Below are 43147 nucleotides of genomic sequence, written 5' to 3'. Positions count from 1 at the left end.
CCCGTGGACTTTTGGAGAATTCTTGTTCTCCTCCACCCTCTCCGGTTGTTTCGTAAAAATTCGCCCGCTTTATGCCGGAATGTCGGCGCATGATTTATCTCCCAATAAAAAACAACGGGAGGAAACCATGACAAATCCAATACATGCGGATGACAAGGCAGGAACGACATCTGCCGTCGTCGGCCGCCGCGATATGTTACGCGGCGCTGCAGCAATCGCGGCCACCGCGCTGGTTACCACCGACGCATCGGCGCGCGACTACGGCCGGGGCGCCGAACCGCAGCGCTATCCCGATCCAGACATTGTTGTGATTGATCCCAAGCGCTTCAAGGCCAAGGTCGGCAATACGGTCATCAAGCGTCTCTATACGGGCTGTCTGTGGGCGGAAGGCCCAGCCTGGAACGCGCAGGGCCAGTACCTCGTGTGGAGCGATATTCCCGCCAACCGCCAACTGCGTTATCTCGACGACGACGGTCATATCTCCGAGCAGTTTCACAAGCCCTCCGACGAAGGCAACGGTAACACCTTCGATTTCGAAGGACGCCAGATCACCGCCCAACGCACCCGCCTGATCCGTTACGAACATGACGGCTCCATCACCACGCTGGCCGAACAGGCCAATGGCAAACAGCTCAACGGACCGAACGACGTCGTGGTTCACCCCAACGACAAATCGATCTGGTTCACCGATCCGGGCTACGGCGCGATCAGCATCTATGAAGGACAAAAGGCCAATACGGGCTCTGTGCAACCCTACCAGAAGGAAGCGGTCTATCGGCTCGATGCGCAGACCGGTCAGGTCACCAAGGTGGCCGACGACCCGTTCAAGCCGAACGGCATCGCCTTCAGCCACGATTACAAGAAGGTCTATGTCTGTGATACCGGTATCACGCACTACCCCAACGCCAAGAACATTGTCTGGCAATACGATCTCAACGGCGACAAGCTCGCGAATCCGCGCACGCTGATCGACATGACGCTTGACGGCAAGTCAGGCTTCCCGGACGGCCTGCGGGTCGACACCGAAGGCAACATCTGGGTCGGCGCAGGCTGGGTTGGCGATGGCTATGACGGCGTCCAGATCTTTGCGCCGGATGGCCAACGTATCGGGCAGATTCGCCTGCCCGAGACCTGCGCCAATCTCTGCTTCGGCGGCAAGAAGCGAAACCGCTTGTTCATGACGGCCAGCCAGTCGCTGTATGCGGTTTATGTGGAAACCCAGGGCGCGCATAATTGTTGAGTGCGGTTCAGTTGAACTCGTCATTGCGAGGAGCGAAGCGACGAAGCAATTCATTCTTTCTTACTGCCGCATGGGTTGCTTCGCTGCGCTCGCAATGACGAAAGCTACATTCTTGTCGACGCCCTACCTATCCGCTATTCCTCAATCCCGCTGAAATACCATTGATCGTAAGCTGAATCCCGCGCAGCACCTGTTCATCCGGGTTCTGCGCGCGATGCTCCTTGAGCAATTCCACCTGCACGTGGTTCAACGGATCGAGATAGGGAAAGCGATTGCGAATCGAGCGTTCCAGCAGCGGATTGCCCTGCAGCAACCGTTCCTGGCCCATGATGTCGAGCAGCGTCTCGATCGAGGTGTGCCATTCGCGCCGGATCCGTCCGAAGATGTTGTCGCGCAATGTCGTGTCTGGCACGAGTTCGGCATAACGTGAGGCAATCGCGATCGAGCTCTTGGCCAGCACCATGTCCATGTTCGAAAGCAAAGTGCGGAAGAACGGCCACTCCTTGTAAAGCTCCCGCAGGAACGGCATGCCTTTGTCCGGATGTTCCGCCACCCAGGTCTCGACCGCGCTGCCAAACCCATACCATCCCGGCAGCATCAACCGGCATTGCGCCCAACTGAACACCCAGGGAATGGCGCGAAGGTCTTCGATCTCGCGGGTCTTCTTGCGCGAGGCCGGGCGGCTGCCGATGTTGAGCGTGGAGATTTCGGTGATGACGGTCGAGGCCCAGAAATAATCGGCAAAGCCTTCGGTCTCATAGACCAGCCCGCGATAGGCCTTGAAGGCGAGCGCGGACAATTGCTCCATCGCCTTTAAATAATCCCCTGACGGCGCGCTTTGTCGCGGCTGCAAAAGACTTGCCTCGAGGGTGGCGGCGGCTAGGATTTCCAGATTGTTGCGGCCGACTTCGGCGTTGGAATATTTGCTGGAGATGATCTCGCCCTGTTCGGTGATCCTGATCTGGCCGTTCACCGCGCCGCCTGGCTGCGCGATGATGGCGTCATAGCTCGGCCCGCCACCGCGGCCAACCGAACCGCCGCGGCCGTGGAACAGCCGCAGCCGCACGCCGTGGTGCTCGAACACCTCGACCAGCCCGATCTCGGCCTTGTAGAGTTCCCAGCCCGAGGTGACGAACCCGCCATCCTTGTTGCTGTCGGAATAACCGAGCATCACCTCCTGCACCGAGCGGCGGCTGTCGACTAGCTTGCGGTAATCATGCATCGACAACAGCCGGTCCATGATCGCGGAACTGGCCTGTAAATCCTCGATGGTCTCGAACAGCGGCACGATGTTGAGCGCGCTGCGGCCGGAGGGATCGACCAGCCCGGCTTCCTTGAGGAGCAGCGCGACCTCCAGCATGTCGGAGATTCCCTTGCACATCGAGATGATGCATTGGGGGATCGCATCGGTGCCGAAAAGCGCATGCGCCTTCGCCGCCTCGTGGAAAACGGCAAGCTCTCCCATCGTCTCGTCGCTGTACTTCACGAAGGCCGAGGTCAAAGGCCTGGAATTGCGCAGCTCGCTGGTAAGCAGCGCGATCCGCGCTTCTTCGTTCAAAGCGAGATAGGACATGCCGGGCATCGCCGCATCGATCAGTTCGGCGACGGTGCGCTCATGCACCGCGGAATTTTGCCGCATGTCCAATCTGGCGAGATGAAAGCCGAAACAGTCCACCGCCCGGCGCAGCAGCCGCAGCCGGCCCCGCGCGATGACGCCCGAGTTATTGGCGATCAGCGAGCGATCGAGGATATCGAGGTCGGCCTTGAACTCCTGCACGCTCGTATAAGGCGTCGCTTCACCGACCGGCGGGCGCGTGGTTTCGACCTCGAGTTTTGACGCCGTCGCAGTCAGCCGCGCATAGATGCCGGACACCGCCAGACGATAGGGCTCACCACTTCGATGCGGCGAGGTATCGGGCGAGCGTGCGGCGAGCGCGCGCAATTCTTCGGAGATGTCTGCCAGATGCGCCGCCAGCGACAATTCGGCGCCGAGCGCGTGCAATTCCTCCAGATAAAACCGCAGTACGCGGCTGCTTTGCAGGCGCAGCGTGCCCCGCATCACCTCGGCGGTGACGAAGGGATTGCCGTCGCGGTCGCCGCCGATCCAGCTCCCCATCCGCAGGAACGACGCCAGTTCGCCGCGCGCGCTGCCGTCGCCCTCGTTCAGGCGATCCTCCAGCGCGCAATGCAGCCGCGGCACCTCGTGCAGGAAAGTGTAATCGTAGAATGAAAGTCCGTTGGCGACCTCGTCCAGCACCGTGAGCTTGGTACGGCGCAATAGATTGGTCTGCCACAGCGTCACCACCGCACGCCGCAATTGCTCGTCGCTCGCCGCCAGTTCGTCCGGCGTCAACTGAACCCGCTCACGCCGGTCCAGCAAGGCGGCGATCTCCATTTCGCGGTCGATCGTGCTCTTGCGGCGGACTTCGGTCGGATGCGCGGTCAGAACCGGACTGACCAGCGCACTCTCGAAGAATTTGCGCAAATCGGCCGCGCTGAAACCGGCGCTACGCGCATGCGACAGCGTTGATGGCAGCGATCCCGGCGATTCGCCTCCGGTCGCGCGCATCCGCATTTGCCGGATGTTGTTCTGATCTTCGGCGATATTGGCGAGGTGCGAAAAATAGCTGAAGGCGCGCACGATGCGGACGGTTTCGCTGGTCGACATGCCATCGAGGATGATCTCAAGCTCGCGCCGCGCCGGCTTGTCGTCATCGCGGTGAAACCGGATCGAGGTCTGCCGGATACGTTCGACCAGGTCGAACACATCGGCGCCTTCCTGATCGCGCACGGTATCACCGAGAATGCGCCCCAGCAGCCGGATATCATTCCGCAGCCGGGCATCTTCCTCGAGCGCCAGAGCGTCGTCGGCGCGATTGGACCGCAGGTCGGTATCGGAAGGCATGATCTGGGATGACATGACGTGGATGCTCCAGAAACTGCCCGGCTCCCTTGAGTCGCAATTTTTGCGGCTTTGCGCAAGACCAAGATGAGGGCGGCGGCTAGACTGGAGGTGTCCTCCTGGTGAAGAGCGCTCACGCAGGGATGAGGTTAGAATGTCAAACGTCGGCGAAGCGCGGGGCGCGCTTTTCGATATTGGCGCGCACGGCTTCAAGCTGATTGCGCGCACCCATCAGCTTCATCTGTTCGACGGATTCAGCCTGCAGCGCAGCAGCGGGATCGACGCTTAAATTGTTCAGCAGACGCTTGGCGGCGCGGATCGCGTCGGGGCTCTTGCCCGCGATCTCGCGCGCGACTTTCAGGGCGGCAGCGCGCGGGTCGTCGCAGATCCGCGTCGCGAGGCCGTAACTCATGGCTTCCTGCGCCGAGAAAATCCGGCCGGTGTAAGTCAGTTCGCGCAGGATATCGTCACGCACGAGGCTCGCCAGGATCGGCGTCCCCGCCATATCCGGTATCAGCCCCCATTTGATCTCCATGATCGACATCCGGGCGTCCGGCGCCAGGAACCGCATGTCGGCGCCGAGCGCGAGCTGAAAGCCGCCGCCGAATGCCACGCCCTGGATCGCGGCGATCACCGGCACCGGAAGCTGCCGCCATCCCCACACCGCCTGTTGCGGGAAATTGGCAAGGCCATGGGTGCGTGGGGTCAGGTCACGCGTTTCGCCGCCCGCGATCCCGCTGCCGCCGCCTTCCTTCATGGCGGCGAACCTGTTCATATCGAGGCCGGCGCAGAACGAGCGGCCTTCCCCGGACAATACTACCGCCCGCAAGCCCTTTTCACGGCCCAGGCGGTCGCAGGTCGCGACCAGCGCCTCGAACATCGCGGCATCGAGCGCATTCATCTTGTCCGCCCGCGCCAGACGGACGTCGGCGACGCCTTCCGAGATCGATACCGAGACACGATCGTCCATGGAAACTTCCTCCACTCTTTTCGTTGCAGCCACTTTACAGAAAGGCGCAGTCCGGTTTTAGTCAATCAACTAATTAACAAGCAAGCCTCCAGGGGTGGAACCTCCATGTTCAACGAACAGCTCCTTGCGGGCCGGCGCATTCTTGTCACCGGCGGCGGTACCGGCCTCGGCAAGTCGATGGCGGCGCGCTTCCTGCAGCTCGGCGCCGAGGTTCACATCTGCGGCCGCCGCAAAAGCGTCTGCGACGAAACCGCCACCGAGTTGATGGACCTCTATGGCGGCCGGGTGATGAGCCACGGCATCGATATCCGAAACGCGCTCGCGGTCGATGAGATGATCGAGGCGATTTTCACCGACGGCCCGCTCACCGACCTCGTCAACAACGCCGCCGGCAATTTCATCTCGCGCACGCAGGACCTGACGCCGCGCGGCTTCGATGCGGTCGCCAATATCGTCATGCACGGCACATTCTATGTGACGCACGCGGTCGGCCGGCGCTGGATCGCCGGCGGCCATCGCGGCAATGTCGTGTCTATCACCGTCACCTGGGTGCGCAATGGCAGCCCCTATGTGGTGCCTTCCGCGATGAGCAAGTCCGCGATCCACGCCATGACGATGTCGCTGGCGACGGAATGGGGACGCTACGGCATCCGGCTCAACACGATTGCGCCCGGCGAAATTCCGACCGAAGGCATGAGCAAGCGCATCAAGCCCGGCGACGAAGCCGGCGCGCGCACGATTGCGCAAAACCCGATGGGCCGTGTCGGCAAGATGGAAGAACTGCAGAATTTGGCGGTGTTCCTGATTTCCGGCGGCTGCGACTGGATCAACGGCGAGACCATCGCGATGGATGGCGGCCAGGCGCTCGCGATGGGCGGCAACTTCTATCAATTGCGCGACTGGTCCGATGCCGACTGGACCGCCGCACGCGACGCGATCAAGGCGCAGAACGAAAAGGACCGCGCTGCAAGAGGAACCTCATCCTGACGAGCGGCCGCTTGGCCGCGTCTCGAAGGATGTAAAGCACCGGGGCTCTCATGGTTCGAGACGCGCGCCAAAGCGCGCTCCTCACCATGAGGAATTTGCCCGGCGTTTGCTGTGACCACGCTGTTGAAGCACCAGGATTCTGTTTGCCGTATTGTTTTTAGCGCGAGATGACGTCACACTCCGCCCAACAACATAAAAACTGCCGGGGGCAACATGTCCGTATCTGAGGAAACGGCAAACCTTGCCGACATGGTGCGCGAGCGGGTGAAGTCCCGCGGCGATTTCATCGCGTTCGAATTCGAGGGACGCCAGACCAGCTTTTCCGATCTCGATCGCAACACCAATCGCGTCGCCAACGCGCTTAAGGCGACCGGCGTCAAGACCGGCGAGCGCATCGCCTATCTCGGCAAGAACAGCGACATCTATTTCGAACTGTGGCTCGGCGCGATCAAGGCCAATGTGGTGATGACGCCTGTGAACTGGCGGCTGGCCGGACCCGAGATCGCCTTCATCGTCGGGGATTGCAAGGCGCCCGTGCTGTTCGTCGGGCCGGAGTTCACCGAGCAAGTCCAGCGCATCACGGATCAATTGCCCGATGTGCGCACCTTCATCGCGACCGAAGGCGGCGCGGCCGGCTGGCAGGCCTACACAGCCTGGCGGGACGGACAAAGCGAAGAGGATCCCGACATCGCGATTGGCCCACGCGACATCGCGATCCAGCTTTACACCTCCGGTACGACGGGAAAACCAAAAGGCGCGATGCTGTCGCATGCCAATCTTCTCAATCTGGTGGAGACCGGCCAGGGCGAAAAGCCCGACTGGAACAAATGGACCGAGGATGACGTCTCGCTGGTCGCAATGCCGATCTTCCACATCGGCGGTTCCGGCTGGGGTGTGCTCGGTGTCTATCACGGGGCTAAAGGCGTGATCGCCCGCGAATTCGATCCCAACAAGGTGCTGGATTTTATCGAGCACTCCCGCATTACGAAGCTTTTCATGGTCCCTGCCGCGATGCAGTTCGTGGTGCGCCAGCCTCGCGCGCGCGAGGTGGATTTTTCGCGGCTTAAATACATGCTGTACGGCGCGTCGCCGATCCCCGCCGCGCTGCTCAAGGAATGCATCCAGGTGTTCGGCTGCGGCTTCGTGCAGGTCTACGGCATGACCGAGACCACCGGCGGCATCGTGGCGCTGCCGCCGGAAGACCACGTCGAGGGACTGGACCGGATGCGCTCGGCCGGCAAGGCGCTGCCGGGCGTCGAACTCGCGATCCTCGATGCCGACGGCAAGCGATTGCCGCTTGGCGAAGTCGGCGAGATCGCCACGCGATCAGGCTCGAACATGGCGGGTTACTGGAATTTGCCGGAGGCCACCGCTCGCACACTCGACAGCGAAGGCTGGCTGCGCACCGGTGACGCCGGCTACATGGACAGCGACGGCTATCTCTACATCCACGACCGCATCAAGGACATGATCATTTCCGGCGGCGAGAATATCTATCCGGCCGAAGTCGAAAGCGCGATCTGCGATCATCCTGATGTGGCCGAAGTAGCGGTGGTCGGCGTGCCCGACGACCAATGGGGCGAAGCGGTCAAGGCGATCGTGGTGATGAAGCCCGGCAAACAGGCTAGCGCCGCTGACATCATCGGCTTCACCCGCCAGCGCATCGCGATCTTCAAGACACCGAAGACCGTCGATTTCATCGACGCGCTGCCCCGCAATGCCTCGGGCAAGATCCTGCGCCGTCATTTGCGCGATCCCTACTGGGTGGGTAAAGACCGGCAGGTGAATTAAAAAGAAACGACGGAGCGAATATGGATTTGAAATTTTCCAAAGTGACGCGCAAAGGCCCGATCACGATCGTAACGCTATCGCGCCCCGAAGTTTACAACGCGCTGCATACCGACGCACATTTCGAACTGAACAGAGTGTTTAACGATTTCGCCGCCGATCCCGAGCAATGGGTCGCGATCATTACCGGCGCGGGCGACAAGGCGTTTTGCGCGGGAAACGATTTGAAATGGCAGGCCGCCGGCGGCAAACGCGGCTGGGATACCGGCGGATTCGCCGGGCTGACCTCCCGCTTCGATTGCGACAAGCCGATCATCGCGGCGGTCAACGGCGTCGCGATGGGCGGCGGCTTCGAGATCGCGCTGGCCTGCGACCTCATTATCGCCTCCGAGAATGCGACATTCGCATTGCCCGAACCGCGCGTCGGCCTCGCCGCGCTGGCCGGCGGGTTGCACCGGCTGCCGCGGCAGATCGGCCTCAAGCGCGCGATGGGCATGATCCTAACCGCGCGCCATGTCAGCGCGCGCGAAGGTCACGAACTCGGCTTCGTCAACGAGGTGGTTCCGGCAGGCGAAGCGCTGGCGGCGGCGGAGCGCTGGGCGGAGACCATCTGCAAGAACAGCCCGATGTCGATCCGCGCTTCCAAGCAGACCATTCAGAAAGGCCTCGCAGTGTCACTGGAACAGGCGATTGCCGAGCAGCGCGAATATCCCGCGGTCAAGGCGATGGCCGCGTCGCAGGATTACATTGAGGGCCCGAAGGCGTTTTCCGAAAAGCGCCCGCCGAAATGGACGGGGAAATGACACCCGTCATTCCGGGATGGTGCGTAAGCACCAGACCCGGAATCTCGAGATTCCGGGTTCGATGCTTTGCATCGCCCCGGAATGACGGGTGTTACTTCCCCAAAAATTGCGCCGGACGCTTCTCAAGGAACGCCGCAATACCCTCCCTGAAATCTTCAGTTGCGCCGGCAATGCGCTGGGATTCGAATTCGAGGTTGAGCTGCTGCTCGTAGGAATTTTCCGGACTGTCCCAATAGAGCTTGCGGATCAGCGACAGAGCGATTGTCGGGCCGTTCGCCAGTTCATGTGCAAGCTTCATGGTCTCCTCGCTCAAAACAGCGTCGTCATAGACCCGGTTGACCAGCCCCCACTCCAGCGCCTTCTCGGCTGGAAGCCGCTCGCCCATCAACGACAATTCGACCGAACGCGCCTTGCCGATCAGCCGCGGCAATAGCCAGGTCGATCCGCAGTCGGGGACCAGACCGATGCGGCGGAACGCCTGCAGGAAATACGACGAACGCGCGCACAGGATCATGTCGCCCATCAGCGCGAAGCTCATGCCGGCGCCAGCGGCAGCGCCATTGACCGAGGTCACGATCGGGCAATGCAGATTGCGCAGCCGCCGCAGGAACGGATGAAACGCAGTCTCCAGCGCCGCGCCGGCATTGCTCCTGCCTGGCTTTACAGCACGTCCTTGCAGATTGGCGCCGGTGCAGAATGCACGTCCCGCACCTGTGATGACGAGGCAACGGACCTCGACGCGTTTTTCCTCGATCGCATCGAGCGCCTCGCCAAGGCTGGTCAGCATCTCAAGCGAGACCGCGTTCATCACTTCCTGATGGTCGAGCTTGAGCACGGCAACCAGTCCATCGAAATCGAGCGTGATGTGCTTGAACGTCATTTGTGTCTTCATGCGTTTTGGCCCGCTTTGTTTGTTCCGCAGTGCGGAAGTTTCAACCCTGATCCCATTTTTGATTTTCCGGGCGGGCTTGTCCATGGCCGGCTTCGCGACATTGGCTGTCGCACGCGCCCATAAATTCTCAGCGTCGTCCCGGCGAAGGCCGGGACGACAATGTGAGAGGGCCGTCGCCAATAAAAAAGCCCCGGGCGATGCCGGGGCTTTTGCAGGAAACAGAAAGCGCGATCAGTACCTCGGAACGATCGGAGCGCCAAAGCGGTAGTTGATCCGCGCCGTGACCATGTCGGCGTCCTGGCCGATATCCATCGCACGTCGTATTCCGCCCGCGGGGACCAGGTTGCCCGCCCCGAGCCCGGTCGAGGCAAAGGTCTTGTTGTTGTTGCCCATGAACAGATGATCGTACTCCAGCGCAACCGACCAGTTGCGGGCGAAGCCGTATTCGATACCGGCACCGGCAACGCCGCCGAGGCGGGTTTCGCTGGTGTGATCGACGCCAATACCGGTCGCAGTACCCAATCCATTGTACTTGTCCGCAACAACCGCGGCGCCGCCCTTCGCATAGAACAGCGCGTTGTTCCAGGCATAACCGACCTGTCCGGTGAAGAGACCCAGTCCTTCGATCTTGGTCTGGTTTGTCACCAGCGGGTTGACCTGACTGACATTGGCGCCCTTCAAATTGCTCCAGTCGCCCTGCGCTTCCGCGCCGAACACGAAAGCGCCGGTCTGCCAGCGATAGCCGTACTGACCGCCGAGCACGGCCCCGCTGCCAGTGCTGCAACCTTCTCCACGAGGCGCCACCGGAACATTCAACGCGCTGTTGGTGAGGGTTTCGCAGGTTCGTTCCTGACCCCAACCGCCATTGGCGCCGATGTAGAAACCGCTCCAGTCATAGGCGGCCGCGACTACCGCCGGCGCCTTGGTGTAATAGGTCTGCGGCGCGAGATCGGCCGCGCTGGCCAGGCCGGAACCAAGGATAACGCCAATTGCGGCGGTGACCCCGGCCACCACATGTGATTTTCGCATCATGCCCCCCTCAGCCCCCCAAGGCTGCTCCCGTTGGAAATACCGACTGAAACAAGCGCGACATCGCGAGTTGCAGCCCGCAATTAACTTTCAACAGGGGCGTGAAAGCCGGGTTAATTCGGCTTCGGTCACTTCGGCCACCTCGATTCGAGGTTAATGTTGTAGAAGCACAGAACCGATGACATTAACTCTCCGCTTCGCCAACAAAGAGAGCCCCCATGCTTGCGTCCCAGCGCGACTTGTTCGAGATACCGCGCGATATTTGCTACTTGAACTCGGCCTCCTGCAGCCCGCTGCCGCTGCGAACGCTGGAAGCCGGCCGCGCCGCCGTCGGGCGTAAGGGCGCGCCCTGGATGCTTGAAGCCTCGTTCGCCGATCAGCAGCAGGAACGGGCGCGAGCCGCGGCAGCGCGACTGATCCATGCCGACCCCGCCGACGTCGCGCTGATCCCATCGATCAGCTATGGCATCGCGACCGCGGCCAAGATTCTCAAGATCGAACGTGGTACCCGCGTCATTGTTCTGGAGGACGATCATTCCTCGCCGGTGCTCGAATGGCACGCGCGGGCGCAGGCGCAGGATTTTGTGGTGGAAACGGTCCGCCGGCCGGATGATGGCGACTGGACTTCCGCCGTTCTCGCGGTCATCGAGCGGTCGGGTGCCGCACCGGTCAGCCTGGCCTCGATCTCTTCGTTACATTGGTCGGACGGCGCGCTGATCGATGTCGAGAAGGTCGGCGCGGCACTACGACAGCGCGGCGCGATCTTCCTTGTCGACGCCACGCAGAGCGCCGGCGTGCTGGCGATGGATGTGAGGCGTCTCGATCCGGATTTTGTGATCTTCCCGACCTACAAGTGGCTGCTCGGGCCTTATGGCCGCGCTTTTCTCTATGTCGCACGGCGCCATCAGGATGGCGTCCCGCTCGAACAGACCGCGGGCGGCCGCCGCGACGTGCGCGCCGAGAACGCGGCCTATTTCTCGGACCTGCGCTACCTTCCCGACGCCAGGCGCTTCGACATGGGCGAACGCGATTATTTTATCAGTTTGGAGATGGCCTCGATCGGCATGGACATGATGGCCGAATGGGGCACGGACGCCGTCGCCGAGCGCCTGCGCATGTTGACCAACCGCATCGCGGAGGGCGTGCGCGGTTTCGGCGTCAGCGTGCTGGAGCCGCACTTGCGGACGCCGCACATCCTGAGCCTCGGTTTCAAGGATGGCATCCCGAAAGGCCTCGTGGATGGCCTTGCCAGCGAAGGCATCTACGTCGCGACACGGCTCGGCCAAGTACGGGTGTCACCGCATGTGTATAATGATGAGGATGACGCAGATCGGTTTATCGCAGGGTTGGGGAATCGGTTGCGGGGGTCGTGAGCAGAAGCTGGCTCGCGCAGCAACCTCATCCCGTCATTGCGAGCGACGCGAAGCAATCCATCGCGCGGCACAAAGAAAGAATGGATTGCTTCGTCGCTTCGCTCCTCGCAATGACGAAATCTCTCGCGTCTGCGCCATTCCGCCCCCGCGCGATCCTCCCTGACTTGATGTAGGCTGCCCGCGACCTTTCAGAAATTGGAGATGACCATGAAGACCCTGCTAAAGATGTGCGCTGTTGGAATGCTGGCTTTGATCGCAATATCAGGCCAGGCGCTCGCGCAAGGCGCCACCACGCCGGAAGCGCGGCTGAAGGAAAAGAACATTACCTTGCCAACCGTGCCGCCGCCGGTCGCCAATTATGTTGACGCCGTGCGGGTCGGAAATTTGCTGTTCCTGTCCGGAAACACCCCTGCAGCCGACTGGAAATTCAAGGGCAAGGTCGGCAAGGACATGACCGTCCAGGAGGGCTACGACACCGCGCGCCAGGTCGGATTGATCATGCTGGCGAAAGTGCGAAATGCGCTCGGCAGCCTCGATCACGTCAAACGCGTCGTGAAGGTTTTCGGCATGGTCAACTCACCTGACGGCTTTGGTGATCAGCCGCGCGTCATCAACGGATTTTCCGATTTGATGGTGGAAGTCTTTGGCGAAAACGGAAAACACACGCGCTCCGCGGTAGGAATGGCGGGGCTGCCGTTCAACAACGCCGTTGAGGTCGAGATGATTGTCGAGGTGGAGTGAGTTCGAACGACCGGCAACCGAGCACGTTGCGCGCCGAGTTCATCCCGTCATTCCGGGATGGTGCGCAGCACCAGACCCGGAATCTCGAGATTCCGGGCTCGATGCTTCGCATCGCCCCGGAATGACGGGACCTAAGAAACGGCCACTTTCCGTCCCCACCCTGTCGCCGTCATCACAAACCCCTCATACCCCTTCGCCACGACCTCGTTGCAGATCTGGCGGTAGACGTTCACGCCGCCGATATAGGGCATGAATATCTGCGGCTTGCCCGGAATATTGGCGCCCATGTACCAGGAATTGGCCTGCGGATAGAGCGTGGCGTGGACCACTTCATTGACATGCGCGACCCATTTGTCCTCGGCGTCCTTGCTGGCTTCGATGGTATCGAGGCCGCGGTCGCGCATGGTAGCGATGGCGTCGGCGATCCAGTCGACATGCTGCTCGATCGCCACGATCATATTGCTCAGCACCGACGGGCTGCCGGGACCTGTGATGATGAACAGATTGGGAAAGCCCGCACTCATCAGGCCAAGATAGGTCTTGGGGCCCTCTGCCCATTTGGCGTTGAGCGTCTGGCCCTCGCGGCCGCGAATGTCGATCTTCGCGACCGAGCCGGTCATGGCGTCGAAGCCGGTCGCGAGTACCAGTGCATCGACTTCATGGTCTTTACCGCCGGCGCGCACCGCGTTCGGCAGGATCGTCTCAATCGGACTGGATTTGATATCGACGAGGGTTACGTTCGGCCGATTGAAGGTCGCGTAATAATCCGTATCGACACAAATGCGTTTTGAACCGATCGGATGATCCCTGGGCTGCAGCAGTTTTGCGGTCTGCGGATCGCTGACGATCTCCGCGATCTTGCCGCGGACGAAATCGGCGGCGGTGTCGTTGGCGGTCTTGTCGAGCACGAGATTGTTGTAAACCGAGAGGAAGGTGAGGCCGCCGTAGGCCCAGCGCGACTCATATTTGGCGCGCCGCGCATTGTCGCCATCATCCAGCGCACCGCGATCGGGTAATTCCTGCACGATGCCGTTGCGCATCTCTTCGCGCGCGATGCGCCGGATCTCGGGATAGTTCGAGCGAAACGTATCGCGCTCTTCCGGCGTCAGCGCAGCGTTACGGGCCGGAATGCTGAAATTCGCGGTACGCTGAAACACCGTGAGATGCCTGGCCTGCGCGGCAATCACAGGCACCGACTGGATCGCCGACGATCCCGTGCCTATCACGCCGACGCGCAGGCCTGTGAAATCAACCTGATCATGCGGCCAATGGCCGGTGTGATAGACCTGCCCTTTGAAATTCGGGAGGCCCTTGATGTCGGGCATCCTTGCATTGGAAAGACAGCCGGTGGCGAGGACGACATATTTCGCCGTCACGGCCTTGCCGTCGGACGTGGTCACCGACCAGCCATGCGTGCGCTCGTCGAAGGCCGCGCGCTCGACGCGGGTGTCGAACTGAATATCCGGCCGCAAATTGAAGCGATCGGCGACATGATTGGCATATTTCAGGATTTCCGGCTGCGGCGCGTAGCGCTCGCTCCATTCCCATTCCTGCTGCAGTTCATTCGAAAACGAATACGAGTACTGCATGCTTTCGATGTCGCAGCGCGCGCCGGGATAGCGGTTCCAGTACCAGGTGCCCCCGACATCGCCGCCCTGCTCGTAGACCCGAACCGCCAATCCCTGCCCGCGCAACCGATGCAGCATGTACATGCCGGCAAAACCGGCGCCGACCACGACGACATCATAGGTTTCGGTATTTTTGGCGTCGCCCTTGCCGGATATCGATGACGCGGCGGACATGGTTTCGCGTTCCCTTGGAATTTTTTGTATTGCGAACCAGCATTCTACCCGCGGCCCGAAAGCGCAAGGATTAAAATGTCGTCGAATATTCTGCGGCGCGGAACGCTAATGGTTCCTCGTGGTGAGGAGGCGCGAAAGCGCCGTCTCGAACCATGAGAGCCCGAGTGCTGCACATCCTTCGAGACGCGGCCAAGTGGCCGCTCCTCGGGTTGAGGTCGGAGGTCGCTTGGCATCCGCATCCATCATGCGCTAGCGTCGTCGAAATGACCGAAGGCAAAAACAAACAGCCTCGAATGCCGCCGGGAGTGAAACACGACGATGAAATCGCCGATCTGCGAGATGCTGGGAATCGAATTTCCCCTGCTGGCCTTCAGCCATTGCCGTGACGTGGTTGCCGCGGTCAGCCGGGCCGGGCCGCCTCAGGCAATGCAAGGGCGCGCGACCTCGTCAGCTACTTCGTCGGACAGGGCGTCGGCTTGATCGACAGCGTGAAATCCGCCGGCGCCGTGGTGCAGGAATTCAAGGAAGATTTCGTCGAGGCCGTGGAGCACATGAATGCGCTGGTGGGGAAATAGCCTACCAACCTCGTCATTGCGAGCGCAAGCGAAGCAATCCATCTTGACGTCGAAGAAAGTATGGATTGCTTCGTCGCTGACGCTCCTCGCAATGACGAAGAAACCTAAAGCAAATTGATTGTTGAGAAAGCGAAACAAAAAGAAATGCCCGACTCCTCCCCCGACCGCATTCCCGTCATCGTCGGTGTCGGTGAAATCGTCGATCGTCCAAAGGAAATCGCCGCGGGGCTCGAACCGCTGGCTCTTTTGGAATTGGCACTCCAACGCGCCGAGGCGGACAGTGGCGCGCGATGGCTGGATGAGATCGAGTCGCTCGATATCGTCAATTTCCTGAGCTGGCGTTACCGGGATCCGGCCCGCCAGCTTTCCGAGCGCCTTGGGATCAAACCGGCACACGCTTATTACGGACCGGTCGGCGGCGAGAGCCCGATCCGCTATCTGCATGAAGCGGCGCAGCGCATCGCGCGCGGCGAATGCCACGTCGCAGCGGTCTGCGGCGCCGAGTCACAGGGTACCGCGACCAAGGCCGAACGCGCCGGCATCGCATTGCCGTGGACGCCGTTCGCCCATGATGTCGCGGAGCCGAAACGCGGCGCGGCGTTTCAGAAGCCAGCGGCCGTAGCGCTGGGGGTATTCCGGCCGGTGACGGTCTATCCGTTTTACGAGGCAGCCACGTCGGCGCATTGGGGCCAGACCCCGCGCGAGGCGATGGCGGAATCCGGACAATTATGGTCGGCCTATTCCGACGTCGCCTCCCAAAATCCGAATGCCTGGCTGAAGCGGCGCTTCACGCCGGAGGAGATCACGACGCCGACGCCGGACAACCGGCTGATCGCCTGGCCCTACACCAAACTGATGGTGGCCAATCCGATGGTCAATATGGGCGGCGCGGTGCTGATGACGAGTCTGGCGAAAGCCCGTGCCGCCGGGATCGCCGAGGATCGCCTGATCCACGTCTGGGGCGGCGCATCTGCCGAAGAGCCGCGCGACTATCTCGTTCGCGACCGGTTTTTCGAGAGCCATGCGCAGAACGCCGTGCTCGCGGCGGCGATGGACATCGGCGGCGGCGACGGCAAGGCGTTCGACGCGATCGAACTCTATAGCTGTTTCCCCTGCGTGCCGAAGATGGCACGGCGGACGCTCGGCCTTGGCGCCGATGTCAAGCCAACCGTAACCGGTGGCCTTACGTTCTTCGGTGCGCCGCTCAACACCTATATGACGCATGCGGCCTGCGCGATGGTGCGAAAGCTGCGCAGTCGCGCCAGTCTCGGCCTGCTCTATGGCCAGGGCGGCTTTGTCACCAAACATCACGCGCTGGTGCTGTCACGCCAGGCGTCGCGCGCGGTGCTGGCGCAGGACACCAGCGTGCAGGCGGAAGCCGACCGGCATCGCACGCCGGTGCCGGACTTCGTCACCGAGGCCAGCGGCAAGGGCAGCGTCGAAAGCTTTACCGTGATCTATGGCCGCAACAATGAGATCGAGCATGGCGTGGTGATGCTGCGGACCGCAGACAATGCGCGCGCGCTGGCGAGGGTCCCCAGCCATGACGGCCAGACATTGGCGCATCTTCTGAATATGGACTGCACGCCAGTCGGCTCATCCGGCGATATCTCCAGCGTCGTCGACGGCGTCCTGGAATGGCGGGTGAGCTAGATACAACAATGCCCCGGACGCTGGGCGCCCGGGGCATCGTAAAGAACGGACGAATCCGCCTTAACCCTTCACGTCTTCTTTCGCCGAAACCGTCGCGGGCCGGCCCGGCGGCTTCACGGTGTTGACCACGCGAACCTGGTCGCCATTGGCGACGCCATCCGGCGGCGCGGTGATGACGCGATCATCCGCCGATAAGCCCGACGCCAGTTCGATATTGCGGCCAAGATCGCGCCCGATCTTCACGGGTTTGAGCACGACGCGGTCGTCGGGGCCGACCACCGCAACCCGCAATCCGTTCTGGTCGAGGATCAGCGCGCTGGAAGGAATGTTGAACGGCACGCCACTATGCTGCAGGCTCAAGCGTACATTGGCATAGCCGCCCGGCATCAATTCGCCCGAGCTGTTGTCGAGTGCGAGCTGCATCTGCGTCGTGCCGGAGTTCACATCGACGGCTTGGGCTGAGGCTTCGACAGTCGCGGCGAAGGTCTTGGTCTGATATTCCGGAACCGAGATCAGCGCCTTGGAGCCGATCGGCACGGATGGCACATAGCTCTGGGGAACGTTGACATAGACGCGCAGTTTCCGGATGTCGGAAACGATGAACATCGCCGGGCCGCTGCTTTGGCCGGCGTTGATCAGGGCGCCGACGTCGGTCGAGCGCGAGGTGACGATGCCGTCGAACGGCACGGTGATTTTCTTGTAGGAGGCCAGCGCCTCGAGCCGCTCGACATTGGCCTGGTTGGACTTGACCGCGGCATTCTTGTTGGAGAGGTCGGCGGTGCGCTCGTCGATCTCCTGCATCGACACGAAGTTCGAAGCGATCAGCGTCTTGCGGCGAGCCAGCGTGACGTCGGACAGTTTCGCGCTGGCCTGCTGGTTGGCGAGGTCGGCTCGCGCCTGCAGCAATTGCTGGTCGAGATCCGGCGCATCGATTTCGGCGATCACGTCGCCGGCCTTGACCCGAGCGCCGATGTCGGCGTTCCAGTATTTCAGATAGCCGCTGACGCGCGCGAAGATCGGGGCGCGATTATAGGCCTCCAGCCGGCCTGGCAGATCAATCGTCGCCTGAAGCGGCTTGGGGTCGGGCAGCACCACGGCGACCGACGGAACCGCCTGATTATCGGTCCATTCCTTGAGTTTTACGCTGGAATCTTCCCGGGCACGGATACCGGTCACTACCAATAGTAGTGCACCGATAACGGCTACAACGCCGAAGATGCCCAATTTCCGGCGAGAGACCGGCGGGCGAGGTTCAGTGTGCATTTTCAGTCTCCAGTACGGCGGCAGCTTTGGCGCCTTGTTTCTTGTGTATCATGCTAAAGACCACGGGAACAAACATCAGAGTGGCCACGGTCGCAAAGATCAACCCCCCGATCACCGCCCGTCCGAGCGGTGCGTTCTGCTCACCGCCCTCGCCGAGGCCCAGCGACATCGGCAGCATGCCGATAACCATGGCGAGCGCGGTCATCAAAACCGGACGGATACGCACGAAACCGGCTTCCATCGCCGCGGCGACGGGATCGCCTAGCTCTTCATAGCGCTCGCGGGCAAAGCTGATCACCAGCACGCTGTTCGCGGTGGCGACACCCATGCACATGATGGCGCCGGTCAGCGCCGGCACCGACAGCGTGGTCCCCGTGCAGAACAGCATCCAGACGATGCCGGCAAGGGCCGCCGGCAACGCCGTGATGATCACGAACGGATCGGACCAGGACTGGAAGTTCACCACGATCAAGAGGTAGATCAGCACGATTGCGCCGAGCAATCCGAACAGCAGGCCGGAGAAGGCGCTGTTCATGGTCTGCACCTGGCCCAGCAGGAAGACGCTGCTGCCCTTCGGCACATCCTTCTTGGTGTCGGCGATGACCGTCCTGATATCCGTGGCGATCCCGCCGAGGTCACGCCCCTGCGGCGTTGCATAAATCTGGATCAACGACTGGATATCATATTGCGAGATCACCGCATTCGAGACCGAGCGGTAGATATTGGCGATGCCGCCGAGGATGGGCGCAGACTGGCCACCCGCGGTAATCGGCAAGGTCTGCAGCGCGCTCAGCGAATCGACCTTGTATTGCGGGGTTTGCATGACGATCGAATACGAAACGCCGTTATCCATATTGAGGAAGTAGGTCGGCGCAACCTGGGAGCTGCCCGCCAGATTGACCGTCAGGGTGTTGGTGACATCGCGCTCTGTCAGCCCGACATATTGCGCGCGGGTCCGATCGACGTCGACGTTGAAGCTTGGATAGTTTGGCGATTGCTGAATGCGCGCATCGGCGACGCCGGGGATCCGGCGAAGCCGGGTCAGCAGCTTATTGGCGTATTCGAAATTCGCGTTCAAATTGGCGCCGCGGATCTGAAGATCGATGGGCGCCGGAGCGCCGAAGTTCAGGATCTGGTTGACGATATCAGCCGGCAAAAATGCAAATGTCAGGCCAGGGAAAGCGCGGGGTAGCTGTTCACGTAGCGCCTTCACGTAAATGTCAGTCGGAGGATGGTCCTCCTTCAGCTTGATCTGGATATCGCCGTCCTGCGGACCGGTGACGCCGGTATTGTTGTACGTCATGTTGATGCCGCTAATGGGCATCCCGATGTTGTCGGTGATGGTTTCGATATCGTCTGCCGGGATGATCTTTCGAATCACCTTCTGCACATCGGCGAATTGATTGGCGCTTTCCTCGATGCGGGTACCGACCTGGGTGCGCACATGCATCAGGATTTGGCCGGCATCGACCGAGGGAAAGAAGTTCTGCCCGAGATACGGCACCAGCAGGAACGACAACCCGACAAAGCCCAGGAAGCCGATCACGAAGGTCGGACGATGCGCCAATGCCAGCGCCAGCAGGTCGCTATAGCCGGCGCGAAACCGCTCGAAACCGGCCTCGAAGCCGCGCTGGAAACGAACCAGCGGATTACGCGAACGCGGCTGCTCGCCCTCCGCATGGTGCACATGCGGCTTCAACAGATACTTCGCCATCGTCGGCACCAGCGTCCGCGACAGGATGAACGACCAGATCATCGCGAAGATCACCGCTTCGGCCATCGGCACGAACAAGAAGCGGGCGACGCCCTGCAGGAAGAACATCGGGATGAACACGATGCAGATACACAACAGCGACACGAAGGCCGGCACCACGATCTGATTGGCGCCGTCGAGAATCGCGGGCTCGACTTCCTTGCCCTGCTCCAGATGCCAATTGATGTTTTCGATGGTCACCGTCGCCTCGTCGACAAGGATGCCGACTGCGAGCGCCAGACCGCCGAGCGTCATGATGTTCAGCGTCTCGCCAAGAGCCGCCAGCATGATAATCGAGCCGAACACCGCCAGCGGGATCGAGGTCGCAATGATGATGGTCGAACGCCAGCTTCCCAGAAACAGCAGGATCATGACGCTGGTCAGCAACGCGGCGATGATGCCTTCACGAATCACGCCCGATATCGCGCCCCGGACGAACAGCGATTGATCGCCAACAAACCCGACCTTCAGATTGTCGGGAAGCGAATCCTTGAAATCGATCACCTTCTGCTTGATGCCCGCGATGATATCCAGTGTCGAAATCGAGCCTGCCTTCAGCACCATCATCAGAACCGAGCGGCTGCCGTTGACGTGGACAATATTGGTCTGCGGCGGATTGCCATCGCGCACGGTGGCGACGTCCCGCACATAGACCATGGCGCCGTTGACGACCTTGATCGGGAGATCCCCAAGCTCGCTGAACTTGAGCGGCGAGTTGTTGAGTTGAATGACGTATTCGAAACCACCGACCTTCTGGGTGCCCGCCGGCGTAATCAAGTTCTGCGCCGCGAGTGCGTTGGCGACGTCGTTGCCGGACAGTCCCAGCGCCTGCAGCGCCGACGAATCGAGATCGATCTGAATCTGACGCTGCTTGCCACCGTACGGATACGGAATCGCCGCGCCGTTCACCGTAACCAGCGGCGTCCGCAATTGATTGATCGCGATATCGCCGAGGTTCTGTTCGGTGAGGCCGTCGCCCGACAGCGCGAGCTGGATGATTGGGACGGTCGAGGCGCTGTAATTGAGAATCAGCGGCGGGGTCGAGCCAGGTGGCAACTGCTTGAGGATGGTCTGCGAGACCGCGGTCACCTGGGCGTTGGCGGTGCGGATATCGACGTTGGGCTGAAAGAAGATCTTGACGACGCCGAAGCTGTTATACGAGTTGGCCGTAATGTGCTCGATGTCGTTGACCGTCGTGGTCAGAATACGCTGAAAAATCGTGGTGACGCGGCCGGCCATCTGCTCGGGCGGCAAACCAGTGTACTGCCAGACCACGCCGATGACAGGAATGCGAATTTCCGGAAAAATATCGGTGGGTGTGCGCAGCGCCGCGAGCGGGCCGATGATCAGCAGAAGCAGCGCGAGCACCACAAACGTGTATGGCCGGCTTAGGGCAATACGGACCAGTGCTGTCATAGGCCGGGTATTCCTTGATCAGGCGAAACCGTTCGCTATACCGGGGAAAATCGATTGTGCCGATTTACCCGAAACTGCTGAATTTGCCAACGCCCAGCCGTGTCCCCCCGCGTGCCGTTTTGTCCATCTTTAACCTGACAGCGTCAAAGATGATATTCGCAATGTCTTGATCGGCCGTAAGTCTCACTGCGTTGTGAACAGGCTATTTACAAGGCTTTCCATGCTCTCCCCTTCGGCAGACAGCTCTAAATTTCAGCGTCTCGCCGGGATAATTTCTGCAAAATGCCGGGCCGGCGAAACGCTGGCCTCGGCATCAGCAACATATCGATATCTTTTAACCCTCAAGCCGCCCGAACCGAGCTGAGAAACTTGCCGACTTCGAGCTTGAGACGGTTGCTGTCGCCCGACAGCGACTGCGCCGCCGACAGCACCTGCGACGAGGCCAGCCCGGTTTCGCTGGCGCCACGTTGCACATCGGTAATGTTCGAGGAAACCTGCTGGGTGCCCTGGGCAGCCTGCTGCACGTTGCGGGAAATCTCCTGCGTCGCAGCTCCCTGCTCTTCCACCGCCGCGGCGATAGCCGAGGAAATCTCCGACAGTCTTTCGATGGTGCCGCTGATTTCCTTGATCGCGTTCACCGAGTCCTGGGTCGCCGATTGAATGCCGTTGATCTGCTGGCCGATCTCGCCGGTCGCCTTCGCGGTCTGTTCGGCCAATGCCTTGACCTCGGACGCCACGACCGCGAAGCCGCGGCCGGCTTCACCGGCGCGGGCCGCCTCGATGGTGGCGTTGAGCGCCAATAGATTGGTCTGCCCGGCGATGTTGTTGATCAATTCGACGACATCGCCGATGCGGGCCGCAGCTTTCGACAATTCGCTGACGCGATCATTGGTCTTGCGTGCTTCGCCGACGGCCTCGCCGGCCATCCGTGCCGAGTCCTGCACCTGACGGCTGATCTCGTTGACCGATGAAGCCATCTCTTCGGTCGCCGAGGCAACCGACTGCACATTGGTCGAGGCTTCTTCCGATGCCGCCGCGACCATGGTGGTGAGCTCCTGCGCGCGTTCGGCGGTGGCCGTCAGCGTGCCGGCCGAGGCTTCGAGCTGGGTCGAGGCAGAGGATACGGTGTTGACGATCTCGCCGATCATCGATTCGAATTCGCGCGTGATGCCGTCCACCCGGCGGCCGCGCTCGATCTTGGCATCCGCATCGCGCGCGGCGGCTTCGTCGGCGGCTTTCTTGGCGATCAGCGCGTCCTTGAACACCTGCAGCGAGTCCGCCATCGAGCCGATTTCGGTCTTCTCGCCCTGATGCGGAACCTGCGCGGTCAGATCGCCGTTCCCCAGTGCCTGCATCGGCGCGACGATGGAGGCAATGCCGCGCGAGACATCGCGAACCGTATAAATCCCGACGGCAACGCCAACGACGAGCGCGATGCCGATAATGGCAACAACCATCATGAAAGCGGAGTTGTAGTTATTGGCGGCATCGGTTTCGGCCTTGTCGGCGCCGACGTTGTTGAATTCGATATCCTTTTTAAGCAGGACATCGGCATCGAGGCCGATCTTGTTCACCGTCTTGGTGTTCAACTCATGCGCCTCATGGGGAAATTTGCCAGGGGTCTTGCGCGACAACGCCATGACCTCTTCGGTGCCCTTCTTGTAGAGCTCCCACTGCCGCACCCACTCGTTGTACATCGAACGCTCTTCGGGAGCCGAAATCAGCGCTTCATAGTCTTTACGGATCTTGTTGTTGGCCTCGACCACTCCGGCGAGAACCTTTTCCGCGGCTTCCTTTTCCTCGATCGTTTCGGACAGCATGTGCTCGCGGATCACGTTGCGATAGGTGATGACGCCGGCGCGCAATTCGCCCAACACGCGAACACTCGGCATCCAGTTGGTCGCGATGTCGACCGTGCTGGCGTTGATCGCCCGCATATTCCAGACCGCCAGCAGGCCCATGCCCGTGATCGCGACAAGGAGAAAGGCAACGACGGCAGTAATCTTGGCGCGAATGGAGAAGTTGGCGAGCATGGCTTTGATCTCTTGTTTTGCGAGCACGCCGGGATCTGACGTGCACCGGCTGCGGGGCCAGCCGAATGGAAGCGGTAGCGATCGGCATCAAACCCGATTTGGGCTACGGTTCCGTTAACCGTGGTTCCCGTAAAAATACGTAAAGATTCCGACGAAGGAGCTTGGGTGCTTTCCGTGCATCAACTGAAGGCGCCAGACCGCACCAATTGACAATTGCGGCACGTCATCGTCCCTCACCCCGAGACACGCACTACAGGACTCCGAGGACGATTTTTGCGCACGCCGGAAGCCGGGAATCGACTGACCTGCGCTCTCAAGCCGCCCTTACCGAATTCAAGAACTTGTCGACTTCGAGCTTGAGACGATTGCTGTCGCCCGACAGCGACTGCGCCGCCGACAGCACCTGCGACGAGGCCAGCCCGGTCTCGCCGGCACCGCGCTGTACATCGGTAATGTTTGAAGAGACCTGCTGGGTGCCCTGGGCAGCCTGCTGCACGTTGCGGGAAATCTCCTGCGTCGCGGCTCCCTGCTCTTCCACCGCCGCGGCGATAGCCGAGGAAATCTCCGACAGTCTTTCAATGGTGCCGCCGATTTCCTTGATGGCGTTCACCGAGTCCTGGGTCGCCGCCTGGATGCCGTTGATTTGCTGACCTATCTCGCCGGTCGCCTTCGCGGTCTGTTCGGCCAATGCCTTGACCTCGGACGCGACGACCGCAAAGCCGCGGCCGGCTTCGCCGGCGCGGGCCGCCTCGATGGTGGCGTTGAGCGCCAGGAGATTGGTCTGCCCGGCGATAGTGTTGATCAGCTCGACCACATCGCCGATCCGGGCTGCGGCCTTTGACAATTCGCTGACGCGATCATTGGTCTTGCGCGCCTCATGGACGGCGTCGCCGGCCATCCGTGCCGAGTCCTGCACCTGACGGCTGATTTCGTTGATCGATGAAGCCATCTGTTCGGTGGCCGAGGCCACCGACTGCACGTTGGTCGAGGCTTCTTCCGACGCTGCCGCGACCATGGTGGTAATCTCCTGCGCGCGATCGGCGGTGGCCGTCAGTGTGCCGGCCGACGCTTCGAGCCGCGTCGAGGCGGCGGACACCGTTTCGACGATTTCTCCCACCGCGGTTTCAAAAGTATCGGCAAGCTTGATCATCTCGGCTGAGCGCTGCTCCGCGGCACGCCGATCCTGATGTACCTTGGCTTCGGCTTCACTGCGGGCTTTCTGCTCGGCATTCTCGCGAATGACGATCACCGTCTTGGCCAGGTCGCCGACTTCGTCGCCACGGCTGGCGCCGGGAATTTCGATGTTCAATTCGCCGGCAGCCATTTTGCCGAGCGCGCCATTAAGGCGCATCAGGGGTCTTGAAACACCGACAAAAGTGAACACCACGGAGCCGACCAGCGACAGCATCATGACGATCTCCATCATGAAGCTCAAACGGTCCGCCTGGCTCAACTCGGTCGTTGCCAGCGTCCTGGCCTCTTTGGCGTTGCTGCCGGCAACGTCGAGTGCCGTTCGCATCAATTCGAGGATTTGAGCAGCAAGCGGCGACGCCTTCACATCGACAAGCTCTTTCTTGGCCGCTTCCGCCTGGATCGCCTCGCTGGTAACTGCGGAAAATTCTTTGACGATTTTCGCGAGCGAATTAATTGTATCGAGAAGTCCGGTGTCGCTGATGATGCTCCTGGCACTGTCCAACGTGTCATCCAGCCCACCGGTACGATTGACGATCACCTGCTTCTGGCCCTCGTCGCCCGTGGCGATCAAGCGCCAGGTTGCGGATTGAACCGCGTTGAACATTGAATCGGCTTCGTTCAGGACCTTTTCGACGTCCGACTGATTTGCCACGCGTATCAACGCAGGCGACAACAGCAAGCTTTCAAATGTCTCGGTCCAGTCGATCGAGCGTTCGTTCCGCTTCCGGGTTATCTCGAATATCCCAAGCTGGGTCTTTCCGATTTCCGATGCGTATTTATGGTATTCGACCGCAAGGGATTTGATCTTCTGGAGGCGCTCTTTGTCTTCCGGCTTCACGACATTGGCGATCGCAACGTCGAGCTCCCTGGTCACGGCTGCAAAGGCATCGTTCAGGCCGCCCAGGCTCTTCTCAAGTTCCGCCGGGTTCTTCGATTGCCTGATATCGCGTACCGCCAGCTCCATTCCCCGCGACGCAATGTTACCTTGGAGGGTGTGGTCGGCGATCGTCTGCTGCACGCCGGCGCGCTGGTTGGCGGCATTGATGACCGACTCCGAGGCCATCTGATTGGCGATCATGCCTCCCGAAAGAAGCACGCCGAACAGGCCCGCGGCGCCAAGTTTGTTACCGATACGATTGAGCTTGATCATGGTGTCAAACCGCCAGGGATGATCCTCTTGCAAAATCCTAGCCGGTTGAGATTCCATTTACGTTAACGGCCGCCCTCCTCCAGGAAATTCAAGCGAGTAAGCGCGGAGGCAGGCCTGCCGGGCCGTCCGGAACGGGAAACTGGACCTGCGAGGCGCGATCAGCGCATCAGCGTGAGAGCATCGGAGAAGAACTCCGGGCCGCCGAAATTGCCGGATTTCAGCGCCAGCAGCATGCCGCCGCCATCGAACCCGACAGCGCGCAATACCGGGACGCCGGCGGCGATTTCCGCCCCGACCAGGAAGCCTGGAATCCCCAGGCGGTCCACCACCGCTCCTGAGGTTTCCCCGCCGGCAACCACCAGCCGCCGCACGCCCGATTGCACCAACCCTTCGGCGAGGTCGGCCATCGCCTGTTCGATGGCATGTCCTGCTGCATCGCGGCCATGACGTGACTGCAGAGCTGCCACCTCTTCCGGCGTCGAACTGCTGGCGATCAGGACCGGGCCTTCCGCCAGCCGCTCCCGGGCCCAGGCAAGTGCCCGCCGGGCTTCATCCTTGCCGGCGATGACCCGGTCGGGGTCGAGATGCAGCACCGGCATCGCCTGCTCGGCTTTGGCGATCTGCTGCAAGGTGGCTTGCGAGCAACTGCCGGCCAGGCAGGCCGCTGGTCCGCCGACCGCGACTTCCACCGTCGCACTCGCCGCCTGTGACTTCACTTGGCCCGAGGCCACCAGCGCCCGGGCGAGCCCGAGCCCGAGCCCGGAGGCGCCGACCGACACCCGATGATCCAGCGCGACCGTGCCGATGGTCTCCAGATCGCGGTCGAACACGGCGTCGGCAATAGCAGCCCCGAACCCTTTACCGGCCAGATCGGCCAGCCGGGCGCGAACGGCGTCCGGTCCACGCGCGATGTCGGCGAGCGCGACAAGACTGACTTTAGTCTGGCTCTGGCGCGCCAATACCCGCACCAGATTGGAGTCGTGCATCGGATTGAGCGGATGATCCTTCAGCGGACTTTCGTTCAGCGGCACGGAGCCGACGAACAGGTTGCCTTGATAGACGGTGCGGCCGGTCTCGGGAAACGCCGGGGTCACCAGCACGATCGCGTCGCCGGAATCGGCGCGCAGCGCATCCATGACCGGACCGATATTGCCCGCATCGGTGGAATCGAAGGTCGAGCAGATCTTGAACAACACATGCCGCGCGCCGCGCTGGCGCATCCATTTCTCCGCATCGCGCGAGCGCGACACCGCCAAGCCTGCTTCGATCGAGCGGCTCTTGAGCGACACCACCACGGCATCGACTTCGGGCAGCGCAAGATCGGCCGATGGTACGCCGATGGTCTGCACCGTACGCAGACCGCAGCGGGTCAGCGTGTTGGCGAGATCGGACGCGCCGGTGTAGTCGTCGGCAATACAGCCAAGAGATAATTTTCCGGCTGATGTCACGGCTTTACTCCCGCGTAAGACTTGAACCAGCCGAGTCCATCGGTGGTTTTGCCGCGCGGATTATATTCGCAGCCGACAAAACCCTTGTAGCCAAGCCGGTCGAGTTCATCAAACAGGAACGGGTAGTTCAGTTCCTCGCCATCGGGCTCGTTGCGCGAGGGGATGCTGGCGATCTGGACATGACCGATCAGCGGCATCATCTCGCGCAGCCGCATCGTCACATCGCCATGGATGATCTGGCAGTGATAGATATCGAACTGCAGTTTCAGGTTCGGAATTTTCATCTCGACGATCAGATCCCGCGCAAAACCGAAGTCGTTCAAGAAATAACCGGGCGTATTGCGCGGATTGATCGGCTCGATCACGACGTCGATGCCGTGGGGCTGCAGGAACTCGGCGGTCCACGCTACCGACTTGCGAAAAGCGGCGACGGCTTTGGGATCTTTGCGGTCAGCGAGACCGGCCATCATGTGCAGCCGCTTGACCCCGGTCGCCTGCGCGTAGGGCAATGCGGTACGCAGGCTCTCCTGCAGGTCCGCAAAACGATCCGGCAGCGCGGCAAACCCTTTTTCGCCGGCATCCCAATCGCCCGGCGGCAGGTTGAACAGCGCCTGCGTCAGGCTGTTTCGCTTCAACCGCTCGGCAATGGCTTCGGCGGGATGCGCATAGGGAAACAGGAATTCCACCGCCGTGAAGCCGGCCTTGGCCGCGGCGTCGAAACGGTCGAGGAACGGCACTTCCGTGAACATCAAGGTAAGATTGGCGGCGAAACGGGGCATCCACTGTCCTCTTGTTGGTTCGCTTATACGGCTTCTATCGATTGATATCTATTTCGGCTCGCCCGGCAAAGACGTGCCGGTGACGCGGGCATACATTCGCGCCACCGAGGCGTCGTCATCGCGGCCCATGCCGGAGGCTGCCGTCATCAGGAACATCTGCAACGCGGCGGCCGCGACCGGTACCGGAAATCTCGCGGTGCGCGCCATATCCTGAATGATGCCGAGGTCCTTGACGAAGATCTCCACCGCGCTGCGCGGCGTGTAATCGCCGTCGAGTACATGCGGCACGCGGTTCTCGAACATCCAGGAATTGCCGGCCGATGCGGTGATCACCTCATAGACCTTTTTGATATCAAGCCCCTGTTTCGCGGCAAACGTGATCGCTTCCGAAGCGGCGGCGATATGGACGCCCGCAAGCAACTGATTGATCATCTTGAACGCGGCGCCCTGCCCGGCGGCATCGCCGAGTTCGTAAAGCTTGGCGGCCATCGCGTCGAGCGCGGGCCTTGCTTTGGTAAATGCAGCCGGGCTGCCCGATGCGAGAATGGTCAACTCGCCCTGCGCCGCGCGCTGCGCGCCGCCGGAAATCGGCGCGTCGAGATAATGCCGGCCGGTCGCTTCCAACTGTTTCGCCAGCCGCCGCGCGACATCCGGGTCCATGGTCGCCGACGAGATGAACACGGCGTCCCTGGCCAGCGTTTCGGCGACGCCGTTGTTGCCGAACAGGATGGTCTCAGTCTGCGCGGCGTTGACGACCACGCTGACGACGATGTCGGCCGCTTTCGCAGCCTCCGCCGGCGTCTTGGCGCCACGGCCGCCATCCGCGACGAACCGCGCGACAGCGTCGTCCGACACATCGCAGCCGGTAACGGTAAATCCTGCGCGCCGCAGCGAGGTGGCCATGCCGAATCCCATCGAACCCAGCCCAATGACGGCGATATGCGGTTTTGACTCAGGCATGCGGCAAATTCCCTGCGGTTCCTCTTGAGCCGAATTAGTCTCCGGCTTTGCCTCTGCGTATCACGGCTTGGCCGCGCTGCCAAAGCGTGAGACAAGGCGGCAAAGGAATACTGTCATGACCGAAACCCGGATACGCGAGGAAATCTGCCGCCTGGGCCGCTCGCTGTTCGAGCGCGGACTGACGCCGGGCTCCTCGGGCAATATCAGTGTCAAGCTCGAAGATGGCGGTTGGCTGGTGACGCCAACCAACGCATCGCTGGGATTTCTGGACCCCGTCCGGCTGTCGCGGCTCGATGCCAACGGCAACCTCCTCTCCGGCGATGCCCCAACCAAGGAAGTGCCGCTGCACAACGCACTTTATCAGACCCGTGGCACCGCGCGCGCGGTGGTGCATCTGCATTCGACGCATTCGGTGGCGCTCTCGATGCTGCCGGAGATCGATCCGCGCGCGGCGCTGCCGCCGATGACGCCCTATTACCTGATGAAATGCGGCGCCACGGTGCTGGTGCCGTATTATCGGCCCGGTGACCCCGCCGTCGCCGACGCAATCAAGGGCCTCGCCGGGAAATACTCCTCCGTGCTGCTGGCCAATCACGGCCCGGTGGTATCAGGCGATACGCTGGAAGCCGCAGTGTTCGCGATGGAAGAGCTGGAAGAAACCGCCAAGCTCTATCTGCTGCTGCGCGGGCTCAATCCACGGTATCTGTCGCCCGAGCAGGTGGCGGATTTGTCGAAGACGTTTGGGTTGGCGTTGCCGGAGCATGGGCCACACTCAGGGTCCTCATCCTGAGGAGCGCGCTCTTGCGCGCGTCTCGAAGGATGGCGACATGCACCCTGCCCGGGGCCATCCTTCGAGACGCCGCTTCGCGGCTCCTCAGGATGAGGACCACCATTTATCTCTGATCGCTTCTTGCCAAGGGCCTGCGGTTGGAAGCCAGCGCAGAACTCCACCACGATCGATGAATATAGGCCCATTTCCTAGGAGGGAGGCGCTGAACGCTCCGGTTTCGACGAACTCTCTGCTGTTATAGAAAAAGATCCATCCCTCTTTTATTTCGACCGTTGCTTCGTGAATGAGAACAAATTCAGCTTCATTCGCAGCAGCAAGAGCTGCTACGGCTTCTTCTGCGAGCGTTTTGGCTTGGTCGAACGAGAACATCGTTTATTTTAGCACATTCGGGCATGAGCGCCACGATGCTTTACAACCCCAGATACGCCTTCCTGACATCCGGATTGCCTTGGATCTCCGCCGATGTGCCCTGCATCTGCAAGCGTCCGGTTTGCAGGATGTAGGCACGGTCGGCGATCTCGAGGCACTCGGCGATGCGCTGTTCGACGATCAGCACCGTCATCCCGGCATCGCGGATGCGTTTCACGGCCTGGAATATCTCGTCGACCAGCTTGGGCATGATGCCCTGCGACGGCTCGTCCAGCATCAACAGCCGCGGCCGCGTCATCAGCGCGCGGCCGATCGCCAGCATCTGCTGCTCACCGCCGGAAAGCGTTTCGGCGCGCTGCTCGAGGCGCTCTGAGAGCCGTGGAAACAGTTGGAACACCAGGTTCAACGGTTCTTCGCGATCGGACTGGCTGCGATAGAGATAACTGCCGAGCCGCAGATTGTCCCGTACCGAGAGCCGCGGAAACAGTCGGCGGTTTTCCGGCACATAGGCGATGCCACGCGCAGTGATCATGTGCTGGGACAGGCCGTCGATGCGGGCACCATCGAAGGTGACGGTGCCGGAGCGCGGCCGCTCGGCGCCCGCAATGGATTTTATCAATGTCGATTTGCCCGCGCCATTGGCGCCGGCAACGCACACGATCTCGCCCTTGGCCACTTCGATCGACACCGCCGAAAGCGCGACCAGCCCCTGATAGGCGGTGGTGACTTCATGCACTGACAGCATGACGATCCCCAAGATAGGCGCTGATGACTTTCGGATCGCGCACGATGTCGGCCGGCTTGCCCTCGACCAGCACCTTGCCGAGGTCGAGCACGATGGCGCGGTCGACCAGCGGCATCACGATTTCCATGACATGCTCGACCATCAGCACCGTGACGCCGGTGGCGCGCACCTTTCGCACCAACTCGACGCCGGTCTGGGCTTCAATGGGCGTGAGACCCGTCAGCACTTCATCGAGCAGCAGCAGTTTCGGCTCGGTCGCGAGCGCGCGCGCGACTTCAAGCCGCCGCTTTTCCGAGGGGATGAGCTGGCTCGCGAGCACGTCGGCGCGCGCGGCCAACCCGCAGAATTCCAGCACCTCATAGGCCTTGCGGCGCGCCTCGCGCATCACAGTGGAACGCACCAGTGCGCCGACAATGACGTTGTCGATGACAGTCATGGTCTCAAAACTTTTCACGACCTGAAACGTGCGCCCGATGCCGCGCTGGCAGCGCTCCGCCGCCGGCAATGCGGTGACGTCCTCGCCGTTGAAGACGATCGAGCCCTGAGTCGGCGGCAGCACGCCTGCGATCAGGTTGAACAGCGTCGACTTGCCGGCCCCGTTGGGACCGATCAATCCGACGATCTCGCCGCTACCGACCGAAATCGAAATATCGCTGTTGGCGATCAGCCCGCCGAAGCGCTGCCAAACCCCTTTGATTTCCAGCAAGGCCGTCATCGTGTGGCCTCCTTGCGCCGGCGCGAGAACAGCCCGACCAGTCCTTCGGGCCGCGCCAGCGAAATCAGCACGATCAACGTGCCGTAAACGATCAGGTCGACGCCGCGGCCGGAGCCGCCGATGAAGGAGCGCGTGAGTTCGGTGAGCGGGATCAGGATCACGGCGCCGAGCACCGGCCCCCACAGCGTGCCGATGCCCCCTAATACCGCGGGCAGCGCCATCAAGAGCGAGAACTGAAAGCCCATCACGCTTTCAGGATCGATGTAGGACACGAACTGCGCATAGAAACTGCCGCCGACCGCCGTCAAAAACGCCGAGACCGCCGCCGCGCCCATCTTGGAATTGAACACGACCACGCCGAGGCTTTCGGCGGCGTCCGGATTGTCTTTCACGGCACGCCACCAATAGCCCCATTTGGAATCCTCGAGCCACCAGGTCACGAACCAGGCGATGCAGGCCAGCACCAGCGCGAAATAGAAGTATGGCAGCTTGCTGCGCGTAAACTGAAACGTCAGCCAACTGTCATGCCGCACCGGAATATCGATCCCGAGCGCCGCGCCGGCCCAGTCCCAATTCTGGAACAGCAACAGGGCGGTCTCGGCAATGACGATGGTCGCGATGACGAAGTAATGCCCGCGCAGCCGGAAGCAGGGATAGCCAAGCGCCATCGCAATGATAGCCGAGATCAGGCCGCCACCGAGCATGCCGAACCATGGCAGCACGCCGAATTTGGTGAACAGCAGCGCGGTCGTGTAAGCGCCGAGCCCGAAATACAGCGCGTGGCCGAGCGAGATCTGCCCGCAATAGCCGCTGAGAATATTCCAGCTTTGCGACAGTGCGGCATACATCAGGGTCAGTACCATAATGTTCTGGACGTAGACATCTTTGACGAACAGCGGCACCAGCGCGGCGATCGCGGCCAGACAGGCGGCGACGATCAGATCGCGACGGCGGCGCTGGGCGAAGTTCGTATCCATCAGATCGACCCGAACAGGCCACGCGGCCGGATGAAGACGACCAGCAGATAGACCGCATAGATGCCGACCGATTTCAGCGATGGCGGTAATAATAACGCCGTGGAAGCCTCAACCAGACCGACAATGATGCCGCCGGCAAAGGCCCCGAATACGCTGCCGAAACCACCCAGCGCCACGGTCACGTAGGCAATCAGCGCGAACGATGCACCGACATCCGGATAAATGTAGAAGAACATCGCCATCACGGCGCCGGCTAAACCTACCAATGCCGCGCCGAGGCCCCAGCCCAGCGCGAATACCTTGTTCTTGTCGATACCGACCAGCGCCACCGCGCCGGCATCCTCGCGGGTTGCCTCAAGGGCCCGGCCAAAATCGGTGCGGTTGATGAAGAAATACAGCGCGCCGAACGCGGCGATCGAGACCAGCGCGCCGACCAGTTGCGGCACTGGCAGGAAGATTCCATGAATCGAGATGGTTTTGCCGCCGAGCCAGGAATGCGCGATGCTGCGATAATCCGGCGTGAAGAAGAATTGCGCGAGGCCACGCATCACGATAGCGAGCCCGAAGGTCGAAAAGATCTGCACCATGCCGGCATTGGCCTTGGCCCGCACCGCAAACCGCACGACCAGCAGATAGACCACCGCACCGAACACGAACAACGCGGCTGCGACCAGCGGCGCGGCCAGCAGCGGATCGATCGCAAAGAACGCGAACAGAAAGAACGTCGCGTACATCGCGATCATCAGGAACTCGCCATGGGCGAAATTCACCACGTCCATCAGCCCGAAGATCAACGCGAGGCCGACCGCGATCAGGCCATAGAGCAGCCCCATCAGCAGACCGCTGGCGAGACTCTGGATAATGGTCTCGGCTGTCATGGCGCCCGCCCCGACCTGCCGTTTACTTCATCGGCCAGAGAGCATCGGCAACAGCGGCTTGCGGCGGGAAGATGGTGACGAACTTGCCGCCGACATATTGCAGCAACACCGGATCGGCGTCGTTGTTCTGGCCCATCTCGTCGAACTTCACGCGCTTCCACGGCATGATGGTGTTGTCGCCGGGAATGTCGGTCGCTACCAGGGATTCGCGAATCTTGTCGCCATCGGTCGACTTGGCGCGATTGATGGCCTCCGCCATCACGATCAGCGCCATGAACTGCCGCGATGAGAAGTCGTTGAGGTCCTTGCCCGACTTTTCCTTGAACATCGCATTGATCTTGCCGACCATCGGCCGCTTGGCGGCGAGATCGAGCGAAAAGCTGCCACGCGAGATCGCGCCTTCGAGCTTGTCGCCGACCGCGTCGTACAGCGCCTTTTCCGAGAAGCCGGCGTCCTGCGCGACAATGGCGCTGGGCTTGTAGCCGAGTTCGGCCATGGTCTTGATCAGGAGGATGCCGTCGGTGGTGTAGCTCGACGGCATCAGCACGTCGGCATTGCCGGCCTTGAGCTGCTGTACTTCAGCGGACAGAGACGGTGAGTTGGAGCGGTATTTGATATCGGCCACCACCTTGTAGCCGCGCTCATTGGCGAGCTTGAGCTGGGCGTTGCCGGAGTCGGTGCCGAAAATCGTGTCTTCATGGAACAGCGACAGCGTGTCGATCTTGGTGCCCTTTTTCTTCATCGCATCGAAGAAATCGAACATCGCGGCCGAGAACATCTCGTCGTGCGGCGCCGCGCGGAAATAGAATTTGAGGCCACGGCGATGCAGGCTCGGCGAGGAGTTATCAGCCGACATGAACGGAATCTGGTAGCGCTCGCAGATCTGGCTGATCGTCACCGCGACCGCGCTCTGATAGGTGCCGATGATGGCGCAGACCTTTTCCTGGGTGATCAGGCGCTCGGCTTCGGCGCGGCCCTTCTGCGGATCGGCCTGGTGATCGGCGAACACAAGACGGATCCTGGCGCCGCCAAGACCGGGCAATCCTTCGCCGCGGGCCAGTGGCAGGTCGAAATCGAAATCCTTGTTGATGATTTCAAGCGCGGTCTCGAATGATTTCTGCGCATCAACGCCGATCTGCGCACTGGCGCCGGACAGCGGATAGATGATGCCAATAGCCACTTCCGGCGTCTGCGCGCGAGCCGCGATCGGCAACAGCGCCGCGCTGGCGGTGGCTCCAAGCAACACATTCCGGCGACTGATGGTCATTGCAAAATCCCCTGCCTGTTCGGCGCTATCGATGAAACGATTGAAGAGAACGGTAAAGCCTCAAAGTACGGCAGCATATGCCCATGGGTCATGCTTTACAGCACAGCCATTTGCTTGTTGAGCAAATCGGTCACCAGCATGTAGCCCGGAGCATGCGTGATGGCGAACGGCACCTTGGCCGCTGCGATTACCGCCTGCGGCGTCACACCGCAGGCCCAGAACACTGGAATCTCGTCATCGGCCACCGGGACCGCGTCGCCGTAGTCAGGTTTGGTAATGTCAGCAATCCCGATCGAATGCGGATGACCGAGATGCACCGGCGCGCCGTGCACCGCAGGAAATCGCGAGGTGATCTGCACCGCGCGGATCGCCTGGGCCGGCTTGTAAGGCCGCATCGACACCACCATCGGACCGGCGAACGGCCCTGAAGGCGCACAGGGGATGTTGGTGCGATACATCGGCACCCGCACATTGTTTTCGATGTGACGGATCGGCAGGTCGTCGGCCATCAGCGCCTCTTCGAAAGAAAAGGAGCAGCCGAGCACGAAGGCGACGAGATCGTCGCGCCAATGCGCCATGACATCGGTGGGCTCATCGACCACCTCGCCATCGCGCCAGACCCGATAGCCCGGAATATCGGTGCGGATATCAAGGTCGATCCCGAGCGAGGGAATACGGGGATCGCCGACCTCGGACATGCCGATGATCGGGCATGGCTTTGGATTGAGCTGGCAAAACCGGTGAAACGAAGCGGCGAGCTTCTCGGGCAAAATAGCGAGATTGCCCTGGACGAAGCCGTTAGCGACCCCCGCCGTGCTGGCGACGGCCCCGCCGCGGTAGGCCCGGCGCGCCTGAACACTCGGGAGCGGATCGTTGTGGTCTTTGGGAAATAGCTGCGCTGCTGCCAAAACAGTCATTTGATCGCCCTGCCTATTATCTCGACAAGAGTGAAACCCAAGCCTACTATAAAGTCTAATCTTACTTTCTAATCAGATTTGATAACCTAATTTTATCGTTCGGAACGCCTCCCATGGTGGATTTCAAGTCGATCGAGACGTTCCTGTGGGTGGTCAATCTTGGCAGCTTTCGGGGCGCCGGTCAGCGGCTCAACACGACCCAGCCGGCGATTTCGCAACGGATCGCCCAGCTCGAGCGCGAATTGGGGGTAAAGCTCCTCAACCGCGACCACCGCGTCGTGACCCCGACGCCCAGCGGCCGGCAGTTGATGATCTATGCGGAGAAAATGATCGGGCTGCGCTCGGAAATGATGGCGGCGGTCGGCGACCGCTCGGCGATGCGCGGGGTGTTGCGGCTCGGCGTCGCCGAAACCATCGTGCACACTTGGCTGCCGCGGCTGATCAAGAGCGTCAACACCGCCTACCCCAATCTGTCGCTGGAGATCGAAGTCGACATCACGCCGAACCTGACCGCGCGGCTATTGGCGCAGGAAATCGAACTCGCATTCCTGATCGGGCCGCTCTCGGCCTCCAGCGTGCGTAACCGCGTGCTGTGCGACTATCCCGTCGGCTTCCTGGCCAGCCCCGCGCTCGGCCTCGGCCAGGGTCCACTCACGGTGCATGACCTCGCGAAATTTCCGATCATCACCTTTCCGCGCAAGACGCAGCCCTACGAGATCGTACGCTCGCTGTTCAACCGGCCGGACCTGCCGCAGATCCAGCTCCATGCCAGCGCCTCGCTCGCCACCGTCATCCACATGGCGACCGAAGGGCTTGGTATCGCGGTAATCCCGACCGCGATCGTCGAAAACGAACTGGCCGACGGGCGGCTGCTGCAATTATCGACCGACCTGAAAATCTCGCCACTAACGTTCTCGGCAAGCTGGCTAGCCTCGCCAGATACGCTTGCGGTTGAACTGGTCGCCGACCTCGCCGGCAAGATTGCGCAGGACAGCGCCACCGTTATTGACAGCGCCACCGCCAGCGCGTCATTGAAAAAAGACCCTTTAGAAAAGATCGCCCACGTCTGATCGCTGGAACCATTCCATGACTCAAGTCGCCTCCAACCTGCAAATCGACTCCGCCCGGCTGTGGGACACCATCCACGAAACCGCGAAATTCGGCGCGACGCCAAAAGGCGGCGTGCGGCGGCTGACGCTCGGGCCTGAGGACAAGCAGGTGCGCGACTGGTTCCGCAAAGCCTGCGAGGCTGCCGGTCTCGACGTGCATGTCGACGCGCTCGGCTCGATGTTCGGCCTGCGCAAAGGCCGCGACATGACCAAGCTGCCGATCGGGCTCGGCTCGCATCTCGATACCCAACCGACCGGCGGCAAGTTCGACGGCGTGCTCGGCACGCTCGCCGCGCTCGAAGTGGTCCGCACGCTCAACGATGCCGGGATCGAGACCGAGATTCCGATCTGCATCGCCAACTGGACCAACGAGGAAGGCTCGCGCTTCGCGCCGGCGATGATGGCGTCGGCGGCCTATGTCGGTGACTTCACCACCGACGACATTTTATCGCGCAAGGATGCCGAAGGCATTACGGTGGGCGAAGCGCTGGATAGCATCGGCTATCGCGGCGACAAGCCGGTCGGCACCCAGAAATTCGGCAGCTTTGTCGAATTGCACATCGAGCAAGGCCCGATCCTCGAGGCCGAAGGCAAGACCATCGGCGTGGTCGATTCCGGCCAGGGCGTGCTATGGTACGATGGCAAGATCACCGGTTTCGAAAGCCATGCCGGGTCGACGCCGATGGTGCTGCGCCGTGACGCGCTGGCGACCTTGTCGGAAATCGTGCTGGCGACGGAAAGCATCGCCAAAAAGCACGGCCCCCACGCGGTCGGCACCATCGGCGAAGCCGTGATCGCCAATCCCTCGCGCAACGTCATTCCCGGCGAGATTGCTTTTACGGTGGATTGCCGCAGCGCCGATGCTGCGATCATGGATGCGCTCGACAAGGATTTGCGCGCGGCCATTGCCGACATCGCCAAGCGGCGCAAGGTCGAGGTCACGCTCGATCTGGTCTGGCGCAAACCGCCGACGCATTTCGATCCGAAGCTCGTGGACGCGGTGGAAAACGCAGCCAAGGCGCTCGGCTTTTCGCACCGGCGCATTACGTCGGGCGCCGGCCACGACGCCTGTAACCTCAACACGGTCATTCCCGCCGCGATGGTGTTCGTGCCCTGCAAGGATGGCATCAGCCACAATGAGCTCGAGGACGCCACGCAAGCCGATTGCACGGCGGGCGCCAACGTATTGATGCACACCGTGCTGGCGCTGGCCGGCGTCGCTTCATAATCGGGCTGGATTTATAGCAAGCAACGGAGATGTCGGTGCGCGGAGTTTTTGTCGATGCCAACGGATCGCTGGCGGATATTTTCGAGCGGCAGCAAAAGCCCAATGATCCCCCGGTGCGCATCAACCGCAATGCCGACATCACAGCGGATCAGGTGCCGGCCCTGCTCGACGGCGCCGAGATCATCATTATCGACCACACGCCCCTGCCCACGGATGTGGCGCGGCGATGCATCGGCCTGAAGCACGTCGTTTTTCTCGGCACCGGCGCGCGCAGCTACATGAATCCGGAAGAGCTGGCCGAGCTTGGCATCGAAGTGCATCTGATCAAGGGTTACGGCGACACCGCGGTGGCCGAATGTGCGATCGCGCTGATGTGGTCGGCGGCGCGCGGCATCAGCGCGATGGACCGCGAGATGCGCGCCGGCAACTGGCTGCGCGAAGACGGCATGCAACTGACCGGCAAGACGCTGGGCCTGATCGGCTTTGGCGGCATTGCCGCCGAAGTTGCGCGCATTGTGCTCGGCAGCGGGATGCGTGTGATCGCCTGGAACCGGTCGCCGAAGAAATATCCCGGCGTCGAATTCGTCGATCTCGAGACATTGCTGGCGCAGAGCCATGTCGTCTCATTGCATCTGTTGCTGAACGACGAAACCCGCGGCTTCATCACCCGCGACCGCATCGCGGCGATGCGGCCGGGCGTGATCCTGGTCAACACTGCGCGCGGCGCGGTGGTTGACGAGACTGCGATGATCGATGCGCTTAAGTCAGGCCACATCCGCCACGCCGGGCTCGATGTCTACAACATCGAACCGCTGCCGGCGGATCATGCGCTGACCAAGCTGCCGAACGTCACGCTGTCAGCGCATTCGGCTTTCCGTACCCCCGAAGCCAGCGAAAACCTGATGGGCGCGGCGTGGGAGCATTGCCGGAGGATTGCGGAGGGAGATGAGTAATTTAATTCATTCTCCCTGCCGCATCCCCCACCAATCCAACTCAGAATTTGTAGGTTAGACCCGTTCCAACCAGCCATGGATCGAGGTTGACCCTGCCGGTAACCGGCACGACGCCACCGAGCGTGCCACTCCAATCCGGACGCAACCAGAGCTTCTTGACGTCGACGTTCACACCGACATGACTGGTGATCATATAGTCGAAGCCAACCTGCACGACCGGCGCGAAGGCGTTATGCAGATTGCTGGAGGTCACGACTGTGCCGGCAGCATTGGCCGCATTGCCAGCCGATTGGTCATAAAACACCGTATAGTTCACGCCGGCGCCGATGTAGGGCTTGAATGCACCAAAATCGGTAAAGTGATACTGGAACGTCAGCGTCGGCGGGAGCAGCCAGGAGCTGCCAACAACGAGATTGTTCGTAGCCGCTACGCCGGTCCCGGTCACATCGTGACGGGTGACACCGAGAATGAGTTCGGCGGCGATGTTCCTGGTGAAGAAGTAGGAGATATCGAGTTCAGGAATGAACGAATTCGATACCTTCACGCCTGATCCCGCCACCTGGTCGACCGAACCCGAATTGTTGGGAATGACGCCGAGCGCTCGCAGGCGAATCATCCAGGGATTCCAGGCCTCGACGGCTGGCGCCTTGTAGTAAGTAGTTGTCGCAGGCAAATCGGCGGCGCTAACGGCTGCAGCAAGGCCAAGCAGCCCAGCCGCCAAGGTCAGCGACGAGACCGCTGCTTTTGTTATCGTCTTCATAAATCTTCCCCAAAAAATGCCGGCGCGAATGATTCCGCCGCGACCGACTTTCACAAACGCCAGTGAGCGATCAAAAAAATTGATCCGGATCAATTCGCCGCTGTCCGTCAAAAAGTCTGCGCAACCGTTGCCGAGGAGACACAACTCCACATCCGCAAACTACGGATGCGGAAGGGAGCGCGAATAATTCTCATACGCAGATGTACGGCGAAAAGATCATGCTGGAGAAGGTGTGACGACGCGCTACTCCACCATCTCCGCGACCGCCTTGCCGCACGCCGTGGTGTCGGCGTTGCCGCCTAAATCCTTCGTGCGCAGCGTGCGCTCGCCGAGGGTACGCTCGATCGCGGTGACGATGGAGGCGGCGGCTTCCTTCTGGCCGAGATGTTCGAGCATCATCGCGCCTGACCAGATCATGCCGATCGGATTGGCGATGCCCTGCCCTGCGATGTCGGGCGCCGAGCCGTGCACCGGTTCGAACACCGACGGGAAGTTGCCTTCCGGATTGATATTGCCCGATGGCGCGATGCCGATGGTGCCGGTGCAGGCCGGGCCGAGATCCGAGAGAATATCGCCGAACAGGTTGGAACCGACCACAACGTCGAACCAGTCCGGGTGCAGTACAAAATTCGCGGTCAGAATATCGATGTGATACTTGTCCCACTTCACCTTCGGATAGTGCTTGGCCATCGCCTCGACGCGCTCGTCCCAGTACGGCATCGTGATCGAAATGCCGTTGGATTTCGTCGCCGATGTCAGGTGTTTCTTGGGCCGGGACTGCGCGAGGTCGAACGCGAATTTGAGAATGCGATCGACGCCGATCCGCGTCATCACGGTCTGCTGGGTGACGAATTCGCGGTCAGTATCCGGGAACATGCGGCCACCGACGGAGGAATATTCACCCTCGGTATTTTCCCGAACCACCCAGAAATCGATATCGCCGGGCTTGCGGTTGGCCAGCGGTGACGGCACGCCGGGCATCAGCCGCACCGGGCGCAGGTTGACGTATTGGTCGAACTCCCGCCGGAACTTGATTAGCGATCCCCACAACGAAATGTGATCGGGAATTTTGGCGGGCCAGCCGACCGCGCCGAAATAGATCGCGTCGTGCTTGCCGATTTTCGCTTTCCAGTCCTCCGGCATCATCTCGCCGTGCTTTTCGTAATAGTCCCAGGACGCGAAGTCGAAATGATCGAAATGCACGCTGACGCCGTGCTTTTTCGCGGCCGCCTCCAGCACCCGCAGCCCCTCCGGAACCACTTCCTTGCCGATCCCGTCACCGGGAATGACCGCTATCCGATACTGCTTTTTTTCATTGCTCATCGAGAGATTCCTTGTGGCGCGCGGAGCCCTGAGACCGCCAATTCCATGATGAGATTGCAATGGACCAAACTTCGTCAAGGTGCAACGTTGCAGTGCAATGTTGACCGTCTCCGGGACGGCGGCCTAACAGTTGAAATTCACCTGCCCATCCCGGTCGAAATTTACCTCTCCCCGACATCTCCCGATTTGAAAGAGTAATCCCATGGATCTTCATCTACGCGGCAAACGCGTCCTGATTACCGGCGCTTCAAAAGGTATTGGCGCAGCGGCGGCCGAGGCCTTCGCCGAAGAAGGCTGCCATTTGATGCTCGCGGCCCGTAACGGCGAGCAATTGAAAGCGCTGGCGGAACGCCTGCGCGGAGCCCATCAAATCGACGCCACGGCGCATGTCGTCGATCTGCGCAACCCGGAAGACATCGCCAGGCTGGTGAAGGATGCCGCCGATATCGACATCCTCGTCAACAATGCCGGCGATATTCCCGGCGGCTCGGTCGACAAGATCGACGAGCCGACCTGGCGGCACGCCTGGGAGCTCAAGGTATTCGGCTATATCAACATTACCCGCGCGATCTATGCGCAGATGAAAACCCGTGGCCATGGCGTGATCGTCAACGACATCGGCGTGGCCGGTGAAAAGTTCGACGCCAACTATATCTGCGGCAGCACCGGTAATGCCGCGTTGATGGCGTTCACCCGCGCGCTTGGCGGCAAGAGCCTCGCGGACAATATCCGCGTGTTGGGAATCAATCCCGGACCGGTCGGCACCGACCGCCACGTCACGCTGCTGAAAACCCGCGCCAAAAATCAATTCGGCGACGAGAACCGCTACAAGGAGTTCCAGAAAGGCCTGCCGCTCGGCCGTCCCGCGCACCCCCGCGAGATCGGCGACCTGATGGCATTCCTCGCCTCCGACCGCTCCGGCTACACGTCCGGCGTGATCTACACCGTCGACGGCGGCATCAGCGCGGGCTGGGGTTAGGCAAGATGGATCTTCATTTACGCGGCAAACGCGTTCTGATCACCGGCGCATCGAAGGGTATTGGCGCGGCGGCAGCAGAAGCCTTTGCCGAAGAAGGCTGTCACCTGATGCTGGCCGCCCGCAATGGCGAGCAATTGAAGGCGCTGGCGGAGCGCCTGCGGGGCGCCCATCAGATCGACGCCGCGGCGCATATCGTCGATCTGCGCAAACCGGAGGATATCGCCCAGTTGGTGAAGGACGCTGCGGACATCGACATCCTCATCAACAATGCCGGCGATATCCCCGCCGGTTCGGTCGACAAGATCGATGAGCCGACCTGGCGCCACGCCTGGGAGCTCAAGGTGTTCGGCTATATCAACATCACCCGCGCCATCTATGCGCAGATGAAAACCCGCGGCCATGGCGTGATCGTCAACGACATCGGCATCGCCGGCGAAAAGTTCAACGCCGATTACATCTGCGGCAGCACCGGCAATGCCGCGCTGATGGCGTTCACCCGCGCGCTCGGCGGCAAGAGCCTTGCCGACAACATCCGTGTGGTCGGAATCAATCCCGGCCCTGTCGAAACCGACCGCCACACCGCGCCGCTGAAACTCCGCGCCAAAAATCAGCTCGGAGACGAAAACCGCTACAAGGAACTTCAGAAGAATTATCCGCTCGGCCGGGCCGCGCATGCCCGCGAGATCGGTGACCTGATGGCGTTCCTTGCCTCGGACCGCTCGGGCTATACGTCCGGCGTGATCTACACGGTCGACGGCGGCATCAGCGCGGGTTGGGGTTAGGCGCCATAAAGGTTTGGTCATCATGCCCCGATTTACAGCTCTCGATGCCGACCCGGCCCGACTGGACGCCCATGAACAAGATTACGTGGCGAATATTCGAAAGCACGGATGGGCCGGGATGCACGTCGCGGCAGACAAGAACCTGCCTAGCTTCAGCTACACGACTGGACTTTGGCTAAAGTTCGAGTTTCCCGAACTAATCGTGTTTGGCCTGGAGGGGAAAGTCGCTCACGATTCCTTCTGGCACATGTATCGGACGTTGGAGGCGGGACAGCGCTTTGCTGTCGGCACACGCGAGGATAAAATCTTCGAGAACGCGCCCGCTATGTTGCTTCCCGTTTCACCGCGGCACTATCGAAACTATCTCGGATGGAACCGGTGGTTCTATGGCAACGATAAGTTCGAATGTCTTCAGTTGATCTTTCCGGACATCGATGGGCATTTTCCCTGGGAGGAAAGCGTCTGTGTCCCCCCAGACCTGACCGAAGGTATTTGGTCGGGACGCCGCCATAATTGAATCCGCTCCACCACAAACCTCCCCCTCATCCTGAGGAGCGCGCTTTTGCGCGCGTCTCGAAGGATGGCTGCGAGTCCATCTGCGTTT

General features: G+C 61.3%; 35 protein-coding genes and 1 pseudogene. 15 read left to right on the top strand and 21 right to left on the bottom strand.

Annotated features, from left to right (window positions below):
* Positions 1–127 precede the first annotated feature (127 nt).
* Entirely contained in the window at positions 128–1240 is a 1113-nt protein-coding gene (locus HB676_RS32810) for an SMP-30/gluconolactonase/LRE family protein (RefSeq protein ID WP_213742659.1), read from the top strand.
* 127 nt (positions 1241–1367) lie between these two features.
* Here the strand turns inward: HB676_RS32810 and ppc are convergent, their stop codons facing one another.
* Positions 1368–4160 (bottom strand): phosphoenolpyruvate carboxylase, encoded by a 2793-nt coding sequence (gene ppc, locus HB676_RS32805; RefSeq protein ID WP_213742658.1) that lies wholly within the window; start codon positions 4158–4160, stop codon positions 1368–1370.
* 139 nt (positions 4161–4299) lie between these two features.
* Positions 4300–5112 carry a crotonase/enoyl-CoA hydratase family protein gene (locus HB676_RS32800; RefSeq protein ID WP_213742657.1) on the bottom strand — a complete coding sequence of 271 codons (813 nt, stop codon included), beginning with the start codon at positions 5110–5112 and terminating at the stop codon, positions 4300–4302.
* 105 nt (positions 5113–5217) lie between these two features.
* Between HB676_RS32800 and HB676_RS32795 the strand changes: the two genes are divergently transcribed.
* From HB676_RS32795 to HB676_RS32785, 3 genes are all read left to right on the top strand, one after another.
* The gene (locus tag HB676_RS32795) at positions 5218–6099 is read left to right on the top strand and encodes an SDR family oxidoreductase (RefSeq protein ID WP_213742656.1); all 882 of its coding nucleotides are present in this window, start codon (positions 5218–5220) and stop codon (positions 6097–6099) included.
* 213 nt (positions 6100–6312) lie between these two features.
* Complete coding sequence (locus HB676_RS32790; protein ID WP_213742655.1) at positions 6313–7890, top strand: fatty acid--CoA ligase; 1578 nt, start codon at positions 6313–6315, stop codon at positions 7888–7890.
* A gap of 20 nt (positions 7891–7910) precedes the next feature.
* Entirely contained in the window at positions 7911–8690 is a 780-nt protein-coding gene (locus tag HB676_RS32785; RefSeq protein WP_213742654.1) for an enoyl-CoA hydratase-related protein, read from the top strand.
* Positions 8691–8781: 91 nt separating this feature from the next.
* Here HB676_RS32785 and HB676_RS32780 read toward each other — a convergent pair whose 3' ends face one another.
* Positions 8782–9570, bottom strand: coding sequence for an enoyl-CoA hydratase/isomerase (locus HB676_RS32780; protein ID WP_213742653.1), 789 nt, complete (start codon positions 9568–9570; stop codon positions 8782–8784).
* 243 nt (positions 9571–9813) lie between these two features.
* Positions 9814–10611 (bottom strand): outer membrane beta-barrel protein, encoded by a 798-nt coding sequence (locus HB676_RS32775; RefSeq protein ID WP_213742662.1) that lies wholly within the window; start codon positions 10609–10611, stop codon positions 9814–9816.
* Between the two features lie 218 nt (positions 10612–10829).
* Between HB676_RS32775 and HB676_RS32770 the strand changes: the two genes are divergently transcribed.
* Together HB676_RS32770 and HB676_RS32765 are read left to right on the top strand one after the other, a co-directional pair.
* Positions 10830–11984 carry an aminotransferase class V-fold PLP-dependent enzyme gene (locus tag HB676_RS32770; protein ID WP_213742652.1) on the top strand — a complete coding sequence of 385 codons (1155 nt, stop codon included), beginning with the start codon at positions 10830–10832 and terminating at the stop codon, positions 11982–11984.
* A gap of 207 nt (positions 11985–12191) precedes the next feature.
* Positions 12192–12725, top strand: a complete 534-nt coding sequence (locus HB676_RS32765; protein ID WP_249780574.1) for a RidA family protein — start codon at positions 12192–12194, stop codon at positions 12723–12725.
* Between the two features lie 131 nt (positions 12726–12856).
* Here HB676_RS32765 and HB676_RS32760 read toward each other — a convergent pair whose 3' ends face one another.
* A complete protein-coding gene (locus HB676_RS32760) occupies positions 12857–14527 on the bottom strand; it encodes an NAD(P)/FAD-dependent oxidoreductase (RefSeq protein ID WP_213742651.1) in 1671 nt (556 codons plus the stop codon).
* A gap of 413 nt (positions 14528–14940) precedes the next feature.
* Between HB676_RS32760 and HB676_RS34315 the strand changes: the two are divergent.
* Both HB676_RS34315 and HB676_RS32750 read left to right on the top strand, forming a co-directional pair.
* Positions 14941–15102, top strand: a pseudogene (locus HB676_RS34315) (nitronate monooxygenase); the annotation flags it as partial.
* A 144-nt stretch (positions 15103–15246) separates the two neighbouring features.
* A complete protein-coding gene (locus tag HB676_RS32750; protein WP_213742649.1) occupies positions 15247–16755 on the top strand; it encodes an acetyl-CoA acetyltransferase in 1509 nt (502 codons plus the stop codon).
* 60 nt (positions 16756–16815) lie between these two features.
* On the opposite strand, the gene HB676_RS32745 is transcribed toward HB676_RS32750, so the two are convergent.
* The 7 genes from HB676_RS32745 to ltnD form a co-directional block, all read right to left on the bottom strand.
* Entirely contained in the window at positions 16816–18018 is a 1203-nt protein-coding gene (locus tag HB676_RS32745) for an efflux RND transporter periplasmic adaptor subunit (protein ID WP_213742648.1), read from the bottom strand.
* The gene (locus HB676_RS32740) at positions 18008–21187 is read right to left on the bottom strand and encodes an efflux RND transporter permease subunit (RefSeq protein ID WP_213742647.1); all 3180 of its coding nucleotides are present in this window, start codon (positions 21185–21187) and stop codon (positions 18008–18010) included. Before HB676_RS32740 ends, HB676_RS32745 begins: the two co-directional genes overlap by 11 nt.
* 341 nt (positions 21188–21528) lie before the next feature.
* Positions 21529–23220, bottom strand: coding sequence for a methyl-accepting chemotaxis protein (locus HB676_RS32735; RefSeq protein WP_213742646.1), 1692 nt, complete (start codon positions 23218–23220; stop codon positions 21529–21531).
* A 313-nt stretch (positions 23221–23533) separates the two neighbouring features.
* Complete coding sequence (locus HB676_RS32730) at positions 23534–25564, bottom strand: HAMP domain-containing methyl-accepting chemotaxis protein (protein WP_218625924.1); 2031 nt, start codon at positions 25562–25564, stop codon at positions 23534–23536.
* Between the two features lie 158 nt (positions 25565–25722).
* The gene (gene otnK, locus HB676_RS32725) at positions 25723–27012 is read right to left on the bottom strand and encodes a 3-oxo-tetronate kinase (RefSeq protein ID WP_213742645.1); all 1290 of its coding nucleotides are present in this window, start codon (positions 27010–27012) and stop codon (positions 25723–25725) included.
* Entirely contained in the window at positions 27009–27791 is a 783-nt protein-coding gene (otnI, locus tag HB676_RS32720) for a 2-oxo-tetronate isomerase (RefSeq protein WP_213742644.1), read from the bottom strand. The genes otnK and otnI overlap by 4 nt, the downstream gene beginning before the upstream one ends.
* Positions 27792–27839: 48 nt before the next feature.
* The gene (gene ltnD / locus HB676_RS32715; RefSeq protein WP_213742643.1) at positions 27840–28751 is read right to left on the bottom strand and encodes an L-threonate dehydrogenase; all 912 of its coding nucleotides are present in this window, start codon (positions 28749–28751) and stop codon (positions 27840–27842) included.
* Positions 28752–28866: 115 nt separating this feature from the next.
* On the opposite strand from ltnD, the gene HB676_RS32710 reads away from it, so the two are divergent.
* Positions 28867–29541, top strand: coding sequence for an aldolase (locus HB676_RS32710; protein WP_213742642.1), 675 nt, complete (start codon positions 28867–28869; stop codon positions 29539–29541).
* Between the two features lie 84 nt (positions 29542–29625).
* Here HB676_RS32710 and HB676_RS32705 read toward each other — a convergent pair whose 3' ends face one another.
* From HB676_RS32705 to HB676_RS32675, 7 genes are all read right to left on the bottom strand, one after another.
* Positions 29626–29910, bottom strand: a complete 285-nt coding sequence (locus HB676_RS32705; RefSeq protein WP_213742641.1) for a YrhB domain-containing protein — start codon at positions 29908–29910, stop codon at positions 29626–29628.
* A gap of 40 nt (positions 29911–29950) precedes the next feature.
* The gene (locus tag HB676_RS32700) at positions 29951–30655 is read right to left on the bottom strand and encodes an ABC transporter ATP-binding protein (RefSeq protein WP_213742640.1); all 705 of its coding nucleotides are present in this window, start codon (positions 30653–30655) and stop codon (positions 29951–29953) included.
* Positions 30639–31370, bottom strand: a complete 732-nt coding sequence (locus HB676_RS32695; protein ID WP_213742639.1) for an ABC transporter ATP-binding protein — start codon at positions 31368–31370, stop codon at positions 30639–30641. Before HB676_RS32695 ends, HB676_RS32700 begins: the two co-directional genes overlap by 17 nt.
* Positions 31367–32347 (bottom strand): branched-chain amino acid ABC transporter permease, encoded by a 981-nt coding sequence (locus tag HB676_RS32690; RefSeq protein ID WP_213742638.1) that lies wholly within the window; start codon positions 32345–32347, stop codon positions 31367–31369. Before HB676_RS32690 ends, HB676_RS32695 begins: the two co-directional genes overlap by 4 nt.
* Positions 32347–33225, bottom strand: coding sequence for a branched-chain amino acid ABC transporter permease (locus HB676_RS32685; RefSeq protein WP_213742637.1), 879 nt, complete (start codon positions 33223–33225; stop codon positions 32347–32349). The genes HB676_RS32690 and HB676_RS32685 overlap by 1 nt, the downstream gene beginning before the upstream one ends.
* A gap of 22 nt (positions 33226–33247) precedes the next feature.
* On the bottom strand, positions 33248–34492 hold the full coding sequence (locus HB676_RS32680; protein WP_213742636.1) for an ABC transporter substrate-binding protein: 1245 nt from the start codon (positions 34490–34492) through the stop codon (positions 33248–33250).
* A 95-nt stretch (positions 34493–34587) separates the two neighbouring features.
* Positions 34588–35409 (bottom strand): putative hydro-lyase, encoded by an 822-nt coding sequence (locus tag HB676_RS32675; protein WP_213742635.1) that lies wholly within the window; start codon positions 35407–35409, stop codon positions 34588–34590.
* A 113-nt stretch (positions 35410–35522) separates the two neighbouring features.
* On the opposite strand from HB676_RS32675, the gene HB676_RS32670 reads away from it, so the two are divergent.
* Genes HB676_RS32670 through HB676_RS32660 form a run of 3 tightly spaced genes read left to right on the top strand, consistent with a single transcriptional unit; the run spans position 35523 to position 38699 of the window.
* Positions 35523–36479, top strand: a complete 957-nt coding sequence (locus tag HB676_RS32670) for a LysR family transcriptional regulator (RefSeq protein WP_213742634.1) — start codon at positions 35523–35525, stop codon at positions 36477–36479.
* 16 nt (positions 36480–36495) lie between these two features.
* Complete coding sequence (locus tag HB676_RS32665; protein ID WP_213742633.1) at positions 36496–37746, top strand: Zn-dependent hydrolase; 1251 nt, start codon at positions 36496–36498, stop codon at positions 37744–37746.
* 35 nt (positions 37747–37781) lie between these two features.
* Positions 37782–38699: an NAD(P)-dependent oxidoreductase gene (locus HB676_RS32660; RefSeq protein ID WP_213742632.1), complete on the top strand. Its 918-nt coding sequence runs from the start codon at positions 37782–37784 to the stop codon at positions 38697–38699.
* A gap of 40 nt (positions 38700–38739) precedes the next feature.
* On the opposite strand, the gene HB676_RS32655 is transcribed toward HB676_RS32660, so the two are convergent.
* Together HB676_RS32655 and HB676_RS32650 are read right to left on the bottom strand one after the other, a co-directional pair.
* Positions 38740–39459, bottom strand: coding sequence for an OmpW family protein (locus tag HB676_RS32655; protein ID WP_213742631.1), 720 nt, complete (start codon positions 39457–39459; stop codon positions 38740–38742).
* Between the two features lie 243 nt (positions 39460–39702).
* Positions 39703–40782: a tartrate dehydrogenase gene (locus tag HB676_RS32650; protein ID WP_213742630.1), complete on the bottom strand. Its 1080-nt coding sequence runs from the start codon at positions 40780–40782 to the stop codon at positions 39703–39705.
* Positions 40783–40984: 202 nt separating this feature from the next.
* On the opposite strand from HB676_RS32650, the gene HB676_RS32645 reads away from it, so the two are divergent.
* Genes HB676_RS32645 through HB676_RS32635 form a run of 3 tightly spaced genes read left to right on the top strand, consistent with a single transcriptional unit; the run spans position 40985 to position 43060 of the window.
* Positions 40985–41761, top strand: a complete 777-nt coding sequence (locus HB676_RS32645; protein ID WP_213742629.1) for an SDR family oxidoreductase — start codon at positions 40985–40987, stop codon at positions 41759–41761.
* A gap of 5 nt (positions 41762–41766) precedes the next feature.
* On the top strand, positions 41767–42543 hold the full coding sequence (locus tag HB676_RS32640) for an SDR family oxidoreductase (protein WP_213742628.1): 777 nt from the start codon (positions 41767–41769) through the stop codon (positions 42541–42543).
* Positions 42544–42565: 22 nt separating this feature from the next.
* Positions 42566–43060 carry a DUF4262 domain-containing protein gene (locus tag HB676_RS32635; RefSeq protein ID WP_213742627.1) on the top strand — a complete coding sequence of 165 codons (495 nt, stop codon included), beginning with the start codon at positions 42566–42568 and terminating at the stop codon, positions 43058–43060.
* Positions 43061–43147: the final 87 nt, after the last annotated feature.

It is taken from the genome of Bradyrhizobium sp. dw_411, assembly GCF_018449695.1.
GTDB lineage: Bacteria > Pseudomonadota > Alphaproteobacteria > Rhizobiales > Xanthobacteraceae > Bradyrhizobium.
Note: the sequence above shows the minus strand (reverse complement) of the source record. Positions and strands in the feature narration are given on the sequence as shown.

Excerpts from the sequence above, each read along its gene's own strand:
- HB676_RS32810 (WP_213742659.1), top strand. The coding sequence starts at position 128 with ATGACAAATCCAATACATGCGGATGACAAGGCAGGAACGACATCTGCC.
- ppc (WP_213742658.1), bottom strand. The coding sequence starts at position 4,160 with ATGTCATCCCAGATCATGCCTTCCGATACCGACCTGCGGTCCAATCGC.
- HB676_RS32800 (WP_213742657.1), bottom strand. The coding sequence starts at position 5,112 with ATGGACGATCGTGTCTCGGTATCGATCTCGGAAGGCGTCGCCGACGTC.
- HB676_RS32795 (WP_213742656.1), top strand. The coding sequence starts at position 5,218 with ATGTTCAACGAACAGCTCCTTGCGGGCCGGCGCATTCTTGTCACCGGC.
- HB676_RS32790 (WP_213742655.1), top strand. The coding sequence starts at position 6,313 with ATGTCCGTATCTGAGGAAACGGCAAACCTTGCCGACATGGTGCGCGAG.
- HB676_RS32785 (WP_213742654.1), top strand. The coding sequence starts at position 7,911 with ATGGATTTGAAATTTTCCAAAGTGACGCGCAAAGGCCCGATCACGATC.
- HB676_RS32780 (WP_213742653.1), bottom strand. The coding sequence starts at position 9,570 with ATGACGTTCAAGCACATCACGCTCGATTTCGATGGACTGGTTGCCGTG.
- HB676_RS32775 (WP_213742662.1), bottom strand. The coding sequence starts at position 10,611 with ATGCGAAAATCACATGTGGTGGCCGGGGTCACCGCCGCAATTGGCGTT.
- HB676_RS32770 (WP_213742652.1), top strand. The coding sequence starts at position 10,830 with ATGCTTGCGTCCCAGCGCGACTTGTTCGAGATACCGCGCGATATTTGC.
- HB676_RS32765 (WP_249780574.1), top strand. The coding sequence starts at position 12,192 with ATGAAGACCCTGCTAAAGATGTGCGCTGTTGGAATGCTGGCTTTGATC.
- HB676_RS32760 (WP_213742651.1), bottom strand. The coding sequence starts at position 14,527 with ATGTCCGCCGCGTCATCGATATCCGGCAAGGGCGACGCCAAAAATACC.
- HB676_RS32750 (WP_213742649.1), top strand. The coding sequence starts at position 15,247 with ATGCCCGACTCCTCCCCCGACCGCATTCCCGTCATCGTCGGTGTCGGT.
- HB676_RS32745 (WP_213742648.1), bottom strand. The coding sequence starts at position 18,018 with ATGCACACTGAACCTCGCCCGCCGGTCTCTCGCCGGAAATTGGGCATC.
- HB676_RS32740 (WP_213742647.1), bottom strand. The coding sequence starts at position 21,187 with ATGACAGCACTGGTCCGTATTGCCCTAAGCCGGCCATACACGTTTGTG.
- HB676_RS32735 (WP_213742646.1), bottom strand. The coding sequence starts at position 23,220 with ATGCTCGCCAACTTCTCCATTCGCGCCAAGATTACTGCCGTCGTTGCC.
- HB676_RS32730 (WP_218625924.1), bottom strand. The coding sequence starts at position 25,564 with ATGATCAAGCTCAATCGTATCGGTAACAAACTTGGCGCCGCGGGCCTG.
- otnI (WP_213742644.1), bottom strand. The coding sequence starts at position 27,791 with ATGCCCCGTTTCGCCGCCAATCTTACCTTGATGTTCACGGAAGTGCCG.
- ltnD (WP_213742643.1), bottom strand. The coding sequence starts at position 28,751 with ATGCCTGAGTCAAAACCGCATATCGCCGTCATTGGGCTGGGTTCGATG.
- HB676_RS32710 (WP_213742642.1), top strand. The coding sequence starts at position 28,867 with ATGACCGAAACCCGGATACGCGAGGAAATCTGCCGCCTGGGCCGCTCG.
- HB676_RS32705 (WP_213742641.1), bottom strand. The coding sequence starts at position 29,910 with ATGTTCTCGTTCGACCAAGCCAAAACGCTCGCAGAAGAAGCCGTAGCA.
- HB676_RS32700 (WP_213742640.1), bottom strand. The coding sequence starts at position 30,655 with ATGCTGTCAGTGCATGAAGTCACCACCGCCTATCAGGGGCTGGTCGCG.
- HB676_RS32695 (WP_213742639.1), bottom strand. The coding sequence starts at position 31,370 with ATGACGGCCTTGCTGGAAATCAAAGGGGTTTGGCAGCGCTTCGGCGGG.
- HB676_RS32690 (WP_213742638.1), bottom strand. The coding sequence starts at position 32,347 with ATGGATACGAACTTCGCCCAGCGCCGCCGTCGCGATCTGATCGTCGCC.
- HB676_RS32685 (WP_213742637.1), bottom strand. The coding sequence starts at position 33,225 with ATGACAGCCGAGACCATTATCCAGAGTCTCGCCAGCGGTCTGCTGATG.
- HB676_RS32680 (WP_213742636.1), bottom strand. The coding sequence starts at position 34,492 with ATGACCATCAGTCGCCGGAATGTGTTGCTTGGAGCCACCGCCAGCGCG.
- HB676_RS32675 (WP_213742635.1), bottom strand. The coding sequence starts at position 35,409 with ATGACTGTTTTGGCAGCAGCGCAGCTATTTCCCAAAGACCACAACGAT.
- HB676_RS32670 (WP_213742634.1), top strand. The coding sequence starts at position 35,523 with ATGGTGGATTTCAAGTCGATCGAGACGTTCCTGTGGGTGGTCAATCTT.
- HB676_RS32665 (WP_213742633.1), top strand. The coding sequence starts at position 36,496 with ATGACTCAAGTCGCCTCCAACCTGCAAATCGACTCCGCCCGGCTGTGG.
- HB676_RS32655 (WP_213742631.1), bottom strand. The coding sequence starts at position 39,459 with ATGAAGACGATAACAAAAGCAGCGGTCTCGTCGCTGACCTTGGCGGCT.
- HB676_RS32650 (WP_213742630.1), bottom strand. The coding sequence starts at position 40,782 with ATGAGCAATGAAAAAAAGCAGTATCGGATAGCGGTCATTCCCGGTGAC.
- HB676_RS32645 (WP_213742629.1), top strand. The coding sequence starts at position 40,985 with ATGGATCTTCATCTACGCGGCAAACGCGTCCTGATTACCGGCGCTTCA.
- HB676_RS32640 (WP_213742628.1), top strand. The coding sequence starts at position 41,767 with ATGGATCTTCATTTACGCGGCAAACGCGTTCTGATCACCGGCGCATCG.
- HB676_RS32635 (WP_213742627.1), top strand. The coding sequence starts at position 42,566 with ATGCCCCGATTTACAGCTCTCGATGCCGACCCGGCCCGACTGGACGCC.